Origin of the sequence: Bacillus chungangensis, from assembly GCF_030812995.1 — a bacterium.
GTDB classification, from domain to species: Bacteria; Bacillota; Bacilli; order Bacillales; family Bacillaceae_C; genus Bacillus_CF; species Bacillus_CF chungangensis.
This window is the reverse complement of the sequence record NZ_JAUSTT010000010.1, coordinates 1-57,671: the sequence shown is the minus strand read 5'-3', so window position 1 is coordinate 57,671 and position 57,671 is coordinate 1. Positions and strand designations below refer to the sequence as shown.

51 protein-coding genes and 1 pseudogene (1 of these 52 running past the window's edge) are annotated in these 57,671 nt (G+C 37.4%); 47 read left to right on the top strand and 5 right to left on the bottom strand.

Annotated features, from left to right (window positions below; translation table 11 throughout):
• From J2S08_RS09730 to J2S08_RS09635, 21 genes and pseudogenes are all read left to right on the top strand, one after another.
• A protein-coding gene (locus J2S08_RS09730) for a formate--tetrahydrofolate ligase (RefSeq protein ID WP_307229010.1) crosses the window boundary here: on the top strand, positions 1 to 382 show its 3' end. Its footprint begins 1,289 nt before the window's first position; the window shows 382 of its 1,671 coding nt (coding positions 1,290-1,671); the start codon falls outside the window, past its left edge; it ends in the stop codon at positions 380 to 382.
• A gap of 680 nt (positions 383 to 1,062) precedes the next feature.
• Positions 1,063 to 1,692, top strand: a complete 630-nt coding sequence (locus tag J2S08_RS09725; RefSeq protein WP_307229008.1) for a response regulator transcription factor — start codon at positions 1,063 to 1,065, stop codon at positions 1,690 to 1,692.
• A gap of 414 nt (positions 1,693 to 2,106) precedes the next feature.
• Positions 2,107 to 2,475, top strand: coding sequence for a lactococcin 972 family bacteriocin (locus J2S08_RS09720; RefSeq protein WP_307229006.1), 369 nt, complete (start codon positions 2,107 to 2,109; stop codon positions 2,473 to 2,475).
• Between the two features lie 114 nt (positions 2,476 to 2,589).
• Positions 2,590 to 4,794: a DUF1430 domain-containing protein gene (locus J2S08_RS09715; RefSeq protein WP_307229004.1), complete on the top strand. Its 2,205-nt coding sequence runs from the start codon at positions 2,590 to 2,592 to the stop codon at positions 4,792 to 4,794.
• Between the two features lie 8 nt (positions 4,795 to 4,802).
• Positions 4,803 to 5,441, top strand: coding sequence for an ABC transporter ATP-binding protein (locus tag J2S08_RS09710; protein ID WP_307229002.1), 639 nt, complete (start codon positions 4,803 to 4,805; stop codon positions 5,439 to 5,441).
• 155 nt (positions 5,442 to 5,596) lie between these two features.
• Entirely contained in the window at positions 5,597 to 6,466 is an 870-nt protein-coding gene (locus J2S08_RS09705) for a hypothetical protein (protein WP_307229000.1), read from the top strand.
• Positions 6,467 to 6,468: 2 nt separating this feature from the next.
• Complete coding sequence (locus J2S08_RS09700) at positions 6,469 to 7,749, top strand: hypothetical protein (protein WP_307228998.1); 1,281 nt, start codon at positions 6,469 to 6,471, stop codon at positions 7,747 to 7,749.
• A gap of 5 nt (positions 7,750 to 7,754) precedes the next feature.
• Positions 7,755 to 8,462, top strand: coding sequence for an ABC transporter ATP-binding protein (locus J2S08_RS09695; protein ID WP_307228996.1), 708 nt, complete (start codon positions 7,755 to 7,757; stop codon positions 8,460 to 8,462).
• A gap of 414 nt (positions 8,463 to 8,876) precedes the next feature.
• A complete protein-coding gene (locus J2S08_RS09690; protein ID WP_307228994.1) occupies positions 8,877 to 9,281 on the top strand; it encodes a hypothetical protein in 405 nt (134 codons plus the stop codon).
• A gap of 109 nt (positions 9,282 to 9,390) precedes the next feature.
• On the top strand, positions 9,391 to 10,401 hold the full coding sequence (locus tag J2S08_RS09685) for a hypothetical protein (protein ID WP_307228992.1): 1,011 nt from the start codon (positions 9,391 to 9,393) through the stop codon (positions 10,399 to 10,401).
• Between the two features lie 259 nt (positions 10,402 to 10,660).
• Positions 10,661 to 11,209, top strand: a complete 549-nt coding sequence (locus J2S08_RS09680) for a peroxiredoxin (RefSeq protein WP_307228990.1) — start codon at positions 10,661 to 10,663, stop codon at positions 11,207 to 11,209.
• Between the two features lie 295 nt (positions 11,210 to 11,504).
• Entirely contained in the window at positions 11,505 to 12,008 is a 504-nt protein-coding gene (locus J2S08_RS09675; RefSeq protein WP_370875663.1) for a hypothetical protein, read from the top strand.
• A gap of 102 nt (positions 12,009 to 12,110) precedes the next feature.
• On the top strand, positions 12,111 to 13,991 hold the full coding sequence (locus tag J2S08_RS09670; RefSeq protein ID WP_307228987.1) for an ABC-F family ATP-binding cassette domain-containing protein: 1,881 nt from the start codon (positions 12,111 to 12,113) through the stop codon (positions 13,989 to 13,991).
• Between the two features lie 195 nt (positions 13,992 to 14,186).
• A pseudogene (locus tag J2S08_RS09665) lies at positions 14,187 to 14,686 on the top strand (IS3 family transposase); the annotation flags it as partial.
• The gene (locus J2S08_RS22510; RefSeq protein ID WP_370875662.1) at positions 14,666 to 14,773 is read left to right on the top strand and encodes an IS3 family transposase; all 108 of its coding nucleotides are present in this window, start codon (positions 14,666 to 14,668) and stop codon (positions 14,771 to 14,773) included. The pseudogene J2S08_RS09665 and the gene J2S08_RS22510, both read left to right, overlap by 21 nt.
• Positions 14,774 to 14,976: 203 nt before the next feature.
• Positions 14,977 to 16,101: a conserved virulence factor C family protein gene (locus tag J2S08_RS09660; RefSeq protein ID WP_307228985.1), complete on the top strand. Its 1,125-nt coding sequence runs from the start codon at positions 14,977 to 14,979 to the stop codon at positions 16,099 to 16,101.
• Between the two features lie 124 nt (positions 16,102 to 16,225).
• A complete protein-coding gene (locus J2S08_RS09655; RefSeq protein WP_307228983.1) occupies positions 16,226 to 16,660 on the top strand; it encodes a BrxA/BrxB family bacilliredoxin in 435 nt (144 codons plus the stop codon).
• A 424-nt stretch (positions 16,661 to 17,084) separates the two neighbouring features.
• A complete protein-coding gene (locus J2S08_RS09650) occupies positions 17,085 to 17,693 on the top strand; it encodes a YpjP family protein (RefSeq protein ID WP_307228981.1) in 609 nt (202 codons plus the stop codon).
• A gap of 154 nt (positions 17,694 to 17,847) precedes the next feature.
• Positions 17,848 to 18,543, top strand: coding sequence for an anthrax toxin lethal factor-related metalloendopeptidase (locus J2S08_RS09645; protein ID WP_307228979.1), 696 nt, complete (start codon positions 17,848 to 17,850; stop codon positions 18,541 to 18,543).
• Between the two features lie 174 nt (positions 18,544 to 18,717).
• Positions 18,718 to 19,671, top strand: coding sequence for a thymidylate synthase (locus J2S08_RS09640; protein WP_307228977.1), 954 nt, complete (start codon positions 18,718 to 18,720; stop codon positions 19,669 to 19,671).
• A gap of 54 nt (positions 19,672 to 19,725) precedes the next feature.
• Positions 19,726 to 20,232: a dihydrofolate reductase gene (locus J2S08_RS09635; protein ID WP_307228975.1), complete on the top strand. Its 507-nt coding sequence runs from the start codon at positions 19,726 to 19,728 to the stop codon at positions 20,230 to 20,232.
• A 37-nt stretch (positions 20,233 to 20,269) separates the two neighbouring features.
• On the opposite strand, the gene trhA is transcribed toward J2S08_RS09635, so the two are convergent.
• A complete protein-coding gene (gene trhA, locus J2S08_RS09630) occupies positions 20,270 to 20,905 on the bottom strand; it encodes a PAQR family membrane homeostasis protein TrhA (RefSeq protein WP_307228972.1) in 636 nt (211 codons plus the stop codon).
• Positions 20,906 to 21,402: 497 nt separating this feature from the next.
• Between trhA and J2S08_RS09625 the strand changes: the two genes are divergently transcribed.
• The 6 genes from J2S08_RS09625 to J2S08_RS09600 all read left to right on the top strand — a co-directional run bounded on the left by J2S08_RS09625 (position 21,403) and on the right by J2S08_RS09600 (position 26,034).
• Positions 21,403 to 22,245 (top strand): DegV family protein, encoded by an 843-nt coding sequence (locus J2S08_RS09625; protein WP_307228971.1) that lies wholly within the window; start codon positions 21,403 to 21,405, stop codon positions 22,243 to 22,245.
• Positions 22,246 to 23,348: 1,103 nt separating this feature from the next.
• Positions 23,349 to 24,128 (top strand): SGNH/GDSL hydrolase family protein, encoded by a 780-nt coding sequence (locus tag J2S08_RS09620; protein ID WP_307228969.1) that lies wholly within the window; start codon positions 23,349 to 23,351, stop codon positions 24,126 to 24,128.
• A gap of 17 nt (positions 24,129 to 24,145) precedes the next feature.
• Positions 24,146 to 24,733: a YpmS family protein gene (locus J2S08_RS09615; protein WP_307228968.1), complete on the top strand. Its 588-nt coding sequence runs from the start codon at positions 24,146 to 24,148 to the stop codon at positions 24,731 to 24,733.
• A 96-nt stretch (positions 24,734 to 24,829) separates the two neighbouring features.
• A complete protein-coding gene (gene msrA, locus J2S08_RS09610) occupies positions 24,830 to 25,324 on the top strand; it encodes a peptide-methionine (S)-S-oxide reductase MsrA (protein ID WP_307229192.1) in 495 nt (164 codons plus the stop codon).
• Positions 25,311 to 25,742: a peptide-methionine (R)-S-oxide reductase MsrB gene (msrB, locus tag J2S08_RS09605; RefSeq protein WP_307228966.1), complete on the top strand. Its 432-nt coding sequence runs from the start codon at positions 25,311 to 25,313 to the stop codon at positions 25,740 to 25,742. Before msrA ends, msrB begins: the two co-directional genes overlap by 14 nt.
• A gap of 142 nt (positions 25,743 to 25,884) precedes the next feature.
• Positions 25,885 to 26,034, top strand: a complete 150-nt coding sequence (locus J2S08_RS09600) for a YjcZ family sporulation protein (RefSeq protein WP_307228964.1) — start codon at positions 25,885 to 25,887, stop codon at positions 26,032 to 26,034.
• Between the two features lie 544 nt (positions 26,035 to 26,578).
• Here the strand turns inward: J2S08_RS09600 and J2S08_RS09595 are convergent.
• From J2S08_RS09595 to J2S08_RS09585, 3 genes are all read right to left on the bottom strand, one after another.
• Entirely contained in the window at positions 26,579 to 28,375 is a 1,797-nt protein-coding gene (locus tag J2S08_RS09595; protein WP_307228962.1) for a methyl-accepting chemotaxis protein, read from the bottom strand.
• Positions 28,376 to 28,939: 564 nt separating this feature from the next.
• Positions 28,940 to 31,336, bottom strand: coding sequence for an ABC transporter permease (locus J2S08_RS09590; RefSeq protein ID WP_307228960.1), 2,397 nt, complete (start codon positions 31,334 to 31,336; stop codon positions 28,940 to 28,942).
• A 5-nt stretch (positions 31,337 to 31,341) separates the two neighbouring features.
• A complete protein-coding gene (locus J2S08_RS09585; RefSeq protein ID WP_307228958.1) occupies positions 31,342 to 32,100 on the bottom strand; it encodes an ABC transporter ATP-binding protein in 759 nt (252 codons plus the stop codon).
• A 931-nt stretch (positions 32,101 to 33,031) separates the two neighbouring features.
• Between J2S08_RS09585 and J2S08_RS09580 the strand changes: the two genes are divergently transcribed.
• The 13 genes from J2S08_RS09580 to J2S08_RS09520 all read left to right on the top strand — a co-directional run bounded on the left by J2S08_RS09580 (position 33,032) and on the right by J2S08_RS09520 (position 48,720).
• Positions 33,032 to 33,268 carry a YozE family protein gene (locus J2S08_RS09580; RefSeq protein WP_307228956.1) on the top strand — a complete coding sequence of 79 codons (237 nt, stop codon included), beginning with the start codon at positions 33,032 to 33,034 and terminating at the stop codon, positions 33,266 to 33,268.
• Positions 33,269 to 33,374: 106 nt separating this feature from the next.
• Positions 33,375 to 34,076 carry a purine-nucleoside phosphorylase gene (gene deoD / locus J2S08_RS09575; RefSeq protein ID WP_307228955.1) on the top strand — a complete coding sequence of 234 codons (702 nt, stop codon included), beginning with the start codon at positions 33,375 to 33,377 and terminating at the stop codon, positions 34,074 to 34,076.
• Between the two features lie 323 nt (positions 34,077 to 34,399).
• Complete coding sequence (locus tag J2S08_RS09570; RefSeq protein WP_307228953.1) at positions 34,400 to 35,191, top strand: M15 family metallopeptidase; 792 nt, start codon at positions 34,400 to 34,402, stop codon at positions 35,189 to 35,191.
• 399 nt (positions 35,192 to 35,590) lie between these two features.
• Positions 35,591 to 36,349, top strand: a complete 759-nt coding sequence (locus J2S08_RS09565) for an IclR family transcriptional regulator (protein WP_307228951.1) — start codon at positions 35,591 to 35,593, stop codon at positions 36,347 to 36,349.
• Positions 36,350 to 36,562: 213 nt separating this feature from the next.
• Positions 36,563 to 37,387, top strand: a complete 825-nt coding sequence (locus J2S08_RS09560; protein WP_307228949.1) for a transketolase — start codon at positions 36,563 to 36,565, stop codon at positions 37,385 to 37,387.
• Between the two features lies 1 nt (position 37,388).
• On the top strand, positions 37,389 to 38,336 hold the full coding sequence (locus J2S08_RS09555; protein ID WP_307228948.1) for a transketolase family protein: 948 nt from the start codon (positions 37,389 to 37,391) through the stop codon (positions 38,334 to 38,336).
• Positions 38,337 to 38,387: 51 nt separating this feature from the next.
• Positions 38,388 to 39,857, top strand: a complete 1,470-nt coding sequence (locus J2S08_RS09550; RefSeq protein WP_307228946.1) for a four-carbon acid sugar kinase family protein — start codon at positions 38,388 to 38,390, stop codon at positions 39,855 to 39,857.
• A complete protein-coding gene (locus J2S08_RS09545) occupies positions 39,839 to 41,572 on the top strand; it encodes a thiamine pyrophosphate-binding protein (protein ID WP_307228944.1) in 1,734 nt (577 codons plus the stop codon). The genes J2S08_RS09550 and J2S08_RS09545 overlap by 19 nt, the downstream gene beginning before the upstream one ends.
• Before the next feature lie 101 nt (positions 41,573 to 41,673).
• The gene (locus J2S08_RS09540; RefSeq protein ID WP_307228942.1) at positions 41,674 to 42,552 is read left to right on the top strand and encodes a sugar phosphate isomerase/epimerase family protein; all 879 of its coding nucleotides are present in this window, start codon (positions 41,674 to 41,676) and stop codon (positions 42,550 to 42,552) included.
• A 762-nt stretch (positions 42,553 to 43,314) separates the two neighbouring features.
• A complete protein-coding gene (locus J2S08_RS09535) occupies positions 43,315 to 44,589 on the top strand; it encodes an allantoate amidohydrolase (RefSeq protein WP_370875660.1) in 1,275 nt (424 codons plus the stop codon).
• Positions 44,589 to 45,845: an ArgE/DapE family deacylase gene (locus J2S08_RS09530; RefSeq protein ID WP_307228938.1), complete on the top strand. Its 1,257-nt coding sequence runs from the start codon at positions 44,589 to 44,591 to the stop codon at positions 45,843 to 45,845. The genes J2S08_RS09535 and J2S08_RS09530 overlap by 1 nt, the downstream gene beginning before the upstream one ends.
• A gap of 185 nt (positions 45,846 to 46,030) precedes the next feature.
• Positions 46,031 to 47,365, top strand: coding sequence for a nucleobase:cation symporter-2 family protein (locus J2S08_RS09525; RefSeq protein ID WP_307228936.1), 1,335 nt, complete (start codon positions 46,031 to 46,033; stop codon positions 47,363 to 47,365).
• A gap of 80 nt (positions 47,366 to 47,445) precedes the next feature.
• Complete coding sequence (locus J2S08_RS09520) at positions 47,446 to 48,720, top strand: PucR family transcriptional regulator (protein WP_307228934.1); 1,275 nt, start codon at positions 47,446 to 47,448, stop codon at positions 48,718 to 48,720.
• 262 nt (positions 48,721 to 48,982) lie between these two features.
• On the opposite strand, the gene J2S08_RS09515 is transcribed toward J2S08_RS09520, so the two are convergent.
• Positions 48,983 to 50,206, bottom strand: a complete 1,224-nt coding sequence (locus J2S08_RS09515; protein ID WP_307228932.1) for a PucR family transcriptional regulator — start codon at positions 50,204 to 50,206, stop codon at positions 48,983 to 48,985.
• A gap of 558 nt (positions 50,207 to 50,764) precedes the next feature.
• Here J2S08_RS09515 and uraD point away from each other — a divergent pair.
• The 7 genes from uraD (at position 50,765) to allB (ending at position 56,798) form a co-directional block, all read left to right on the top strand.
• Positions 50,765 to 51,271 (top strand): 2-oxo-4-hydroxy-4-carboxy-5-ureidoimidazoline decarboxylase, encoded by a 507-nt coding sequence (gene uraD, locus J2S08_RS09510; protein WP_307228930.1) that lies wholly within the window; start codon positions 50,765 to 50,767, stop codon positions 51,269 to 51,271.
• A 14-nt stretch (positions 51,272 to 51,285) separates the two neighbouring features.
• Complete coding sequence (pucL, locus tag J2S08_RS09505) at positions 51,286 to 52,266, top strand: factor-independent urate hydroxylase (protein WP_307228928.1); 981 nt, start codon at positions 51,286 to 51,288, stop codon at positions 52,264 to 52,266.
• On the top strand, positions 52,263 to 52,622 hold the full coding sequence (gene uraH / locus J2S08_RS09500; RefSeq protein ID WP_307228926.1) for a hydroxyisourate hydrolase: 360 nt from the start codon (positions 52,263 to 52,265) through the stop codon (positions 52,620 to 52,622). Before pucL ends, uraH begins: the two co-directional genes overlap by 4 nt.
• A 36-nt stretch (positions 52,623 to 52,658) precedes the next feature.
• Entirely contained in the window at positions 52,659 to 53,180 is a 522-nt protein-coding gene (gene tpx / locus J2S08_RS09495) for a thiol peroxidase (RefSeq protein WP_307228924.1), read from the top strand.
• Between the two features lie 174 nt (positions 53,181 to 53,354).
• Entirely contained in the window at positions 53,355 to 54,806 is a 1,452-nt protein-coding gene (gene katA / locus J2S08_RS09490; protein ID WP_307229191.1) for a catalase KatA, read from the top strand.
• Positions 54,807 to 54,982: 176 nt separating this feature from the next.
• Positions 54,983 to 55,417 carry a Fur family transcriptional regulator gene (locus J2S08_RS09485; RefSeq protein WP_307228923.1) on the top strand — a complete coding sequence of 145 codons (435 nt, stop codon included), beginning with the start codon at positions 54,983 to 54,985 and terminating at the stop codon, positions 55,415 to 55,417.
• Between the two features lie 22 nt (positions 55,418 to 55,439).
• The gene (allB, locus tag J2S08_RS09480) at positions 55,440 to 56,798 is read left to right on the top strand and encodes an allantoinase AllB (protein WP_307228921.1); all 1,359 of its coding nucleotides are present in this window, start codon (positions 55,440 to 55,442) and stop codon (positions 56,796 to 56,798) included.
• The last annotated feature ends 873 nt before the right edge of the window (positions 56,799 to 57,671 follow it).

Genomic DNA, 57,671 nt, shown 5'->3' with positions numbered 1-57,671 from the left:
AGAAAATCAGTTCCATTATTTATACGATGATGCTGATACAATTGACGAAAAAATACGCACGATTGTCGAAAAGGTTTACGGTGGAGCCTCAGTAGAATTTTCTTCCCAAGCAGAAAAACAATTGCAGCAATTTCATGCACTTGGCTGGGGAAGCCTTCCTGTTTGTATGGCAAAAACGCAATACTCCTTATCGGATGATCCAAAGCGGCTTGGACGTCCAGAAGGCTTTACCATTCATGTCCGCGAATTAAAGCCAAAGCTTGGTGCAGGCTTTATTGTCGCCCTCACAGGTGACGTAATGACAATGCCAGGCCTTCCGAAAGTACCAGCAGCAAATAAAATGGATGTAGATGAACATGGAAATGCTGTTGGATTGTTTTAAAGCAGCTTTTTAAAGCGAACACCCATTAGTCGAAGAGAAAACTTCGCTAATGGGTGTTTTTTGTTTTTATCCCACATCTAACTGGCAGTAAGACCCCCACCTCAAGAGTAAGAGGAACCAGAAGCGCTGGGTGGGGGATAACTGAAAGTCAAATGTCCGATTGGTTCAGGGCGACAGGATGTCGGTCAGAAAGGCGTTGCAACAGGACGTTGCGATCTCTAGCCTTTGTTCTACTTCTCAGTGGGGGATGAGAGAAAACCCCCACTGAAGGAAGTTTCACTTTATCCAAGGTCTATTTTTACATGAAGCTCCATATCTAAAAAAAGAGACTACGAACGTCAGGATGAAGAAAGGCTTCCTGCTGATAGGTTTATGGGAGATTAAAATGCTGAGTTATGTAAGCGGATGAAATGGCAGTCGAAAATGAGAGAATGAATTCGGTGATGATAAATTCATTCAGTGGAGAGCATTCTCCTTCAACATCATAAAAAATGCCGAAAACGGAACGATAATTGAAAAAAGCTATTGCTATCGTTATTTCTAAATATTAGCATTTGTATGATATAATTAACATTGTTCATATATTATGGTAAAAATGGTAATTTCATTGTTTGTCTCGTATTCACCTAGGAGCAAGACTTCCATCAAAAGCTAGGAACCGAAGAATAGGAGGGAAAGGATTGATTCGGCTATTAGTTATTGATAATCATGCATCAGCCGGAAAAAGAACAAAGAAGCTTCTTGAACAGGAAAAAGATTTTCATGTGACGGTTCTTCATTCTGGCAAGGATGCACTAGCACTAATACGCGAACAAAAATTTGATATTCTTTTATTTGATTTAAGGATGCCAATATTAAGCTGGCAAGTATTAGTGAAGAAAGCTACAGAAAATGATTCTGAAACAATCGTTATTCTTTATACAAACGATGATATTGAGCCGTATTTCAATCTAATAATAGAATCAGGAGTCTCAAGCTTTGTCAGCAAAACAGCATCAAAAGCACAATTAATTGCAACAATTCGGGCAGCATTACAGGGGGATGCTGTTATCCCAATTAAATTCTTGCCTCAACTAAGAAAAATAAAAACAAGAAAGTTAGGTACAATCTATTTTAATAGAAAAGAAATCAATATTCTTAAACAAGTTTCGTATGGAAAAACAAATAAAGAAATAGCTGATGTTGTTTTCCTTAGTCCCAGAACTGTCGAATACCACCTTACAAACATTTTTAAAAAACTCGGTGTAGATTCCCGCACGAAAGCGGTAATGAAGGCTAGCGAACTTGGTTATATTGAAGCAATCAGGTAACCCCGTTATCTTACTTGATCATCTTACATTATTTTACGGAGAGAAATCGTATTGACTATGTTTTAGACTGAAAATAAGTTGGTAAAAAAACTTTATTTAGTTACTGACGATTTTTATGAAGTGTTGCATTAAAACTCATTGTTTAAATCAACTATCAAACAATGAGTTTTGGTTAAAAAATGCTAGTAAGAATTAAATAAATCTGAAAATCGAATATCATTTTTACGGTAACCGTCAAAAAAACTCCGGTTTTATTGCGGGAAATTTGCGGTGTTACGTTTCACTTTCTATGATACAGTATTGGTAAGCGCTTGTAATAAATTGGATTTCCCTTAATAAATTAGGGGTCACAAAAAAATTTCTGTTTGGTACCATCAGAAAAAGAAAAAATGGAATGAAAAGGGAGGAATTCTGATGCTTAAGAAAAAATTGCTAGGGACAGTTATGATTGCGATGCTTGCTTTACCAGCTGGTGCAATGGCTGAAAACAATGAAACTAGTGGTGAGGTCGATCTTACTGATGTATTAACAAATGAAATGGTTACACCGTTTGCAAATGAAAACGTAGGTGGAGGAAACTGGGATTACGGTACAAGACTTGTCTTACCGTTAAAAAAGGAGGTTTATTCCAATTATTATCATCCAGATAAAGTGCATGGATCTTCATGTTCGATAGGAACCCGCAAGAGTGATAGCGGTAGGACAAAAGCAGGGGTTACCTCCTATTCAAGTGCAGTTGGTGGTATTAATGATAAAACAAAAGCAAATTGGAAAATCTATTAAGAAATAGTTGAATTACTGAAATAGTTTTTCTACATTAAAAGTATCATCATGGATTCTAACAAGATTCATGATGATACTTCTATTTCATCACAACCATTAAAGGAGCATTTTATTTTGAAGAAAATTGTGATCCTCTTTCTTATCCTAGCTTCTCTTTGTTCATTTTACATGACCTTTCAACAAACAGATCATACAGAATTTGAAAAAATTGATAATCTTGAGAAGCAGATAGCGTATAAGTTTACTATCCCAAATCACCTTTTATTAGCTGATCCAGAAGAGATTTATCCCTTTTTAGTAGAAATAGCAAAAGCGTATAAGGTGAATATATTTAGACCGAGCTTGCACCATAAAGAAGATCAAACGGTGGAAATTGTAAAATACATTTTACTAACGAATGACACAACTTTCTTTCATCATATCAAGCTAAAAAGCGGACAAGTATTAAGCGCTGAAGAAACACAAGAGGGTGAGCATTTTTTAACGACAAAAAATACTCATCAAAAGCTACAAAAAGGACAGATTCAGAGCTTCAGAGGGAAGCATCTTATCACAATTCATCCGCTTAAAAAATCATATGACTATTTACCGGTTGATGGTCATTATTTTGTAGAAGCATCAAATGAACAGACATTCAACGATTTTATTGCAACTTTTGCAGACAAGATCAATCAATATTATGCAGAATATGGAGCTGACTATACACGAGATGATTTTGTAGTCGATGATCACCAGAGTCAGGCGGAAACGACTGCGTCTATTGATCATTTGACAATGATTTATAGTGTCATTTTAGTGATTTTATTATTATTAATGATCTACTATGTTTTTACTATCTCGAAAAACATTGGCACAATGAAAATGCATGGGTTATCAAACTTTCATATATGGTGGCTGATTGTTGGCAGGCTGATTGTTATCACTTTTGTAGTGCTGACCATCATCACAACCGCTTGTGGATTATTAGTGGAGAACACAACCTTTCGCTTTGTTTTTCGGGTTATTTTCAATCAATTTTTCACGTATTTCGCTATTGCTATCCTATCTTTAGGAGCGTATATATACACAGCGAAAATCAGCATTAGTCAAGCAATAAAAAATAGAAAAGATACAAATGGAATTTTGGCATTAAATTTACTACTCAAAATCGTATGTTCCGTTATCCTCGTATTAATTGGGCTCAATATTTTTAAAGAGTATGTAGTGCTAACCGAAAAACAAGCAAGCTTAAAAAACTGGGAACAAAGTAAGGATTACGGGATTTTTTATCCTTTGTATATCGGACATGATCATGATGACGACTCGCTGCTACGATACCGAGCCGCCTTTAGTTCAGAATTATACCCAGTTTTGAATCAGATGGGTTCCATTTTTATTGATGCTAGAGAATATGAAGCGCTTTCTTTATCGCTAAATAGAAATTATGATGGGATTTTTTCAATAAGGGTCAACAATAATTATTTACAAGCTTACCCTGTGTATGACGAACATCATGTGCCTATCAGCGTATCCGAAGAAAATGAAGACTTGATTTTACTTGTACCTGAAAAATATCGTCATCGTGAAAAAGAAATACGAACTTTTTTTGAGAATGAAGGACGATCGAGAATGGAGTTTGCAGAACAGCAACTGCAACTAGAAATACCAGACTATGTAGATGATCAAGCACTTGATATTATATGGACAGCGAATGATCAGGAGATATTTAGCTTTAATCCAGATGTTTTTCCAGATCAGCATCAAATGATCATAGATCCAATTATCGAAGTCTTAACCGAAAAGAATGATCTCATAAAGGATTTCGCTGCACTTGGTAACGGTAGCAGAGATGCAATGAAAGTTAAATTGATTGATAGAGATCCTGCGCTCACCTATAAAACATTGAAACCAACATTAGAAAGACTGAAAATAGATGATAATTTAAAATATCTCGTCACAATTGATCAATATATATTGGAAGAGATCTATCATTTGAAAAAGTACCTAAAGTTGCTTTTGATTGTTGGTGTTGCGATCTTGACTGGATTATTGATATTGATCGTACAAAATCTGATTGTGTTTTTTAATAAACATCAACAGAAGTATGTGGTCAATCGCCTATTCGGAATCGGTTTTTTTAGAACATATAAGAATTACATGATGTTGCTATTATCGACGTGGATTGTGCAGCTCATCATTTGTGCAATTGTCAATGGTAGTGTTGGGTACGAATTATTCAGTGTAGCAGCGCTATTCATGATCATGGAATTTATTGCTTCAATAATTGCTCTCATCATCATCGAACGGCGGAACAAGCTAAAGGTAATAAAGGGAGGATAATTTACGGTATGGGGAATATTTGTGAACTGATCAATATCAAAAAGAGCTATGCTGATCATGTCGTACTAGAGGATATTAATATAACAGTCAATGCAGGGGAAATGGTTGCAATTACAGGGAAAAGTGGTTCAGGTAAAACAACGATACTCAATATTATCGGGATGCTTGAAAAGCCAGATAGCGGTACGGTTAAACTCTTTCATGAGAACACCCCCCGCATTGGTTCAATGAAGGCCAATAAATTACTTAGAACAAAACTGTCTTATTTATTTCAAAATTACGCATTAATCGACAATGCCACTGTCAACGCCAATTTGGAAATCCCGCTTATCTATTCAAAAAAAACAAAAAAAGAAAAGCAGGAAATGAAAAGAGCTGCCCTGGAGAGGGTAGGTTTGAATATTAATCTTAAGCAGAAAATTCATGAGCTTTCAGGAGGAGAGCAGCAGCGAGTTGCGATCGCAAGAATCCTTTTAAAACCTTGTGATCTAATCCTTGCTGATGAACCGACAGGCTCTCTTGATACAGAAAATAGAAATGAGATTATGGGTATTTTAAAAGAACTCCATATTGAAGGCAAAACGATCATTATCGTCACTCACGACCCATACATAGCGGAAGCATGCAATCGAGTAATCGAGTTATGATATGATAGTTGCTGCAAATATAGTAAATAAGAGGTGGTTTTAAAAGATAATCCATACGATTATCTTTTAAACTTTTGATGATCAAATATAAACGTAATAGATATGACAAGAGATTTTATATTTTTGCCTTTATTCTCAATCTAGTTTGTATAGGCATGATTTGGGGTATTTTCTATTTTGATTATATCAATATGATCAACAATGGATATATAAACAAAAATGCAATCACTTTTACAATGGAACAAAAGGAAAAGCCCTTAAAAAGAAGTAATAGTAAGTTTATTTTATTACAAGTTAGTGATGAAAATCCTCGCTTAAAGTATGTCTGGTTCAATGGGAACGTAACACTTCCACCTATTAAGTATGAGTTCAAAACAGATATTCACCATCCAAATGAAAAAATCGCCATTATTGGCAGGAACGTCAATATACATAACGTTCCTCCAGACTACAAAGTGGTTGGATATTTTGATACTCCCAATTCTTATAAATTAAATTCAGAAATTTGGCTAATTCCTGATTCCTTTCAATTTGACTTTACCATAGGAAACTTATTTATCTTTCATACACCAAACAGTAATAAATTAGAGATTATACATAAGATTATCAATCAAAATCCAATCAATATGATCACTCAGGAAAATGCAGGGACATACCTTTTACATTCTAATAAGTATTTCATGATTTCTATCAATATAGGCCTATTGTTTACTATTGCGATATTTATGTTAATAGGAATGATTTGGTTATCTAAAGAAAAATACTTTATTAGAATTATGTATCTGCACGGGTATTCGAGAAATGAAATTTTTTTAAAGTTATTGACATATAAACTGCTGCCATATGTATTCATTACAATCCCCTTGCTATTAATAGCTTTGGTTGTTCAACATGCTATCTTTCCGCTTTGGTCTCATTATTGGATAAACAACTCCATTTATTTATTTAGTGGGTTGGTGTTGTATTTAATCGTCAGCTGTTTTGCAGTCGTGAAATGGAATACGGTTGAAAAAGGTGGTAGATAGGATTGAAGGTTACTTGGATTCTCTTTAAGCAAAATAAGCTTTTAAACTTTTTAAATATTTTTGCCTCAACGATACTTTTTTTACTTGTGCTAACGTTCATCGTCAATGTCTCTTTTTCACATATAGAGATAAAGACAACAAACCATTTTAAAGATAAAAATATGTTTAAATTATCAGATGGTTTATATGACGAAAAAGAAGTTGAATTTTTTTCAAAAAAAGAAGGTTATGACACATTAAGTCGATTCGAAAGAAATATATCTTCTTCTTCAGAATTTGCGTATTATCATGCAATTAGCCAGCCAATCTATGTGATGGATTTTAAGGAAGGTCCTATTTTTGACCCCCTTTATGAAAGAGGTGGACAGCGCCCTCCTATTGAAAGAAATAATAAGGTATATAGTGCAGTAAAATCAATGCAACTCAATAAAACTGCTTTTGAGTTGAATGAACTTAGATTAAAAACAGGAAGTGGATTTACAGATAAGGATTACATATATACTGAGAAGCAAAATGAATTTCCGATTCTTTTAGGAGCAGCGTTTTCTCATGTATACGAGCTAGGAGACCAAATTGAATTTAACGTATACAAAAAAGACCTGATAGGAACTGTCATCGGTTTTTTTGAACCAACTCAGAAAGTCATGACAGCGTTCGATCCAGAAATACAAATAGATCGCTATATCATTTTGCCATCATGGTATTATGAAAAATTTCCATCTCTTGTCATGAAAAAAGAGGATAAGTTATTTTTCATGGCTTCATTACTTAATCTAGTTAATGGTACGATCGTCACAGATTTATCTCCACTAGAGGCGAGAAGAGTTGTAAATAAAATTGGTAAAGAAGTAGGCTTTACTGATTTTCAATTAATAGGTGCTAATAGCTTAGCTATTGATGCACTAATTGGTATGACGGAGATGAATCGAACCTATCTTTTGGTCAGCACCTGTTTGATGTTTGTGATGACAATGATGCTCTTTTTATATGCAACAATCACAAAAATCAGAAAAAATATCGATATTTTTAAAGTCTTATTGATAAGCGGAGTGAATTCAAAACAAATTTATCAATATGTCCGCTACGAATTATTATTGACATGTTTCATGGGTTCCAGTCTTTCCATTTTTGTACTTTTCATGTTAATGGATGATCCATTCATGTTTTTCGTCAATTATTTGTTTGTCATTATTGCAATAATAGCGGGAATGGTATTAATAGTAAACATGTTTATTGTTAAAACTTTCAAGGAAATCGATTTGGTTCAAAAATTGAAAGGATGATGAAATTGTCTACCGTACTGGTGTTGAAAGACATAAAAAAAGAATTTCACGGTGCAACTATCTTTGAAAATATACATTTATCGATCTTAACTAGTCAAATGATTGCGATAAAAGGTAAAAGTGGTATTGGAAAAAGTACGTTATTAAATATCATTGCTGGCTTGGAACGTCCGTCTTCCGGCACATATTTTCTTGGGGATATCAAGATGGAGACAAAGAACTTAAATCAATTAAGTGAAATTCGGAAAAAGAAAATTGGATACATTTCACAACATAGTCCAATGATTCCTGGATTAAGTGCTTTTGAGAATATATGCGTTCCTTTGTGGTTTGAAAAAAATATGAACATTAAGAATAAAGCAATGAAAGAAATAACCGAATTAAGCCGGGTTTTTGAAGTCGATCATTTGCTTCATAAAAGGATAGAAAAACTATCAGGTGGAGAAACGCAGCGGATTGGTATTATTCGGTCTCTCATTCATCATCCTGAAGTAGTTGTAGCTGATGAGCCAACAGCTGCTTTAGACGAAGAGACCGCTTCAAAAGTATTGGATTATTTTAAAAAGTTAAAGTCAAAAGGAATTGCGATTATTTTAGCAACTCATAGTAGTTTTGTAGCAGAACATTGTGATGAAACGTACCTATTAACGAAGAATGAGTTATCACACGTAAACACTTCGGAGAAGGATAGAAAAGTAGGGATGAATAAATGAAACAACAGTTCTACTTGGAAGTAGTGTGAAAAAAAGCGGTAAATGGTTATCAGGTTCGGCCTGTATATTTTGTTTTTATCCGTATAGCAAGCTCTAATGGATGATAAACATCTATGAGAGCTTGTTTTTTGTTGTTTTTAATACTTTACATTTTACCATCAAAAATTGCGGTATTTTTGCGGTGTTAAGATTGGTTTTATATGGTAAGGTAGTAGTATATGGAATTTTAAAGCGGAATTTCCATAATAAGATAAATGATTTTGGAAACTGTGAAACGAGGTGAGCTGCTATTTAAGGTTATGTAGAGTCTCTATAAAAACAATTTTAGCATTATTTCTCGTTCGAGGAGCTTTATATTTTGTTAGTGGCTTAATGAGAGGGACTTCTAAAGGTAAGGGTACGAAAGGAGAAAAAATGAAAAAAATTATAGGTTTTGTTCTAAGTCTAGCAATTTTTTCAATCCTTAGCGTACCAGCATTTGCACAAGGATTTGACATTTCAACTCAACCAACTTCAGGCGACGGAGATATCCAATTAGCAGCATCTTGGGGGCATATTAAATTAAAATCTGACCCTGAATTTGCATATGCAACAATGAGCACTTTTGCAGGAAAAGCATACTATTTAAGTGCTGAAGTTACTGGTTTCGATGAACTTGGATCTATTCCGTCAAGTACAAACTATGCATTTAATGCATCTTCAACAACAACAGGTAAAATCTTCAAAAGATCCGGCTCTGTCACTTGGACAGGATATGGAACAATTCAAGATACTAAAACATCAGGTACACAATACGCAACGATATCAAAAAGTTATTAATGAATGAAAATTAAAAATTGACCCTTCCTGATTAGAAGTCCTTCTCCTTAAGCAACAAACCGTATTAAATAGTAGACAGCTTTCTATTAGGAATAAGAGGAGATCCACTATGAGAAGAAAAATGACAAATTGTATCAGACTTTTCTTTATAATCTTCATGATCATTCATCTCGCAAGCTGTGATAATAACGATAACAAACAAGTAAATATACATCCTGATATGAAAGTAGCGAAATGGGATAATACTAAATATGCGGATTGGGAAAGCAGCGTTGGTCTTGATGTATATAACGCGAATAGCTTTAATACTGAAGATGAAAATAGTAATAAAGCAAATAAAATACTCTATATTGAAAATTTAAATGACCCGATAACACTTAAATTTAACAATAATGGAAAGAAAAGAAATTTTATTGTTACAGTATATTATGACTATGAACAAATACCGTTCAAAATATCTGAAACCAACGACTATGATCTTCATTACAAATTTGAGTTAGATGATGGCTATGAGGCAGAACTGCTATTATATCTTCCTCGTGATCTTAAAATGGAGGGGAATCACAAACTACTCATATCGTTTACGATCGGTCATGATATTAATGCAAAAGATATTAGTGGCCAATCAGATTGGTATGGCATGAATGCAGTATATGACATCGTATACGATATCAATGATGTGGAATTTATCGATTATCATACATATGAGAAAGCGACAAAGACGATAGACCAAACGTATAGATTTACCTTAAATGAAGATTTTCATTACAGCATACTTGATACAAATATCTTGCCTCATGTAAATAAAGTTATCACAATAAAGCCAGGAGAAAAACTGAATCTAATGTATCATGCATCTACATTAGGAAGTGATGCAGAAAAAATATTATTATTAGCAACAATTGGATTTGAGCAAGTAAACATTGATGGTAAGAAATATAAACTTTTAGAGATCCCAACAGGCGAAACAGGCATTGGTGAAATAGCATTAACTGCTCCGGAACAACCTGGATTTTATGAAGTGATCGCTTTGGCAGTCTCTAATCCATTTGCAAAAATAAATGATGAATCGAATTTTGAAGTATACTCAAGTGTCCGCTTTACTTTAGAAGTAAAATAGGCCAATTTTACACTAAAATTTAGAATGATGAATGCTGTTCTCGCCCCTAAAAATTCTGGCTCTATGATGTGTGAAATCTGACTATCTCTTCAAGAAAAGGCCTTCGTTCTGAAGGTTTTTTCTTTAAGTCTATTATCTGTGTACAATAATTTAATTATGTCAACTAAAATTCTAAGCTAGTTCCCTTGTCCTAGGTAGGCATAAAGTCTATAATCAAGGAGAATAGTGAACTTGAATGATCGAAAAGGAGCTAGGTAAGATGTTAAATATTGGGGAAAAAGCACCGAGTTTTAAATTAGATACGGTTTCGAGTCTATCCAGCTTGCCAATCCCAACTACTTTAGAAGATTACAAGGGAAAGTGGCTATTGTTATTTTTTTACCCATTTGATTTTTCTATCGTTTGTCCTACGGAAATGAAAAGTTTAAGCAGTAGAGTGGAAGCATTTCGAGAAATAAATACAGAAGTGTTGGCAGTAAGTACAGATAGCATTTATACACATCGGGCTTGGTTGAAAAATGAAGGAGGAAATGGGATTGGTGATCTACAATTCCCACTAGCATCTGATTTTTCGAAGAAGGTCGCAGAAGCTTACGGTGTGCTTCATCCACAAACAACTTCAGCTCATCGGGCTACATTTATTATTGATCCAGAAGGCATTATTCAATATGCTGTCATGACAAATATGAATGTAGGCAGAAGTGCAGATGAGACGCTGCGTGTTTTAGCTGCATTGCAAAGCGGCGGGATGTGTCCGATGGATTGGAAAATAGGCGACGACGTGCTGCAATCCAAAAGCTCATATTGATCTCGAAGGGGCTGTTTCCAAAAGTCATTTTTATCACTTTTGGAAACAGCCCCTTCCGTTTTATTGGATTCAGCTAACATGAAACGGAAGTGAGCAGGCGAGTTATTAGCCAAATCAAGCTGATATCGTCCGAGGTACTAGCTTATCTATGTGAACTTGCTTTAAACTGCATGAACATCTATCTTGTTTAAAACGTGAAATAATATGGTAAGATGTCATTATCTTAAGAAATCCTCAAGCAGGATGCACTGCTTCTAATCTGAAGAAGCAGGAAGACAAAAGGAGCGAAGTAATGATGTTTGATCCAACTGCTTTTGATAACTTAAAAGTAGTGCTCGAAGGCGCCATTTATGATTTAGATTTGAGCGGTGACATCCGAGTCCTTGATCGGAAGGATTTAGTTGATTTAGCAACAATGTCAAGACGCTATGAAATAAAGTTTGCTCTTAGAAACCATACATTGCCGTCGCTTTATACTCAATTTACACTGGAAGCGACAATGGAACAATTAGCGGCAGAATTAATCAAAAAAAGTGGATTCCAGCAGCCAGGCGCTTATGTGTCCATTGATTTCGGCTGGCAAAGCGAACACAATATAAACATAGAGCAGGTAAAAGAGCTGTGGGGAGAAACTCGAACATATGATGAAAAGAAAATAATTTCTTCTCAACATGGAACGCGGATGGTCGTTAGCATTGATTTTCATCGTTTCATTACAGAAAACATGATCGACGATTGTATTGCAATGATTCATCATATGGTAAAAACATTGTACGAGCTAGATGAAGGTTATATTTAAGCGCAGCGAATAAATGTAGCCGAACGAAATAGAAAGAATACCGATTATGCTAATATTCAGTTGCCGTAAAAGGAATATGATAAAGGAAAAGGCGGGAGAGTCGTGAAAATGATGTCTGTAGAAAACGTAACAAAAACATATGGGGAAAAGCAATTATTTCAAGCGATTTCTTTTCATATCAAGGAAAAGGACCGCATTGGCTTGATTGGCGTAAATGGAACAGGCAAATCATCGCTATTAAAAATAATTGCTGGGATGGATGATCCTGATAGAGGTTCCTTAGTAAAGCCAAATGACTACTCAATTGCTTATTTGCCGCAGCATCCGCCACTCTCTTCACACTTCACCATATTAGAGCAAGTTTTCGAAGGGAACGCCCAGATTATAAAATTGATGAATGAGTATGAGCAAGCAGTGCAGCAGCTTGAAAAAGCGCCGGAAAATGAAGTTTTTCAAGAAACTTTATTTCAGCTTCAAAAACGAATGGATGCACACAATGCATGGGATGTTAGTACAAATGCAAAGACGATTTTATCTAAACTCGGCATCCATGATGTGCATCAGCAGATTGCCGAGCTTTCCGGCGGCCAAAAGAAACGGGTAGCACTAGCACAAGTGTTGTTGGAAACACCTGACTTGCTCATCTTAGATGAACCAACAAACCACTTAGATTACTCATCTATTAAATGGTTAGAGGACTACCTTGGAAAATATCAGGGCGCTATTTTGCTCGTAACACATGATCGCTATTTTCTTGATCAAGTAACGAATCGAATTTTTGAACTTGATCACGGTCATTTATATGAATATGATGGGAATTATCAAACATTTATTGAAGCGAAAGCGCAGCGAGAGGAAGAAGCGGTACAGAGAGAGATCAAAAAGCGGAACATCTATCGAAAGGAATTAGCATGGATAAAAAGAGGAGCGAAAGCACGTTCGACAAAACAAAAGGCGCGCATCCAACGGTTTGATCAATTACAGTCTGAATTAGGAAAAGTTCCTGAGAAAGAAGCTATTGATATGAGTCTTCAAGGAAGTCGTCTTGGCAGACAAGTTTTTGAATTGGTTGATGCAGAAAAATCATTTGGCAATCGCTCGATTCTAACCTCGTTTCAATTACTTATTAAGCCAGGGGATCGGTACGGAATCGTTGGAAAAAATGGGAGCGGAAAATCGACCTTTTTACATTTGCTTGCAGGCAGGCTCCCGCTTGATAACGGTGAGCTAGTCGTTGGTCAAACGGTTAATATTGCATATTACACACAAGAAGTGGAAGATATGGATGAAAGCAAGCGAATGATTGCTTATATTCGTGAAGCTGGAGAGGTTGTTGAAACGAGAGATGGCGAATCGTTGTCAGCAACCCAAATGCTAGAACGCTTCCTTTTCCCTGCTTCGAGCCATGGTACACCGATTGGAAAGCTGTCAGGCGGTGAAAAGCGCCGGCTCTATTTACTAAAGCTGCTCATGTCAAAGCCTAACGTTCTTTTACTTGATGAGCCGACAAATGATTTAGATACAGAGACGTTAACGGTATTGGAAGATTATATCGAAGAATTTCAAGGAGTTGTCATTTCTGTTTCTCATGATCGCTATTTTTTAGATAAAACGGCAGAACAGCTCCTTGTTTTTCAAGGCGAGGGCGTGATTGACCGGTTTTACGGGACATATAGTGAATACTTAGAAGCAAAACAACATGAAGAAGCAGAAAAAACAGCAGTAGCCAAAACGCCCCGAAGTGAACAAGAAGAGCCGGTCAAAAAGAAAAAGATCAGTTATTTAGAGAAAAAAGAATGGGAAGAAATAGAAGATAAAATTGCCGAAACAGAAGAAAAGCTGGAAAGCTATCAAACCGAGTTAAACAATATTGATAGTGATTTTGAACAAGCGCAAATCTTAATGGAAAAAATAGAACAGGTAGACAATGAATTAGAACATTTAATTACTAGATGGAGTTATTTGTCGGAACTAATGGAATAGAGAGTATCGTTTATGACTTATAAAGGGTATAGCCAATTAAAAAGATAAATTGGCTATACCCAAGAGAGGTTATTATGCCCGCCTCTCCAAATAAAGGGCACGTCTCTACTGGAAAATGCAATCTATTCAGCCAACGTGTTTATTTCTACTTGGCGGTTGCAGGTCTCTTAAAAAAGGGTATAAACATAATATACGAGGGGGTGTCTATCTATGAAAAAAGGCAATCAAAAACTATCAAAGAAATTAGTACCAACTGAAGGGTCAGTAGAAGCGCTACAAGCCGAATTAGAGCAATTACGTATGGAGAATGCTTATTTAAAAAAGTTGAATGCCTTAGTTCAAAGCAAGGAAAAATCACCAAACAAGACAAAGCACAAATAGTCAATGAATGAAGGTATGAATTTCCGGTGAAATCATTGGTGAAGCTGGCAGGATTCCACGCAGTACATACTACTATTTAGTGAAAAGAATGGATCGTCCTGAGCCAGATCCTGATTTAAAAGAAGCGATTAAAGCGATTTATGACAAACATGAAGGACGTTACGGCTAACGGCTATCGTCGTATTCGCGAGGAATTGGAGAACCGTGGTCAAAAAGTGAATCATAAAAAAATACAGCGAGTGATGAAATTACATATGAAAAAATATCGCTCTTACAAAGGAACGGTTGGCAAGATTACCCCGAATGTTTTAGATCATTTTAAATTAGAATTAGCGAAATACATCGAGTACTACAACAACAAACGAATAAAGGCAAAATTAAAAGGTATAAGTCCGATATAATTTCGAACTCATACCCAACCCGTTGCTTAATAAAATAACCGTGTCTAACTTTTAGGGTTACTCCCCGAGGTGGGGGCCTTGACTCGCCAGTTAGATGTGGGATAAAAAATGATGACATTCTCCCATTTGCGTGCAGTCAAGATATTAGAGGTCGATAAGCCCATATGCTAAAATAGGATGTACGTTTAGTAAGGGGGATGTAAATGAAGATAAAATCTATTGAGCCTACACCGAGTCCGAATACGATGAAAGTGACATTAGATGAAGCACTTCCTGCTGGAAAAAGCAATAACTATAAACGAGAAGATGCTGCATCAGCATCGCCTTTAATAAAGGCAATCTTGGAAATAGATGGTGTAAAAGGTGTATATCATGTAGCTGATTTCATTGCTGTGGAACGAAATGGCCGTTTTACATGGCAAGAAATCTTACCGCAAGTAAGGGCAGTTTTTGGTGAAAGCGATATGAATAATGAAAAAAACAGTTTGGCAGATGAACATTTCGGTGAAGTGAATGTTTTTGTGCAAATGTTTAAGGATATTCCTCTGCAAGTAAAGCTGACAACGAATGAAGAGGAAAAGCGGTTTGGATTGCCGGAAGAATTTACAAACGCAATGGAGGCAGTACAGCTTGATGGAGAAAATTATGTACTTCTCCGTAAATGGAAAGATGTTGGCGTCCGCTATGGAGAATTAGAACAAATAGGCCATGATGTTGTAGAAGAGTTGATTGCTGCCTATCCAAGCGACCGCCTAAACGTATTAGTAGAGAGAGGAAGAAACCCACAGCAGGTTCACCATACGCCGATTAAAAAAATAAAGGTTACGGAAGAAATGTTTCAACATCCGGATTGGCAGGAGCGATATCGATTATTAGAACAAATGGATGATCCGACAATTGAAGATATTCCTGTCCTGAAAAAAGCACTGCAAGATGAAAAAGCTTCGATTCGAAGATTAGCTGTTGTATATTTGGGCATGATTGAAGACAAAGCAGTGCTGCCAATTTTGGCAGAAGCACTAAAGGACAAAGCAGTAACTGTTAGAAGAACAGCAGGGGATTGCTTTTCTGATCTAGGTTTTGCTGAGGGAATGGATGCTATGATTGACTCTTTAAAGGATAAGAGTAAAATTGTACGCTGGCGGGCGGCCATGTTTCTTTACGAAGTAGGAGATGAACAGGCTCTCCCCGCTTTAAAAGCAGCAGCCAATGATCCAGAATTTGAAGTGCAATTACAAGTGAAAATGGCAATAGAGCGCATTGAAGGCGGAGAAGAAGCAAAAGGCTCTGTTTGGAAACAAATGACGGAAGCAAGACAAGGTAACTAAAAGCATTTGTTCAGTGTCGACTCTTGTAATAGACGATCAAAATGACGACACTCTGTATTATTCAGTCTTTGGGAGTCTTGTTGCAATGACTTTTTAAAACGTACGAGAAATGGAGGAAACGGATATGTCTATGGCATATGAAGATTATATGAGACAGCTCGTAAAGCCTATGAGAGAAGAGCTGACTAATGCAAACTTTAAAGAATTGCTGACAGCCGATGAGGTAGAAGCTTTTATGGAAGGCGTCAAAGGAACAACGCTTGTTGTCATTAATTCAGTATGCGGTTGTGCTGCTGGACTTGCTCGTCCTGCTGCGATTACTGCTGTAAGTACAAGCGAGAAAAAGCCTGATCATCTTGTCACTGTTTTTGCAGGACAAGATAAGGAAGCAACAGAAAAAATGCGCGCGTATTTTAAAGAATTGCCGCCTTCTTCTCCGTCAATGGCATTATTAAATGGCCAGAAAGTAGTGCATTTTATTCCACGAGAACAGATTGAGGATGAAGAAGCTGAAGTAATTGTAGACAATTTAAGAGAAGCATTTGCAAAGTATTGTTAATTTACAATAATAGGCATGAAAAACGAGCATCGTTTTTCATGCCATTCGTATGAGTGTTGACAAGACTAGGTGTTCAATCAGTAATGCCTAAATAAATGAAGTAAGCGAGTAGAAAGAAAAATCCGATAGTAACAAGAATTGCATTCATTTAAAATCCACCTTTCTTCACATTTTATCTAGCAAACTGGTTGAATGGTATGTTCAATAAGAAGGGAGAAGATTTTAAGATTTCGGCAAGTAAAAGTTGAAATCTTTTCCCAAACTTTTTGAACAACCTCTTATATGATGATTATTTCCATTGTATAATAAAATAAACTTCAATAGTCTGAAACTTTTTTTAAAAAAACTCGTACTAATTAGTATGTATCTAAAATCGAGAGAAAACAGCAATGTAGATTGATTGTGAAAGAAGGGTATGGCAAAGATGAAAAAATGGATGCGAAAATCGTTAATCGTCATTGTTTCTTTATTAACTTTTGGCATTGTGACCCCTTCACATGCACTATGGTCCGAAAATCAAGAGGCGGATCATGCAGCAGAAGGAAGGCAATTCTCTAGTAATCGCCAACTATCAGATCCAGTTGAAGAGACTGTTGTCGAAAACGAAGAGGAACAGGGCAGAGAAGCATTTATGGCAATGATGATGGAGGAAGCAGTAAAACAATCATTTACTAAATTTGGAAAGAGGATATCCCCAGTGATTGCAGATGAATTTCGTCAAGTAATCTTGCCAAATATTCAACATGCAATCGAAATGACAGCTTCGCAATACCCAGATGAAGAGCTGTCTGCACTAGCAATTACGGAAGCACCAGGTGGAGGGATGAGTGAGAAGATTTTTAATATTTACCACGTTGAGACGATGGAGGACATTATTAAATTCCATGTTCGAAGAGATCATCCTCCATTAGACGGGTATTATTTTAACTTTCACTATCATACTTATCATGATCAATTTCAAACCCACTATGAGCTTGGAACGATTTTCTGGGATAAAAACACCCCGCCGCAATGGATGTCAGGAGAACATTGATAAAAAATAATAATATGAAAAGAGGAAGATTCAGCATCGATGAGGAAAGATTTTCTCGATCATTTTACGGTTTTTTCCTGCCGATCACAAATGCTGCTATGTTATAATGAATCTACTATAATATGAATTCATTTGTGAAGGAAGTGCACCGAGAATGCGCAAACTACTGATTATCTTCCTCACTTGCATGATTGTTCTTCTTCTTGGCGGCCACTCATCGTTAAAACTTGATGGCATTCCTTTATACAAAAGCCCGCTATTTGCTAAACTGCAGCTGCGTTCAGGTGATAGTTTGAAAGATATTATTGTGCTGCCTGTACACGAAGTTTTTAATCAGACGAGTGTCATTCAATTGATTGAACAGCTTGATCAATTGCCTCCTGACATGCTGAAGAAAATTAAAGCAGCAGATATCAAGATTCAGTTATTTACAGGCAAGCTGACAGACTATCGGCATACTGCTCATTTAAAAGGGATCAAACCGCGTGGTTATCAAGATAGCTCAATTACATGGGATGACGTGCCCGGAATTGGTGGTGGAAAAACAGTCTTTGTGAAAATAGGCCACAGTGAAAGAGGCAGCGGACATGGCTCGGTTAATTTAGAGTTGCATGAATTAGCACATTCTCTTCACCATTTCGTGTACAGCACACAATTATCCACTAAAGAATATAAACAAATTTGGCGTACAGAAGCAGATAAGCTTTTTCCCGGCAACTTTTATTTTCTTCATTATGAAGAGGAATATTTTGCTGAAGCGTTTGCAATGTTTTATTATAACGATTCAACTAAAGAGAGGCTAAAAAAAGATGCACCGGCTACTTTCGCTTTTATTTCTCATTTAGATTGATATTTTTGCTAAATATCGTATGATGATATAGTTGTTAAAAAACACTTTTTTGACAGACTGGGTTATTTTCCATCTGTCATTTTTTCTGTTACTCGCATACAACAAATTTGATATAGTTAGCTTAATTCCAATTCATTGTTGGAGAAAATTAAATAATGTTAATAATAAGGATGGATGCAGGAAATGGAACAATATTTGGCTCTTTGTAAACACGTACTAGAATCAGGTGTCAAAAAATCAGATCGAACAGGTACTGGAACCATTAGTACATTTGGCTATCAAATGAGGTTTGATTTAAGCAAAGGCTTTCCTTTGATGACAACAAAAAGGATGCCTTTTCGTACCATTACAAGTGAATTGCTTTGGTTTATAAAAGGGGATACAAACATTAAATATCTTTTACAACATAAAAATAATATTTGGAACGAATGGGCTTTTAAAAATTGGATTGAAAGTCCAGACTATCAAGGACCGGATATGACTAATTTTGGACTTCGCGCTCAATGTGACGAAGCATTCGCACGCCAATATCAAGAAGAAATGGAAACCTTTAAGCATCGAATATTAACAGAGGAGGCCTTTGCAGAAAAATACGGACATTTAGGAGATGTTTATGGCAAGCAATGGAGAAAGTGGAGGACTTCAACGGGAAACACGATTGATCAGTTGAAGGAAGTGATTGCAGCGATAAAAGAAAATCCATCTTCAAGAAGGCTTATTGTATCCGCTTGGAACCCTGAAGATATACCGAGCATGGCGCTGCCGCCTTGCCATACCCTTTTTCAATTTTATGTATTAGATAATAAGCTATCCTGCCAGCTTTATCAACGAAGTGGTGATATATTCCTTGGCATCCCTTTCAATATAGCCAGCTATTCTCTATTGACCCATTTTATCGCCCATGAGTGCGGACTGGAGGTTGGCGAATTCATTCACACTTTAGGAGATGCACATATTTATCTCAATCATCTTGAGCAAATTGAAGTACAATTAAAACGAGAGACGCGAAAACTGCCTACGATTGCGATTAACCCTGATGTCCAATCAATTTTTGATATTAAGATTGACGATATTACACTTGAAGGGTACGATCCGCACCCAGCGATTCCCGCACCTGTTGCAGTATAGTGGATAATAGTGGCGCTAATTTAAGACGAACGAAGAGAAGGAGTAGGTAAAGAGATGATTTCGTACCTTTGGGCACAAGATCTTCATGGCGTGATTGGGAAAGACAATCGAATTCCATGGAGATTGCCAGGAGAATTACAATATTTTAAAGAAACGACAATGGGGCATCCGATTGTCATGGGAAGAAAAACGTATGATTCACTTCCTAAAAAGCCTCTTCCAGGCAGACAAAATATCATTTTAACGAGAGATCAAGATTTTAAAGCAGAAGATTGTTTGGTTTTTCATTCAAAAGAAACACTGCTAGCATGGATAGAAAATCAAGGCGGAGAAGTATTTGTCATTGGGGGAGCGGAGATATTTCGTTTACTCATGGACGAAGTGGATCGATTATACGTTACAAAGATTCAAGAAGCCTTTAAAGGGGATGTCTACTTTCCAGACATTGATTGGTCACAATGGAAGCTGCTCTCTAGCAAAAGAAAGCGGAAAGACGAAAAAAATCCACATGACTATGACATACAAGTATATGAAAGAAATGAAAAACAGCGAATCCACTAGCAATGTGGGTTCGCTGTTTTTTGTATACTGTATCTTGTTATACATAAAATAAGATACAAAAATACATGCTGGCATTGCCTGCTATGACAAATAAGTGCCAGATCGCATGAGAATAAGGAAGTTTTTTCCATAGGTAAAATATGGTGCCGACAGAATAAAGGATTCCTCCGGTTAAAAGAAGCATGAACCCTTTTCCAGTCAAGTTTTGATATAGAGGCTGAAAGGCAATAATGACAAGCCAGCCCATTATTAAATAAAATATAGTAGATAGAATCTTAAATTTATGAATTAGAAAGCATTTGAAAGCAACGCCAATAATCGCTAACCCCCAAACAATCCCAAACAATGTCCAGCCAAGTGCTCCATTTAAAGTTACAAGTGCTAGAGGTGTGTAAGTACCTGCTATCAGAATATAGATCGCAGAATGATCCAAAATCGCGAATAAGTTTTTTACTTTTGATGGTTTAAAGCTATGGAGCATCGTTGAAAATAAATACAACAGAAGCATTGATACACCAAAAATAATGAAGCTTACCATATGCAGTACACTGTTCTTTTGAGCAGCAAACACAATCAGCATCACTAACGCAGGAATACTGAGTAAAAAGCCAATTCCATGTGTAATCGCATTAGCCAATTCATCTTTCCAATCATAGCCATAGGTGGATGTCACTTTTAAGAACCTCCTTTTCAACTCCTTCCATCATAGCCTTTTCAGAAATATTTGGCAATGTAAAATCATGTCTAGAAGAGGTTGTTCAAAAATCCGTCATTGTTGCTCGTCTAAAAAGAATGATGCTTTGGAAAAAAATCCATGTTTTCTTGCTCTCATGGGCTTCGTTTTTAAACCGAGGGAAAATCCGATCAGTTCAAAAAGCTTCTTGAGTTGGCATCGGACAAAGAAAAAGCAAATTTCTTTTTTCCGAGGTGGAGGATTTGCTAAAACCGCTACCACCTAACACATTAAAAAAAGATGCTGTAACGCCGTTAATAAATAATGCGAGCAATGATTTTCCTGAATTGTTAATAAAAAAATAGATTCATTAAAAATCATATGATACTGGTGAACATTTCAGAAAATATTAGAAACTGATTGTCCTTATGTTTGTTATATCAATCTTACTAAATTATCGTTATAATACATGTATAAGACATACAGGATGTGAACAAATGACTAATATTAAGATTGTAACAGACTCTACTGCTGATTTATCTGTTGAAACAGTAGAAGAACTAAGTATCCATGTAGTGCCCTTATCTATTTTTATTGATGGAACTACTTATTTGGATCGAGTTGATTTGACGCCGCAAGACTTCATGGAAAAGATGCGCTCTGCGAAAGAATTGCCTAAAAGCTCTCAGCCTGCTGTAGGGAAATTTGTTGAATTATATGATGAATTAGGGAAAGATGGCAGTGAAGTGCTTTCGATTCATATGACTGGGAATATGAGCGGTACAGTAGAGGCAGCGAGAAGTGCTGCCAAAATGACGACAACAAAAGTAACTGTTGTAGATTCACGTTTTATTTCGCAAGCATTGGCTTACCAAGTCATTGCTGCTGCAAAGTTGGCTAAAGAAGGTTTGCCAATGGAAGCAATTTTAAAAGAAATTGATCAAATACGAGAAAATACGAAGCTTTATGTCGTTGTAGATACATTAGAAAATTTAGTGAAGGGTGGAAGGATTGGGAAAGGAAGGGCACTTATCGGTTCATTGCTAAAAATAAAACCGATTGCAAATCTTGATAATGGCGAATATACACCGATTGCAAAGGTTAGAAGCCATTCGCAAGTAGTTAAGTATTTGGCTAAGCAATTTGTTGAGGATGTAAAAGGAAAGACAATTAAAAAAGTCGGGCTTAGTCATGCAGATGGACTTGAGCTTGCATATAAGTTAAGAGACTGTATTAAAGAATTGACTGGATATGATCTCATTGATATAGCTTATACAACTCCAATTATTAGTACCCATACAGGCGCCGGCGCCATTGGATTCATGTATTACACAGAGTAAAGAAACATCCCTCCACTTTGTGGGGGGATGGCGAATATGCTCTCTAGAAAGCATTTATAAAGGCATTGGTGTATTCGTTGGAGCTACACATATTGTTGTTTGTATTTATCATCGATATCGTTTCGAATTGTTTCCATTTTTGTCATTTTTATTGTCTCTGCAGCAATCTCTAAACAAACAGAAATTTCGTATCATGATCCTTTCATACGATATGATCTTGTTAGTTTTTATGATAAACAATCATCATTGCTTTCATGGTACTCTATACATATTGGTGCTGTGCTGCCATGAAGTAATAAATAACCTGTATATTCATCTTCTTTTCTAAAAAGCTGACAATACATTAAGAGAAGCAGTTGTATCTCTTACATCTCCATTTACAACTACTGTTTTTCATCTTCTCTCATTCAATTGTCGAACATCCTCCTGTGAACAGAAGCAAGAACATAGATAAAATCGGAATAAAGATTATTTTTTCATTTATCCCACATCTAACTAGTAGTAAGACCTCCACCTCAGGAATTAGAGGAATCAGAAGCGCTAGGTGGGGGATAACTGAAAGTCAAATGTCCGATTGGTTCGAGCCGACAGGATAAGGAAAGCTTCTTGAATCAGCATCGCACGAAGAAAAAGTGCTCTTCTTTTTCGAGGATGTCGGTCACAAAGGCGTTGCAACAGGACAAGGAAAGCTTCGGCAGCGATACACCGCACGAAGAAAAGCGGTTTCCTTTTCGAGGACGCCTGAGATCTTAGCCTTTGTTCTCCTTCTTATCAGTGGAGGATGAGAGAAAACCCCCACAACAAACTGTTACAAAGCAAGTACTGTGTGAAAACTTGAATATTGGTCATTATCTCTAAGTTATCATTGTAATGTCCTTCTGAATGAGGGGCTTCATCTTCTTTATCTTATAAACAAAAATGTTTCGTCCTCATTTTTGCGTGATATAATAAAAACAATGATTGATGTTGAATAACTAGAACTGAATATCCATCAGGACAAAAGTTTTCCCCAGTACGAAAAAACGAGATTAATTTGTGATATCCTGTTCTCTTATCATTGTGATGGACATCATCAGGTCATAATAAAAGCGGGGTGAGGACAAATGAAAAAAAAATTCACCTTTCTTTTTGCCGCTTTGTTGTTTTTAACAGGCTGCTCTACAACAGTGCAAAAACATACAGTAAAATTAGTAGAAATGGACGAAAAAAAAGAGCTATCTAAGCATTTTATTCCGCAGGAGCTTTCTATCGTCTCCTTAGGCGACTCGTTAACACAAGGTGTAGGCGATAGTAGAGATGCGGGCGGTTATATTCCCTATTTAAAGGAACAGCTAGAGATGCTTAAAGACATTCGTACGGCAAAAATTGAAAATTATGGTGTAAGCGGCAATCGAACAGATCAATTATTAAAAAGACTAAAGAAGCCAGAGGTAAAAAAAGCAATTGAACATACAGATATGGTTATGATAACAATAGGCGGCAACGATGTCATGAAAGTATTTCGTGAACATTTTGCTAACCTTGATTTATCCGTTTTTGAAAAAGCAAAAAAAGGATATGAGAAAAGACTTCAAGAAATTTTGCACACAATTCGCAACTATAACCCAGATGTTTACATTGTTTTAATCGGCATTTATAATCCTTTTGAGAAATGGTTTGAAATTGAGGAGTTAGATCATATTATTTTGGATTGGAATAAGACAAGTGAAAAAATTATTTCACAATTTGAACAAGCTGCGTACATTCCTATCATCGATATTTTTGAAAATAAAGAAGAGGAGTTATTATATAATGATCAATTCCACCCAAATGATCGCGGATACGAATTGATTTCCAACCGTTTATTTATACATGTTAGGGAATACTTAGAAATGAATGAGTAAAAAGGGAGTAAGGAGTTATGATAAAAAATAAGTGGAAGGCGGCTTTCTTTCTTTTACTAGCTGTCGTAATCGCTATAATCATCTTCGTCGTGTTTTTGTTGTTTTCGCCGGCAAATAAAGAGCCATTGCCAACAACTGAACATGACTTAAAGGAACATGTCGCTTTCCAGGTATCTTCAAATAAAGCTGATTTAAATAAAATCATCAATTATTATTTAGAAAAAGAAGGTTTGAATGGTCCTATCGAGTATAATGTTTATTTAAACGATGAATCTGTCGTTTTACAAGGAAAAATGAAAGTATTTACCCAGATGATTGATATGGAAATGACCTTTGAGCCTGAGGCCTTAGAAAATGGGGATCTAGTGTTGCATCAAAAATCGATTTCAGTTGGGAAATTAAGATTGCCTGTTTCTTATATTTTAAAATTTATCCGTGATACTTATCAATTGCCTAGCTGGGTAAACATTCAACCGGAAGATCAACTCGTTTACGTTTCCCTGCAGGATATGGAGTTAAAAGGGGATATGAAGGTAAGGGCGGATGAATTTAATCTGAAAGAAGATGATATTAAATTTACGCTTATGGTATTAACGGAATCATGATTTCTAAAAAACAATTAAAAAGTGTTTGGAGGAAAAGATGAAGTGGAAGAAAAGCATTTAGAAAAAGCAACATTTGCTGGCGGCTGTTTTTGGTGTATGGTGAAACCGTTTGATGAACAGCCCGGGATTGAGAAAGTCATTTCTGGTTATACTGGAGGAACGAAAAAGAATCCCACCTATGAAGAAGTATGTGCTGGTCACACTGGCCATACAGAGGCAGTGCAAATTACCTATGATTCAAACCAATTTAGCTATGAAAAGCTATTAGATATTTTTTGGCAGCAAATTGATCCAACTGACGCTGCTGGCCAATTCTATGATAGAGGAAGCTCCTATCGTCCGGCGATCTTTTATCATAATGAACAGCAGCGGCGTCTAGCAGAAGCATCGAAACATGCATTAGCAGCGAGCGGTCGGTTTCAAAAGCCAATTGTTGTTAATATCGAACCAGCAGCGGCTTTTTATCCTGCTGAGGATTATCATCAAAGTTTTTACGAAAAGAACCCAGAGAGGTATGCATCCTATCACGAAGGCTCAGGCAGAGCAGCTTTTATTAGAGTGTATTGGGGGGATAAGCATGAAAAAAACTGATTTAAAAAAGAAACTGACAACAATGCAATATGAAGTTACACAATGCAACGGGACAGAACCGCCCTTTCAAAACGAATATTGGGATGCGACAGATGAAGGGATCTATGTAGATATTATTTCAGGAAAGCCCTTATTTAGTTCGAAGGATAAGTATGATGCTGGCTGTGGATGGCCTAGCTTTACGAAACCAATAGAGGCAGCAGAAATTACCGAACACAAAGATTCATCACATGGAATGGTGAGAACAGAAGTAAGAAGTAAAACGGCTGATGCTCATTTAGGACATGTATTTCCTGACGGACCCGAACCGACAAAACTTCGATATTGCATTAATTCAGCTGCTTTAAGATTTATCGCGAAAGAAAATCTTGAGGAAGAAGGCTACGGAGAATATAAAGCGTTGTTTGATAAGCCATAACTTTTTTATTCGTTTTTTAACAAATAAAAAACGTTAATTTAAATAAAATATTCATCATATGGGCGAATACACATACAGCCTATGGGGTAATTACATAGCTTATTATGAACGGAGAAATATTGAGAATGAGGAGTTGAGCAGTATGTACTATGGAGGTTATGACAGCAGTTGTTATCCCGTTGGATATGGTGGATACGGTGGTTATGGAGGAGTACGAAGTGGATTCGCACTAATCGTCGTCCTGTTTGTTCTCTTAATTATTATCGGCGCTTGTTGGTGCTATCCAAAATAATGCATGATAGAAATGCCTTGTTTCATGATGGATGATGACTAATGGGGAACAGATTCCCCACTGGTCATCAATTGCAGAATGAGCATCAGCCAGTCATGGTTGGTGTTTTTTTATCCCACATCTAACTGGCGAGTCCAAGACCCCAACCAAAGGTGGGGGGGATAACTGAAAGTGAAATGTTTGATTCGAGTCGGACTAACAGGATAAGGAAAGCTTCTGAATCAGCATGCACGAAGAAAAAGCGGTATCCTTTTTTGGGGACGCTCGCGATCCTAGCCTTTGTTCTACTCCTCATGAGTGGAGGATGAAAGAAAACCTCCACTCATGGAAGTTTCACTTATCTCGCCTTTCATTTATTGATAGGTTGGAAAAGGGGTGATAGCTTTATTTTTTTGTAAATGTTCCCTTGGTTAGAAAAGTTTCATCATCCATGGTAGGAAGAAAAATTTCCTCTTTGCTGCGGTAGGGTTCATCAAAACGTATCATTTTTTAGATATCCCGGTTTTCGTAAGCAGCATATACCAAGTTTGTCGATAAACATATGTTAAATATTAAAATTGGAAACAAGATTCCGCAGATTTTCAGCTTGCTTTGATAATTCACACGCAGATGCCGTCACTTCTTCCATCGCTGCTGAACCTTCTTCAGATGCTGAAGCAGTTCTCTCTGTATTCATAGCAGTTAGATCAGAAATTTCACTTACAGTAGCAAAGGAAGCTGCTACATCTCTACTCAAATGAAGTGTTTCAGTAATTTGAGCAATCATTTCATTTATAATGTCCGTTGTTGTATTTGTTTGCCGTAATATTTTCTCAAGAGATGCATTCGTTTCATTAGAGATTTCAACACCAGCGATAACTGCTTGCATACCTTCTTTATTTTGTTCAATAACGGTGCTGACTTCGTCTTGAATAGAGTAGACAATAGCTGTCACTTCTTTTGCTGCTTCTTGCGATTCCTCCGCAAGTTTTCGAACTTCATCAGCAACGACTGCAAATCCTCGTCCATGCTCGCCTGCTCTAGCTGCTTCAATCGCTGCATTTAATGCAAGCAAGTTAGTTTGTTCGGAAATACCAGTAATCGTATTGATCATTTTTGTAATCTCTTGTGATTTTTCACCAAGTATTTGAACCGTTTTACTCGTTTTAGCCATCGTTTCTTCAATACTCATGATTTTTAAAGAGGAAGTTTTGACAGATTCTCCACCTTCTCCAGCAGCTGTCTTCATGTTTTCCGCCGCCTGTTTTACTTTATCTGTATACTCATTTAAAAGGATCGCTGCTTTCTCCAAGGTGGACATTTTTTTAAAAGAAAAATCCATTTGCGAGGATGTTTTTTCACTTCCTACTGCAATTTCTCCTGTTGTTTCTGCAATTGATAAAATGGTTTTGGATGTTTCTTCTGCTGATGCAAGTAGCTCCTCACTGCTTGCAGATACATTTTCAGCCATGTTGGCAACTTCTTTTACAAGTTTTGCAATTCCTTCAATTAAGAGATTCGTATCGTTGGCTAATTCTCCAATCTCATCTTTGTTCTTAATTCGAATTCTTTTCGTTAAATCACCTCCTGCATTAGCAATTTCTAAAATAGATGTACTAATTTTGCGAAGGTTTGTTTTGATATTTTTGGAGAGGCCAAAACCAAAAACGAGTGCAAGCAGAACACCTAGAGAAGATAGTCCTACAGTAGCAATTTGGGAAGTATTTACTTGACGATGCAAGCTCGCTATCCTTTGATCTAAACTTGCCGTTTCTTCTTCACTAAGTTCTTGTAATTGTGTATGCAATTGTTTCATATAGATCGTCACTTGAGAGGACTGTACAAGATCAGTCGCATTCTGACCAAAATTGTTTCTAGTTTTAATCGCTCTATCAATCCAGCTAATCCAAAAATCAAATGATGTTTCTAGCGAGTCAACTTTTTCCAATTGCTCTGGTTGATCTTTCATTAGTGTATTTATTTCTTCAAATAGAATGTTTACTTCTTCTTTGCCTTCTGTGTAGGTTTGCAGGAAAGTATCATCTCCAGTTAAGACAAAACCCCGTTGTCCTACTTCAATGTCAGAAATAGCCTTTGATAGTGCTTCCACATGATTGTGCACTTCCATATCGTGATGAACTAAATAGTTGATTTCTTTATCAAGCGTATCCATCGTTTGATAAGCAGTGAAAGTAATACCGATAAGAAGTAAGCTTAATAGTCCAAAAGATAAGAGGACTTTTCCCCTAATGGTATGAAAATAAAACCTTTTGTTCTCGCTTTTTTGCTTTGGCGACGTGTCTTTTTTCTGGCTTTTTTTTCGGTTCAAATATACTAGCATTCGCTTGCTTTTCTTGATCACATTATTCCCCCCTTGTCAAATAAAACTTTCTTTACCTCACTACAAGCCTATTTTCCTTTTAGTGTGAAGTTTTGCCCATGTATTGAACATGTATTCACTATTATTGTAAACATAATAGCCAAAATTATCTAGTATTCTGTCATTATTTTGTCATAAATATAGTGAAAACTTCCAAACTGGGTATTTTTTTCTGTTTTTTAAGAAATTTAATTGGGAGAAATTTAGGGGGGGAACTTGAAAAGGAAGAAAGAAACCTCCATCAGTAGAAAATTACTACAACTGATGGAAGTCCAATTACATATGGCTGCGACAGATCGGGAGTTATGTCCTAAATAAAATGATCTGTAGACATACTAAAAGGGGAAGAATATTTGGTGTGTTTATTTTTATCCTACATCTAACTAGCAAGTCAAGACCTTCACCTCAAGCGTAAGAGGAATAAGAAGCACTGGAGGAAATAACTGAAAGTCCAATGTCCAATTAGTTTGGGCCTACAAGACGTCTCGCTTTTATCCTTTGTATGGGGGGATGAGAGAAAATCCCACCTTGGAAGTTTCACTTTATCTAGTCTATAGTCAGCATTCGTGGAGTTGTTGTTTTAACAATGTTAGAGGCAATCCATGCACCAATTACAGCTGCTAATACACTGCAAACAACTGCTGCAGTTACACCGCTCCAGTGTAATATCAAAGGAATTTTAACGATTCCATAATCAGCAAGAATGAAGGGGAGAATCAGCGGAAGTCCAAACAGCCCGATTGGTACTCCTACAATTACTCCAATCATTGAAAGAATGAAAATCTTTAATGCAATAGACATTTTAGCCTTAAATATCGTCACTCCAATAGATTGATAAATTCCATATGTTCGACTTTCTTTTTTGATTTGAATCCGGCAAATACTATAAATAATAACTAAAGTAACAATAACAAATAACAGCCCCATTACTGTTATTGGCATGATTAAAATAGCTGTAGCTTGAGAAAAAACTTCATCAACTAAAGTCCGCTGTGTTGCTGCCCAAATAGAATGTCCGTACTTTTCTTTTAATTCTTTTATAAAACTTTCAGGCGAGATGTTCTCATGGACATTTAAAAAAATATCTTCCATATCGTTATATGATGGATCTATTTTCAATACGGCATCAGAAGAAATCCTGGCAGTGTAAGCCATGTTTGCGATTGCTTGATATATTCCAGTAACAGTAAATTGTAATTGTTGCCCTTTCATATAGACGATCACTGGATCGCCAACTTTTTTATTCAGTGATTTAGCAATATTGATGCCAATAGCAATCTCATCGTTGGATTGTGGGTTACGTCCTTCAAGATTTACGTAGCCGATATCATCATAATTTCCTTCAACAGCCATTATGAGTACATTTGTTGTTCCTTTTTTTAAATCATGGTCGTCAATGGGAATGACACCATTAAGTTCGCCAAATCTACTATAGTTTTTCACTCTTTTATCTAAAAGAACTTGCTTTTCTAAGTCTTGATAAGATAGTGTTGATGGGTTGTCAATGCGTAGTGAAAGGTCGGCTGCATCATAGCCCCATAAAGAAATCGTTTCTTTAATGGAAAAAATACTGAAAACAAAAATGAATCCAAAGACGAGCACAGCGGTTGTCATCGTCGATAGGAGCACTATTAATAAGGAACTTTGATTATTTCTCCGTATGTCTCTCAAACTAATCATGAATGGGAATGGAAAGCGTTCAAAACGAATGATCCTATTTTTAGGCGTTTGTTTTTGTCTGCCTTTAGCATTGTTTTTTTCAGTCATCCCACTGCGAATTGCTTGAGCGGGTTTGATAAAACGAGTTTTATAGGATAATAAGAAAGACGTTCCACCGATAAGCAGTACCATCATTAGTCCTGTAATCAAAGCGGTTTGGAAAAAGTGAATCTGCATCTCGGTGCTATTCGTATTTAAAAAAGAAAGGGAGCTTTTCACAATTTTATTTGAAAGAAAATAACTGATGCTGATTCCTGGTATGACAGCTGTGAAAGCCAGCAGCGTATATTGGATTGTGTAAACGATAGTAATATATCGTGACGGGAAGCCTATTGATTGTAAGATCCCGATTGTTTTGTAGTTGGACAAAATTGTATCAGATATCGTAAATCCGAGTGTAAAAATGGCAATTCCAATCATGATAACTGCTAGAAAAATCATTATAAAACCAATCATTTTATTTGTAATCATGTAGTATGAAGAGATGCCTTCAAAATCAGTTATTGATTCCAGATAAGGGGATCTGAGCGTCTCTTCCAGTGATTCCCAATACTCTCTGTTTTCACTATAGTCATCGAATCTTAAACCCATCATGTACATATCTGTTCCTTGCATATTGGTAAAATGCTGTTGAAAGTCTGTATGATTCATCCAGATTCTTCCACTTGTCGCAAAAGGGGAACAGTAGGAGATATCTACAACGATTGCTGCGACTTTCAATTGAAATGTACCTTTCTCAGTGCTAAAAATGAGAGGATCACCAATCGATATATTTTGTGTATAAGCTAAGGCAGTTGGAATCCAAACAGTTCCAGGCACTGGGTCTTGGCTTTCGCTGCCCTTCGCAAATATAAGCTGATCAACCGAAAAAGGAGCATCAGGAGTATCCATCATATACGCATAGAAATTTGATATCTCTTTTTCGTTGTGGGAGATCCCAGTTAAAGTACGATAGCGCATCAGCTCTGATGTCGTGACATTTTCCTGCTGCTGCCACCATTGCTTTATCTCTTCAGGATGATGGAGGCCATTTTCAAGCTGAATCAATTGATGAGCACCTTTTACTTTATCATGCATATCTAAATAGATGCTTCCAGTATTATTTATTACTAATACTGCTGTTGAAAGTAACAGCGTAGACAACATCATAATCAAGGCAATAAAACCATTTTGTGTTTTTTTATTTTTAAAACTAGACAAGCATAACAACCAAATAGGATACATGGTCTTTACTCCTTTCTAGATAGATAAGAATAGATCGTTTTTTCACGAGCTGATATCTCTTCTGGTTGATATTTTTCTAATTCTAGGCTGCCATGAATTTCACCATCTTTGACAAGAATGAGACGATCTGCTCTACATGCAGCCTTTAAATCATGGGTGACCATGACGATTGACTGTCCATTTCTATTCATTTCTGTCAGAATGTCGAGTACATCGATTCCTTGCTTTTGGCTTAGTGCACCAGTTGGCTCATCGGCAAAAATCACATCAGGATCATTGATCAGCGCTCTTGCAATAGCAGCTCTTTGCTGTTGGCCGCCGGAGACTTGGGAAGGGAGACGGTCTTGCTGTTTCTCAATCCCCATTAAATTCAACAATGAAAGTGCCTTTTTCTTCACATGCTTCTTTTTCCTGCCGGCAATATAACCAGGAAAAGCAATATTTTCAAAGAGGGTAAAGTCGGGAATTAAGTTGATTGCTTGGTACACATATCCAATATTTTTGGCTCTAAATAGACTCATTTCTTTTTCGGTATAACGATCCATTCGTTCCCCTTTAAAATAAACTTTTCCAGAAGTGATACTATCGAGGCCGCTTAGCATGTAAAGCAGCGTTGATTTTCCTGAACCGGAACTCCCCATAATAACCGTGAAATCCCCCTCGTATAAAGTCAAATTGATATTTTTAGCTGCATGAACGTCTTCAGTTCCTAATACGTATGTTTTACATACATTTACTGTTTTTAATAGCTCATTTTTTCTCATTGCTTATGCCTCCTTGCAATTGACGAAGTGAAATTTCTATCGTATCTGCATGTAACTAGCAGATATATTTAAATCACGTTAGGATAGCTGTAATCTAAGCTCTAATAACGTCTTCCAAGATAAAGATTCATCCCCATCAGCCAATTTTTTTTCAAAGCAGTTGCGCTTAGCTTGGGACTTGTTCTAACGAAAATTTGAATCCCTGCCAACGTAATTTCACTTTATCCCACATCTAACTGGCAGTAAGACCCCCACCTCGGGAAGTAAGAGGAATCAGAAGCGCTAGGTGGGAGATAACTGAAAGTCAAATGTCCGATTGGTTTGGGCCTACAGGACGTAGGTCACTCAAGCGTTGCGACAGGACAAGGAAAGCTTCGGCAGTGATACATCGCACGAAGAAAAAGCGGTTTCCTTTTTCGAGGACGTCGCGCTTTTAGCTTGAGATCCTTTGTATGGGGGATAAAAGAAAACCCCCACTGATGGAAGTTTCACTTTATTTTAAACAATGAAATATGCTTTTTTTCTAACGAACTTCTTACAAAATTCTTATATGATAAAGGAATCGAAAGATCAGAAAGTGTTAAATCTATATAACGGACTGAGAGGGATGACTAGGTGGAAGCCTAGATTGGTTTATAGGGGATCCTACAAGCAATGAAGTGAACGTTTTTAATTCTCTTTTCTAATCATCAATTGTCTTATCATGAAGACCATAGAAACATTTCGTGAAGCTGCAAGTAAAGATACATTTTAGTCTTGTTTAAGGCAAAAAAGTAGTTGCATTATAATACAAATCCAATTAGGATGAAGAGTGAGTTTGGACTAGTTATCTTCACAATCATTTTGATGGGTGTTTATAAACTGTTTCTGTATGCTTGTTTGTGAATATTTGTAACAATAGAAGAGACTAAATATAAAGGATGTGATCATATTGAGCAAATCATTTTACCAATTTCTCATGACCCATAGAGATCCAAAAGAAGTTGATGACATAACAAAGTTTGCCAATGCAGCCCATGACGATCACAGTTTTCCAAAACATTCGTCCGACTATCATGAAATTAGTCAATATCTAGAATTAAATGGGGACTATTTAGCTAGTATGGTCATTTTTGATGAAGCATGGGAAAAATATCTGAGTGAGGTTGTGAAACAACGAACGCGATGATGCATTTTTAAAAGTATGTTTGAAGTTTCAACGATCGCTTGCAAGCTTGTTTGGAAAGTCTTAAACTGGTGATAGAATAGAAGTTGATGTAAATGGGAGGATTTATATGAGTATTCATATTGGTGCAAAAGAAAATGAAATTGCGGAAACGGTGCTGCTTCCTGGAGACCCTTTACGTGCAAAATATATAGCGAAAACATTTCTCGAAAATGTAACATGCTACAATGAAGTTCGCAATATGTTTGGTTTTACAGGTACATACAAAGGCAATCGCATTTCTGTTCAAGGAACGGGTATGGGGGTGCCATCGATTTCTATCTATATTCATGAATTGATGGAAAGCTATCATGTGCAGCGCTTGATTAGAGTAGGCACTTGCGGCGCAATTCAAAAAGATGTAAAAGTAAGAGATGTTATACTTGCTATGAGTGCTTCTACAGATTCGCAAATGAACCGCTTGACTTTTGGTGGTGTGGACTATGCGCCGACAGCGAACTTTGAGCTTTTGAAAAAAGCATATGATTCTGGTCTAGAAAAGGGTTTGAATCTAAAGGTTGGAAATGTATTTACAGCCGATTCGTTTTATAATGAAAATGCAGAACATGAAAAATGGGCGAGATACGGCATTTTAGCAATTGAAATGGAAACGGCAGCACTTTATACATTAGCTGCTAAATTTGGCCGCAAAGCACTTTCCGTATTGACAGTGAGCGATCATATTCTAACTGGGGAAGAAACAACTTCGTTTGAAAGGCAGACCACTTTTCATGACATGATAGAAGTTTCTCTAGAAGCTGCTATCAAATAAAAAAGTTAAATAGCGAGTGGACGATAACAGTCGTCTGCTCGCTTTTTTATTCTTATTATATGATGACATTGTAAATGTTCAATACAGGACTTTTGCGGAGAGAGACCTATACTTAAAAAAAGAGGTTAATTGTTTGAACTTTTTCAATTCATTTTTTTTACCACAATCTCTGGATTTTTTGGTACACTTTTCATTGGAAAGGTAGATTTTCAATGAAATGGAGGGTTTCATCATTGCAACTTTACATGTTCTCTATCCTTTAGGATTGTGCTATGTGATAAAGCAATGAACACGCATTTTAAAGGGAAAAGGTGAAGGGTTGAATGAAACGACTAATATCGGTCACTGCTGCATTATGCTTGCTTTGTGCCTGTAGTTTAAATGAAGCACAAGGAGAAAAAAATACAGCCAAAAAGGAAAATCCACCGAAAGAAGTAAAGAAAGAGAAAGAGGATGCCGCTCAGGACGATTTAGTATTGGAAGCCGCATATTTTAATGAAATCAATGAGGTCGACGGAAAAAAAGTGATTTTGAATCCAGAGAATATCCTTTCTTTAATGAATAAGGAATTTTATTTGCCAGCCGACTATGCTCCGAATGATTTAGTTCGTCCAAATGTTGCATTTTCTTTTGGTGATGAGGATGTTGAAAAAAGCTACATGCGCAGAGAGGCAGCCGAAGCATTAGAAAATATGTTTGCTGCTGCAAAGGAGGAAGGTGTGATTCTTTATGCAGTTTCCGGATACCGTTCTTATGATCGTCAAAAGGCGGTTTTGGCAGCAGAAATCAATCGTGTTGGCAAGGAAAAGGCTGAACAAGCTGTAGCTATTCCAGGAACGAGTGAACATCAATCAGGATTAGCTATGGATATTAGCAGTGAAAGTGAAGGCTATTTGCTAACAGAAAACTTTGGATTGCAAGCTGAAGGAATATGGCTGTGCGAGAATGCTCACCGATTTGGATTTATTCTCCGCTATCCAAAGGAAAAAGAAGGTATAACACAGTATCAATATGAACCATGGCATTTTCGTTATGTAGGAGAAGATGCTGCAAAAATGATGTATGAGAAAGATTGGACGTTAGAAGAATTTTTTAATCATGTGAAGAAAATTTAATACATGCTGGATACCACGAAAATGAGAGATGAGCAATTGCTCATCTTTTTTTGCGTATTCTTATGTTAACTTTTACCTCGTTTAAAACAAATTGCATGAATCTTTTTTCATTCTTTTCAATCTAAATCTTAAAGCATTAGTGGTTCGTAAGTAAGATAAATAAATGATAAATCTAATCAAATAAATATGACTATTCGAAATGTGATTTTACAGAAATGATTGAAAACTGCTTAAAACCTTGCTACAATCATGTAAAGGAAACATTGTTTCTTAGTAAGCAACGTAGTATTTTTAAAAAATCGTTGCAATAAGGTGGTTCTATTGAAGGAATAGAGAGTAAGTTTAAAAGAAAAAATATATGTAAAGGTCAAAATGCATAGAATAGCTAGGTGAAAAAATATGATTAAATCAATTGATAGAGCATTAACAATTATAAAACTTGTAAGCTCTCGAAAAGATGGTTTTGGAGTAACAGAGCTGGCCAACAAAATAGACCTGAATAAAAGTTCCGTTTTCCGTATTTTGGCTACGTTAATGAAGCATGGGTTTATTGAACAAGATTTGGAGACAAAAAAGTATCGACTTGGATATCAATATTTGGAATTAAGTGCAAAATTGCTGGATTCTATTGATATTCGGAAAGAAGCGATGCCTTTTTTAAGACAATTGGAAGAGAAGACAAACGAGGTGATACATTTAGTGATCTATTCTCAAAAAGAGGCAGTGTATATTGAAAAATTAGAAGGAAATGAAACTTTGCGCATGCATTCCCAAGTAGGAAAACGTGTACCAATGCACTGTACAAGTGCCGGGAAGACAATACTTGCTTATTTGCCAAAAGAAGAGGTTTTAAACATTATCGAACAAATGGGTTTGCCGAAGCATACCGAAAATACAATTACAAATAAGGAAGATTTGTTTAAAAATTTAGCAGAAATAAAAAATAAAGGTTATGGGATTGAAAAAGAAGAAAATGAAATTGGAATAAAGTGTGTAGCTGCTCCGATTTTTAACCATAGTGGCGAGGTTGTTGCAGCAATAAGTATTTCTGGGCCATCAATGAGAATGAGCGATGCTATAATCAACACTTTGAAAGACGAGTTAATAGCTGTATGCAGAAAAGTATCCGAACGATTAGGATATAAAAAAGCAGATTAATAAAAAAATTTTAAAGGCATGATCAGCGAGATCATGCCTTTTTAGTATTGAATAGTTAGAAAATTTATAAAAAATGCTTGCAAGGAAAAGTTTCGAATGTTATTATTTTTTTAAACAATTTAAACGAAACGACGTTGTATAATATGCAACGATATTTTTTTATCACTATATTGAAACGTTGTTTCTTAATAAGCAACAGAAAGGAAGGATTAAATGGCGTTAACAGAGGAGAAGAAAAAAGAATTGCAAGTTCTAGCAAAAAGAATTCGCCGCCACATTATCAGGATGACACATCATGCAGGCAGTGGTCATCCAGGCGGCTCATTGTCGGCAACAGAATTAATGACAGTCCTCTTCTTTGAACACTTAAATGTTGATCCAAAAAATCCAGACTGGGAAAATCGCGATTGTTTTTTCTTATCAAAAGGACACTGTACCCCAGTATACTATTCAGTGTTAGCGGAGAAAGGTTTTTTCCCTATAGAAGAGCTGATGACATTCAGGGATGTCGATGGCCGCTTGCATGGCCACCCTTGTGGTGAACATATTCCGGGGGTTGATATATCATCGGGGTCGCTTGGACAAGGTTTGTCGGTAGCCAATGGAGTTGCTCTAGCAGCAAAGTTAGACGGAAAATCAAGACATGCTTATGTCATGATTGGTGATGGCGAGTCCCAAGAAGGGCAAGTGTGGGAAGCCGCGATGACAACTGCACACTACAATTTAGATAACGTATGCGCTATTATCGATTGGAACAAAATTCAATTGGATGATTTTGTAGAAAACATAAAAGGAATGAAAGATTTTCCTGCAAAATGGAGAGCATTTGGCTGGCATGTCATTGAAATGAATGGCCATAACTTAATTGAAGTTGATGAGGCGTTCAAAGAAGCTAAGCGTACAAAAGGGAAACCAACCGCTATTTTAGCCCATACTGTAAAGGGAAAAGGCATCTCATTCATGGAGGATACACATAAGTGGCATGGTTTAGCACCAAATGATAAGGAATTAGACTTGGCGTTGAAGGAGTTGGTTTAATATGACAGAGCTAAAAGCACCACGTGAAGGATTTAGCGAGGCACTTATTCGGCTTGGAAAGCAGCATCAAAATATTGTTGTATTAGATGCAGATTGTGCGAAATCAAATATGACAAATTACTTTAATGATCATTTTCCGAATCGATTTTTTAACATTGGAATTTCAGAATGTGATCTAGTGGGAACAGCGGCGGGATTGGCCATTGCTGGAAAAATTCCTTTTGCAAATGCCTATGCGAACTTCCTTACAGGACGAGCCTATGATCAGATGCGGATTTCGGTTTGCTACTCCAATAAAAACGTAAAAATTATCGGTCATAATGCAGGCACTTCCGCAGCTCAAGAGGGAGCCACTCACTTGCCGCTTGAGGATATTTCCTTAATGCGTTCACTGCCAAGAATGACAGTAATCGTACCAGCTGACTCGCTAGAAATGGAGAAAGCAGTAGAAGCAGCCTATCACTTTGAAGGGCCAGTATACTTGCGTGTAGGCAAACTCCCTGTTCCTATCGTTACAACACAAAAAGACCATTTTGAGATTGGGAAAGCAATAAAATATCGCGATGGCACCGATGTTACACTCATCAGCACAGGTATCATGTTGGATGAAACATTCAAAGCTGCTAAACAACTAGCGCAAAAAGGAATTAAAGCCGAAGTGATTCATGTTCATACTATTAAACCAATTGACATCGGCTCTGTCGTACAATCGGCTGCCAAAACGAAATGTGTAGTCACAGTTGAGGAGCACTCGATTATCGGCGGACTGGGAAGTGCAGTTGCTGAGGTTTTAGCGGAACATCAGCCAGTTAGATTAAAAAGAATCGGTACAAACGACCGATTTGGTGTTTCAGGGAAAATGCCTGAATTATTGGATTTCTTCGAACTTAGAGCATCAAGAATCGCAGCCGCAGTGGAAGAACTTCTCGATATTGCTTTCGTAAAGTAATTTTGGGTGAACGGGATTAACTTGAAATGAACCGTGAAGGGAGGATGAATCGTGAATAAGACATTACAATCGATGTATGAAAAGTTGATCACAACAACTGAAGGGTCTCAACGAAGAGAAGACATTTTAAATCACCTTAAACAAAGTAATCATAAATTCATCGTTTTAGATGACGATCCAACAGGAGTGCAAACTGTTCATGATGTTTATGTGATAACAAGCTGGGAAAAGGAATGGATTCGAGAAGGACTATCAGATGATCGGAATGTCCTTTATATATTAACAAACACGAGAAGTTATGCACCTGAACGGACCGAAAAAATCAATCAGGAAATTATTCGTAATATCGTAGAAATCTGCAAAGAACTCCATATCGACTTTTCGATTATTAGTCGAAGTGATTCAACCTTGAGAGGCCATTACCCATTAGAAATTTCTGTTATTGAAAAAACATTAGCAGAAAAATCGAATTGGGAAATTGCTGGACACCTTATCATACCAGCTTTTTTTGAAGGAAAAAGATATACATTAGATAACACACATTATTTGTTTGAGGAAAACACGTTTGTACCAGTAAATGAAACGGAATTCGCCAATGATGCAGTCTTTGGATTTTCGACTGCAAATTTGCCAAAATGGGTGGCGGAAAAAACAGCTGGAGTATACCAAGCTAAAGATGTGTTAACCATTTCAATAAATGATATTCGCCAAGGTGGAATAGATAAAGTACGAACGATTTTATTATCAGCAAAAAAGAATCAGCCAATTGTCGTTAATGCTGCAAACTATGATGATTTGGATGTTGTTTCTTTAGCCGTCTTACAAGCTATCAGTCATGGAAAACGCTTTTTGTTTCGAACAGCCGCCTCTTTCGTAAAGTCAATTGGAGGAATAGAAAACAAACAATTTTTAACTGCTTCTAAATTGGTTGCAAAAAGTAATGGAGGGCAATATGGAGGTTTGCTTATTGTCGGGTCTCATACGAAAAAAACCACAAACCAACTAACCGATTTATTTTCGCAATTACATGTTAGATCTATTGAAGTGAATATCGAAAAAATATTAAATCCATTAAAAAGGCAAGGGGAATTCAGAAGAGTATGTGAATTGTTAAGGCAATACATTTTAAGTGGCGAAGATACTGTTATTTACACGAGTCGGAAGGTGATAAAGACCGCAAATAAACTCGAGAACCTACATTATAGTCAAACGATTTCTAGCATACTTGTAGATGTCGTACGCTCTTTAACAGCGACGCCAAAATTTATTATGGCCAAGGGCGGCATTACTTCCAGCGATATCGCTACGAAAGCCTTGGAAATTAAAAAAGCAAAAATCTTAGGTCAAGCAGCTGCCGGTGTGCCTGTTTTACTAACAGGAAAGGAATCCCGTTTTAGAGGCATTCCGTATATCGTTTTTCCTGGGAATGTTGGTAACAGAAATACGTTAACCGATATTTTCACCAAACTACTTTCACTTACTAATGAAAAGGGGAGATCATCGTGGCAAAACAAAAAATGACAGCAGCTGAAGCAATCGCTATATATTTACAAAAAAGAGGTGTAGAGCATATTTATGGTGTTCCGGGGGCAGCGATTCTGCCATTCTATGACGCGGTTCGTGAACGAACGAATATTCAGTCTTATGTTGTACGTCATGAACAAACCGGGGCATTCATGGCCGATGGGTACTCAAGAGCAACAGGAAAAGTAGGAATTTGCGCAGCAACATCTGGACCTGGCGGAACAAACTTTTTGACTGGGCTCTACGGAGCTTGGATGGATTCTATCCCAATGATTGCTTTCACAGGTCAGCAAAAATCTTCACTAATCGGTACAATGCAATTCCAGGAAGCTCCGATTGTGGACATGGCTAAGCCAGTAACAAAAGCCGCTTTCCAATTAACAGACGGGTCAAAAGCAGCAGAATTAATTCATCAAGCTTGGGAAACAGCAACAAAAGGAAAAAAAGGTCCAATTTTAATTGATCTTCCATTAGATCAACAAAAAGTAGAAATAGAAGTAGACTTAGATGAATTGATCGCTCTTAGTGAACCTGAACAATTACCAGAAGCGACTGATGCAGATATCGAAAAAACGCTTGAGTACTTAAAAAATGCGAAAAAACCAGTATTCATTTCAGGAGGTGGAGTAAATCTTTCAAATTCAACCGCAGAATTAAAAGCACTAGCTGAAACTCTTCAAATACCTGTTGTTACAACGTGTATGGGTATTGATACATTCCCTAATGATCATCCATTATTTGCTGGACGTATGGGAACAATGCTTGATACACCATATGGCAACAAAACAATCTTAGAGTCCGATCTTATCATCAACCTTGGCGGCCGTTTCGCTGACCGCAGCACAGGCAATGTAGAAATTTTTAAACATGATGCGAAAATAATTCACGTTAACATCGATAACAAAGAAATTGGCAAAGTAGTCACAACGGAACATGGCGTTATATCCGATGTAAAATCATTCATGATTAGATTAAGAGAAAGCTATAAAAAACTTGGTTCAGGTGTAGCTGTGACAGCAGAAGTTGGTGCGAAACTAGACCTAACAGAAGAAAGAGCAAAATATGCACGCAAAACAGATTATGAAGACCTTCCAATTAAACCACAACGAGCACTGCAGGAATTGAGGGAATTTTTAGATAAAGATGCATTTGTTTCACATGACTGTGGTATTAGTCAAATATGGTCTTGCCAACTATTTGAAACCTATACGCCGCGCTCTTATTTAATAACTGGCGGTGCAGGTACGATGGGATGGGGACTTGGGGCAGCAATGGCAGCAAAGCTAGCCTTTCCAGAACGGCAAAGTGTCAATATTGTAGGCGACGGAAGCTTAGGCATGTCGCTGCAGGATCTAGCTACAGCTGCTAAACATCATATTCCAGTTATTGTGTTCTGTATGAATAATTCATTATATGGTTTAATCCGTCAACAACAAAATTGGTTCTATGGCGAGCGTGATATTTCTACTGATCTTATTTACAAAAATGAACTTTGCAACAATGAAGAGCGTGGAATTGACTTTGTTAAAACAGCTGAAGGAATGGGGGTGCGTGGAGAGCTTGTAACACATTTTGAGCAAATTAAACCAGCTCTGAAGCGTGCTATGGAAAGTGGAAAACCGTACTTAATTGAAGTCGTAGTTGATCCACGTGCTGTTTGTGGGTTTTCACATGATGGAACATTGACAGGCTTTGACTATACCGACCATTAAAAAATAAGGGAGATAAGGAAGGGAGGCGAACCGGGATTCATTTCCGGTACTCTATGAAAACAGATCTACATTATTATATGCAGGTTGGAATTGTACATTTTATGGCGTATCCAGAAACGATGAAAGGAGACGGAAGGATTACAGATACTGTAAAAAAGATTGTTACCGATGACTTTTTCTCAGCAATTGAAATTACAAGTGTAAATGATGAAGCTGAAAGAGAAAAAGTTTCAAGTTTGTTGGAATCTGGTGGAATGACGATTGGTTTTGGCGCACAACCTATTATATTAAGTAAAAAAGCAAATTTAAACTCATTTGATACGGAAGAACGCCAATTTGCTATTAATCTTGTAAAGGAGGCTATTGATCAGGCTTATGAGGTGAATGCATCAAAACTAGGATTGCTAAGTGGGCCAAAACCAGCCAAAAATGAAGATCAAGCATTACAAATCCTTGCAAATTCGCTTAAAGAACTATGTCAATATGCTAAAAGCAAAGGGGATATTGTGCTTTCACTAGAAACATTTGACGATGAAACAGATAAAAAATGTTTAATTGGATCGAATAGGCTGGCAGTGGAAGTGGCCAAGGAAGTAAGGAAGATCGATCCTACTTTTGGATTAATGCTAGATTTAAGCCACTTGCCAATGCAAAGAGAAACATCAAAAGAGGCTTTAACAATTGCGCGAGATTACATGAATCATGCACATATTGGAAATTGTTATATTAAAGATCCTTCAGACCCTGCTTTTGGCGATCAGCATCCTCGCTTCGGCTATCCAGGAAGTGAGAATGATGTAGAGGAATTAGCGGAGTATTTAAGAATCCTTTTGGAAATTGGCTACATTGGCGAGGGCAGCAGTAATGTAGTGGCATTTGAAGTAAAACCATTAGGAAATGAATCGTCTGATGTTATTATCGCTCAATCAAAACGTACGCTCATAGAAGCATGGAATCGTTTAAAGGTTGCAGTTTACTAATGTTAAATGTTTTGAAAAATGGCCTTTTCCACAATTTGGGCAAGGGTCATCCGAGGGTAATTTCCTTCATATTATATTCACTTTTACAGAAGTGACAATATTAAAAAAGTAATCTCCATACAACATCGATGAAATGAGATTTCTTGTTCACATGTTAATGACACCATCTTTTCCCATATCATTATTTTGGAGATGAGACAGGGAGTGGGAAATAAGCATTTTTCCCTAACTCCCACATGTCACTTGAAATGAATCAGCATCGCAAATAGATCGTTGCAGCAGAATGTTGCGTTCTTGGCTTTTGATTCTCCATAGAGAGGGTTGAGAGACAAAAACACAGAGGAAGATTCGTTTGATCCAGATTGAGTTTTTAATAATCAGTTAGAATCTTGGTGTCGATAATGACCAAAAGTGAAACCGTTGATTTATTTTATCCCACATCTAACTGGCAGTAAGACCCCCACCTCGGGGAGTAAGAGGAATCAGAAGCGCTAGGTGGGGGATAACTGAAAGTCAAATGTCCGATTCGTTCGGGCCGACAGGATAAGGAAAGCTCCTTGAATCAGCATCGCACGAAGAAAAAGTGTTCTTCTTTTTCGAGGATGTCGGTCACAAAGGCGTTGCAACAGGACGTTGCGATCTTAGACTTTGTTCTATTTTTTATCAGTGGGGGATAAGAGAAAACCCCCACTGATGGAAGTTTCACTTTATTTTCATAAAAAAGCATCTACTTTCATGTTAGTTTTAAGTAAAAAAAGGGGGATGAAAAATGTGGGGAAACCTATTCAGATAGTGAATTCACATCGAATTGCTGAACGAATTTATAAACTATCAACCTGTTCTGAACCGACTATTGGTGTAACAAGGTTGTCATTTACGAATGAATTTCAATTGGCTCAAAAAATGGTGGAAAAATGGATGCTCGAAGCTGGAATGACGGTTCGAAGAGATAACCTTAATAATCTTATTGGACGCTATGAAGGGAAAAATTCACATTCTCCTGTTCTAATGATCGGCTCACATTTAGATACTGTCATTGAAGGTGGTAAGTATGATGGTATGTTAGGTATCGTTGCAGGGATAGAAGTGATTGCGATTCTTTTTGAAAATGGCATTATTTTAGAAAATCCAATAGAAGTGGTTGCATTTTGTGATGAAGAGGGAGTTAGATTCCATTCTACATTTCTTGGAAGTAAAGCGATTGCCGGAACACTAACGGAACGAGATTTAGAGGCAACAGATGAACAGGGTATTACTGTAGCAGCCGCCATCAAACAATTAGGGCTAAATCCATTAGAATATCAAGAAGCGGCAAAAGAACCAAAAGATGTTTTTGGATATATTGAACTTCATATTGAACAAGGCCCCATCCTTGAAAAAGAGGGGATAGCCTGTGGTATCGCAACTGGAATTGCCGGTCTATCGAGATATTCATTTAAAGTAGAAGGTTTTGCTGGCCATGCTGGAACGGTACCGGCGGCGTTAAGAAAAGACGCACTTGTTGGTGCAGCTGAAATCATACTGGCAATAGAAAAGTTGGTAAAGAATCATGCTCCTCTCGTAGCAACAGTTGGAAAACTGTCTGTGAAGCCCGGAAGCAGCAATGTTATTCCAGGTGAAGTATTAGGAACAATAGATATTCGCGATACAAATCAGTACCGAATAAAAGAAGTGATACAAGCCATTTTCCAAACGTGTGAAGAGATTTGTACTCGACGTGGACTGACGTACCATGTTGAGAAAGTAATGGAAGCACCTCCAGTGTATTGTTGTGAAGAAATTTCCGCAGCAATTGAATCAGCTATTCAAGAAAACGGGATGCGCCCAATACACCTTGTAAGCGGTGCAGGACATGACGCTATGGCAATGGCCGATGTAACGAAGATCGGAATGATTTTCGTTCGGTGTGAAAAAGGCATTAGTCATCATCCCGATGAACATGTGATACTTGATGATCTTGGTATCGGTGCACAAGTCTTGTTAGATACTGTATTGAAAATTTCTAATTATCATACGACTGTAAAGGAGCGATTTTGATGGATACAAAAACGATAAACGCAGAAAAGCAGCAACTTATCAAATATATTGAAGATCATAAAGAAGAACTAATTGGATTTTTGCAAGAACTGGTTTCCATCCCTTCAGATAATCCACCGGGAGATACACAAAAAATTGCCGAACATATTGGCAAACGCCTCCGAGAATTTCAATTTGAAGATGTCGTTTTATATGAGGTAGAAGAAGAATTGGTTAAGGCAGCAGGAATGATTCAAGTATCCAATGTCGTTGGTTTTTCCACCTTTGGCAATGGTGAAGGTCCTGAAATTACATTAACTGCACACGGTGATGTTGTTCCTCCTGGGCTTGGTTGGACACAAGATCCATATGGTGGAAATATTGTGGATGGAAAGCTTTATGGACGCGGGGCAGCTGTCTCAAAGTCAGATATTGCTTCTTATACATTCGCAGCTTTAGCCTTGCGGCAATTTCAAAGTAAACTGAAAGGAAAAATATCGTTTGCTTTTACATTTGATGAAGAAACAGGTGGAGAAGTAGGGCCAAAGTGGCTGCTTGAGAGGAAATTCATTCATCCTGATATGGCGATTTATCCGGGGTTTACATATTCTCTAGTGAATGCACATAATGGTTGTCTTCATTTAGAAGTTAAACTAAAAGGAAAATCGGCGCATGCGGCCGAACCTCAACATGGCCATGATGCTATTGAAGCAATGACTGAAGTACTAAGTGCTATTTATAAATACCGGGACACACTAAGTACTATTCAATCTAAAGTCCCGGGAATTGATACACCAAATTTAACGGTAGGATTAATTTCTGGAGGCATAAATACGAATGTTGTACCAGATGAGTGTGTGATTCGATTGGATCGAAGGTTGATTCCAGAAGAAAATGGAGAACTTGTTGAAAAGCAATTGCGCAATTGTGTTGCTAGTGCTGTTGAGAAATACGACGGGGTGCAAGCAGAGGTCAATCGCATCTTATTGGCGAATAGCTTCGGCCCAACACCAGCACAATCCTCGTTAGTTCAAGCTATTTCTTCTAATTGGAAAGAAATAATGGAAGTAAACGAAGATTTGCCTATCAAAGGGTCGCCACTATATACTGATGCTCGATTGTTTGCCGAAGCTGGAGTTCCGATCGTGTTATTTGGAGCTGGACCACGAACATTATTAGAAGCGAACGGGCATCGCGCAGATGAACATGTGAAAATTGATGATCTTCTAAAGTCAACGAAAGTTATCGCCTTAGCTCTTTATGATCTTTTAAGCTAACATTTTAACTCGATACAACTTGAATATTTTTTAGATAAGGTTATGGGGATAGAACTCGCCATACAGAGAAATCAAGACAAGCCTGTCAATCACTTATGTGAAGTTTAAGCACAGAAGGTAATAAAAATGGTCAATGACTCCAAGAGAAGCTTCACATTGTTTTGTAAAATCAAGGAGGGGTACCATTGGAAAAATTAAGTTTATGGAAAACGATTATGTTAGGCTTTCAACATGTATTTGTGATGTACGGCGGTGCTGTTGCAGTCCCCCTTATCATTGCTCCAGCTATTGGTCTAACGCAGCAGCAGCTTGTTTATCTTATTTCATTTGATTTATTAACATGCGGATTTGTTACCTTAATTCAAGTGATAGGCGGAAAGCAAATTGGGATTGGGCTACCCGCCTTAATGGCCATTTCGTTTATTGTTGTAGAGCCTATTATAGCGATTGGGAAAATTTATAGTATAACAGGCGTATTTGGAGCGGTTATTGCATCAGGTTTGTTTATCGCCTTGATTGCCAAGTTTATAGGAAGACTTGTAAAGTACTTCCCGCCACTTGTTACAGGGTCTATTATACTCATTATCGGTGTGTCTCTAATGCCGGTTGCAATGAAGAATGCAGCGGGAGGAGATGGTTCCTCTAGCTTTGGCGACCCGCATAATTTGTTAATCGCAATATTTACATTGATTTGTTTCCTTATCATCAACACATTTTTTAAAGGATTTTTGAAAACAATTTCAATCCTTATAGCGATGGTCATTGGAACAATAGTTGCGGGTTTCATAGGGATGGTTGATATATCAGGGTTAAGTAAAGCAGATTGGTTTAATGCTGTCACCCCTTTTTATTTCGGGCTTCCTAGTTTTCACCTCTCTTCCATTATAACAATGTGTATCATCTCTTTTATTATTGCGATTGAAAGTGTAGGTGTTTTTCTAGCATTAGGAGAATTTTGTGATCGAAAAATTACAGCAAATGATATAAAAAAAGGATTGCGCGCTGAAGGTATTGGTTCAATGGTTAGTGGTATATTTAATTCCTTTAATCATTCTACGTTTTCACAGAACGTTGGACTTGTGTTCCTTACGAAGGTAAAAAGCAGATACGTTGTGGCAGCATCAGGAATGATATTAATTTTCTTAGGTTTAGTTCCTAAAGTCGCAGCACTTACAACGATGATACCGGCACCGGTTCTTGGTGGAGCAATGATCCCAATGTTTGGTATGCTCATTTCCGCTGCACTTAGAATGATCGCTAAATCTGATTTATCACAAACGACAAACCAATTGATCATTGCAGTAGGTGTTGGAGTTGGTTTGGCTGTAAAAAGTGTACCAGCAGCTTTTGCACATTTTCCAGAAACCATTCGTTTAATTTTTGGAAATGGGGTTGTGATGGGAACGCTTGTACTTTTGATATTAAATATGATGCTAAATCGAAAAGTAGAATTGCAGGGAATAGCAAACAAGTCTGATACTACCCATTCAGGAGCTGTTAATACTCATCTTGAAGTATAAGTTTGTTTATAATTAACTTAACATTAGGAAGATTCTATTTATTATAAGGGAGGCTTCTCGATATTAAAGAGAAGTTGTTCATGATAAATGAAAATGGAGGCAGTTATATGCACTTCACAGTAAAAAAGGCATTAAACATACTTGATTGCTGCAAGATTGTAGCTGGCAAGCGTGGACTCAATAGTAGTATTCGTTCAGTTAGCATTATGGATAGCCCAGATATATCTTGGTTAAAACGAGGCGATCTGCTGCTTACAACCGGTTATATTTTTAAAGATGATTCAGAAACCCAAATCAAGCTCATTCAGGATCTGGCTGAACGAGACTGTGCAGGCTTAGCTATTAAGGTGAAACGCTTTCTTTCTACTATTCCAGAACCGATGATTCAAGAGGCAAATCGATTAGGTTTTCCGATTCTCGAAATTCCGTACGAACGGCTTCTATCAGATATGTTATTTGCAGTAACTCGTGAAATTCTTAAAAGTGAAAGCATCTTTAATGAACAAGTACGACGAAGGGACTTCATTTCTAGACTTCTTCGGGGAGAGCTTGCCAACGAGACTGCCGTTTTATCGCAAGGTCATGAGTATGGAATATTGACTGGATGTGAATATGTAGTTTTGTATATTTACGAAAATGCTAGTAAAAAGAGAAAATCCTTATCAATTGATAAAAGCATATTATTCAAAGCAATGAATGAGGTGGGAAATGCTCTTCATGTAAAACTAATCGGGGAGCAATTAGATGATTTTGTGATCATCGTACAGGACTACAGAATAAATGATATGTTTCATCCCGTCTCCGAAAAAGCGAGAAAGGCTGCTTGCATGTTAGTAAAAAGCTTTGCCAAACATAATGAAAAGAAAACGATATCAATTGGGATAGGAACACGACAATCAGATGTTCGAGACATTCATACAAGTTTTCAAGAAGCGAAAGAGGCTGTTTATTTAGGATGCCGGGTGACTTCAGGTGGGAACGGAGCAATTCATGAATACACAGCACTTGAACCTGAAGCATTGTTGCAGCACTTGCCTGATCGTGAGTTAAACCGGTATTTCACAGCAACGGTAGAAAAATTGATTATATATGATGAGGAGAATGGTACAGAACTTTTTCAAACATTAGAAATTTACTTGTATTGTGGAGGAAAACTAGGCGATGCTGCTCGTATTCTGTTTGTACACAGAAACACAGTAAAATTTCGAATTGCCCGAATTGAAGAATTGCTAGGCATAAGTTTAGCAGATGGAAACGTGTCATTTCGACTCCAATTAGGCATGTGCGCCTCTAGACTTTTAGGTGTTTCATCACGATTCGCTGAACCTATACTAGATATGTTAAAAGAAGGCTAGGATAAATTTATCCCACATCTAACTGGCAGTAAGACCCCCACCTCAAGAGTAAGAGGGGAATCAAGTAGTCTAGGTGGGGGATAACTGAAAGTCAAATGTCCGATTGGTGGGCCGACAGGATGTCGGTCACAAAGGCGTTGCAACAGGACGTTGCGATCTTAGCCTTTGTTCTACTTCTTATCAGTGGGGGATAAGAGAAAACCCCCACTGATGGAAGTTTCACTTTATCAAAGATGTTTCACAAAAGAAATCTGCAGTCTAATCATTGCGATGGAACAGTTGACAAGCGATAAATACGCAGCGCCATTTGAAGACGAAAAACTGTTTCTCCATCGTTTAACTCTTTCCCTAAGAGGTCTTTGATTCTATCAATTCGAAAGTGAATCGTATTTCGGTGTACACCTAAGATACGTGCAGCTTCGGAGGAACGCCCGCAGCAAGATAGGTACACCTCAAGTGTTTTGATCAAATCGGCCTGATTCTCCTTGTCGTATTGAAGTAATGGAGCAAGTGTATGAGACAAGCAGTGCGACAAAAGATCAGTAGGAACATGCTGCAAGATAGCATACGACTCAATATCAACATAATCGTAAATCTTATGCTCGCTTGCTGAAGGATTTAATCTGCAGCCTATATTCACCGCATTTCGGGCTTGCTGAAAGCTTGTACTAATCTTCTGAACATCGTTATATCCTGTTCCAATTCCAATCGTTAAGTATTCGCAAGACATTGGCTGCTTCGGGCATGATTCAACAAGATTTCTTGCAAGTTGAAGAGCCAATGAATGCAAATCGTCTTTTTTTTGATGTTCTGTTGACTGAAGAATGATTGTGGATTTATCAAGACCTATAGTTAACCAAAAGATATTCGTATTTTTGTTTGGCAAGTTAATCATCTTCAATAAACGATCTATCGGCATATTGCGTTGGTTGTCAAGTACTGATGATGAGAAGGAAACAAATAAACAAATATATCCACACTCAGGCATCATCCCAAATTCTCTCCCTTGTGCGAGAATTGCATCTTTGCCGTGTAATTCACCATGAAGAAGCCGGGATAGGAATACATTTTTCTTTTCCTGTTCTTTATGCTTTTTCTCATGAGTCATGAGTTCGCGCATGAACGAAAGCAGCAAATCAGGCAATGAAAGGTCATTCGGGATTTCGATTAGGGGCAAGTTCCATTCATTGGCTGCTTTTAACATAGCCTTTGGCAGTTCTGGCATGAAGCGTTTCATTTGGATGGCAAGTCCAGCGCATTGTCGTTTTGCCATTTCACAGACTAGTTCAACTTGGGCAGCTGGATCATTTTTAATAACATACCCAGTTGTAAAGACTAATTCTCCTTGTTTTAGCCATGGCATCACATCGGGAGCATCAAAGCTGTTGACAGAATGAATTCTGTTTACAAGTCCTTTGTTGCCCGCCACTACCTTGCAGCGATTCAACGGCGCAACTTGGAGTGCTTCCGCTAATGTAAAATTCATCCCCTATCACACTCCTTTCAGAACATTCAACAAATTGTTTCATTAATAACATTATATCAGTTTTTTTAAAAAAACTTATCCCACATCTAACAGGCAGCAAGACATCGCACGAAGAAAAAGCGTACTTCTTTTTCGAGGACGCTGCGTTCTTAGCTTGAGATCGGGCCTACAGGACGTAGGTCACTCAAGTGTTGCAACAGGACAAGGAAAGCTTCGGCAGCAAGACATCGCACGAAGAAAAAGCGCACTTCTTTTTCGAGGACGTTGCGTTCTTAGCTTGAGATCGGGCCTACAGGACGTAGGTCACTCAAGTGTTGCAACAGGACGTTGCGTTCTTAGCTTGAGATCCTTTATATTAGCGTAAGAAAATAACTCCTATTGATAGATGAACTTTGCTTGATTATGCGCTGTGCACAATCAAGTAATCATCGAATTGTCCTGATTGTCTAATGACTGATGATATGCTGAATATTACAATGAAATCAATCTTCTTTTCCTCATATGAAAGGAGTTGGTAAATAGGTTGAATGATTGCAATGAGAAAGGATTGATTAATGGATGAATAAGAAATTGAGTCTAGAAATGATTAATCAAATGGACCGAAAATCTTTTACTGAGGCACTTGGTTGGATTTTTGAACACTCGCCATGGATTGCGGAGAGAGCATGGGCGAAACGGCCATTTTTTCGTGTCTCTTGCCTTCATCATGTAATGAAAAGTGTCGTAAACGAAGCGACTATGGAAAAAAAGCTTGCTTTACTTCGGGCCCACCCAGACTTGGCTTCACGTGTTCAAATGGCAAATGCTTCAATAAAAGAACAGTCCGATGCTAGTCTTGATCAGCTTACTGAAGAGGAGTACGAAGATTTTTTAACCCTTAACAAGGCATACACAGAGAAGTTTGGTTTTCCATTCATTATGGCTGTAAGGGGACAAAATAAGGATTCAATACGGGAATCAATACAGGAAAGATTGCAGCTTTCTCCTGAAACGGAGTTGTTAGAAGCATTATGCCAAATTTATAAAATTGCATGCTTTCGCTTATACGATTTAATAAATGAATAGGGAGGTTTACTATGATGGGTACGACAAGAACGATGTATTATGGAAAAGGTGATGTTTATGTTTTTCGTACGTATGCACAACCACTATATGGTGTAAAGGAGATTCCAGAATCTGGTTTTACTGGACGTAATAATGTTATTTTTGGTATGAATGCCAATATTTCTCTCAAGGGTGATGCCTTTTTAACTTCTTTCACTAAAGGAGATAATAGCCTAGTCGTGGCTACAGATTCTATGAAAAACTTTATGCTGCAACACGCTGGCCAATATGAAGGTTCGACAATGGAAGGTTTTCTAACGTTCGTTTGTGAACGCTTTCTTGAAACTTACTCTCATATAGATGCAGTAGAGATCAAATGCGATGAAATTACATTTGATTCCGTACAAGTTGCAAAAGAATCAGGTTTAAGTGAAAGTGAACTTGTTTATCGTCGTTCACGCAATGAGTACGGTATAACGACTGTAGAAGTAGCTAGGACAGAGAATGGCACTGAAATAATAAAGCAAAGCAGCGGTATTTCTGATTTGCAGTTAATTAAAGTTAGCGGAAGCTCGTTCTACGGTTATATTCAGGATGAATATACTACTCTTCCAGAAGCGAAGGATCGTCCGTTATTTATTTATCTTAACATTGCATGGAGATATAACGATGTAACGGACGCAATGGGAATCGATCCTTTACGCTATGTAGCAGCCGAACAAGTTCGGGATATCGCTCAATCCGTCTTTCATCAATTAGAAAATCGTTCTATTCAACAGTTAATCTATCAGATTGGCCTTCGCATCCTTGAGCGTTTTCCACAACTTGCTGATGTAGAATTTGAGTCTAATAATCGAACTTGGGAAACGATCGTTGAAATGATACCGAAATCCAAAGGCCAAGTGTTTACAGAGCCGCGTCCCCCTTATGGTTTCCAAAAATTAATTGTGACACGTGAAGATCTTAAAAAAGAGAGGAATGCAGCCGCTAATGCTGCATATACGACAAAAGTATGAAAGGACGCTTAACTACTCATGTACTAGATTTAATAAAGGGAATTCCGGCTAAGGGCCTTAAAGTAGAACTATGGTACTTAGTAGCAGAGAACACTCGTACATTCATTGGAATTGTACACACAAATAGTGATGGAAGGGTTGATTTACCCCTTCTTTCAGATCATACGTTCAAAGCAGGAAAATATGAACTTGTGTTTTATGTTGCTGACTACTTCCGAAAGGAGCATGGCAGTTTGTCCACCTCTTCGTTTCTTGACACGGTTCCGATTCGTTTCAATATTGTCGATTCAGAGGCGCACTATCACGTACCATTACTTGTAGCTCCAGGTGGATATAGTACTTATCGAGGAAGTTAAAAAGATATAGCAGATGATATACAAGGAGGGAAGTATATGATGAAAGAGCGAATTGGAATAGTGAAATTAGGAGGAAATCCCGTTACACTTATTGGACCTGAAATCAAAGTTGGCGATAAAGCACCGAATTTTGAGGTTTTGGCAAATGATCGTTCTAAAGTAACGCTTGCAGATTCTAAAGGGAAAATTCGTCTTATCAGTGTGGTTCCTTCATTGGATACTGGTGTTTGTGACGCACAAACGCGCGCATTTAATGAGGAGGCAGTCCGTCTAGGAAATAATGTAGAAATTTTGGCAATTAGTGCAGATCTTCCTTTTGCACAAAGTAGATGGTGCGGTGCAGCTGGAGTTCATTCTGTGCTAACTCTTTCCGATCATCTCAATATGTCGTTCGGAAAAGCTTTTGGAACTTATATAAAAGAACACCGTTTAGAATGCCGTGCATTATTTGTGATTGATTCAGAAGATACTGTTGTTTATGTAGAATACGTACCTGAGGTGACCGACCATCCAAATTATGAGGCAGCATTGGAAGCAGTAAAATATGCGCGTTCGTGATCTAACACGAATCCAAAGCTCATTAAAGAAGCTAATTCTTTTAAATGGTGATCCTTATCCAGAACAATTGAATAAAACTGCAGAATTAATAGCTGAAAGAGCTAATCTAAATTGGCATAATGAACTTTGAGGAATCAATTATATTACAAATTTGAATGAGGTGATTCAATGAGTATAAATAAGAAAAAGCTAACTACTAGCTGGGGGGCCCCTGTCGGCGATAACCAGAACTCCATGACAGCTGGTTCTCGTGGTCCAACGTTAATTCAGGATGTTCATCTTTTAGAAAAATTAGCTCATTTTAATCGAGAACGAGTCCCAGAGCGTGTTGTTCATGCTAAAGGTGCTGGAGCGCATGGATATTTTGAAGTAACAAATGATGTCACTAAATATACGAAAGCAAATTTTTTATCAAAAGTTGGAAAACGTACACCTGTCTTTATTCGGTTCTCTACAGTAGCTGGCGAACTTGGCTCTGCCGATACAGTACGCGACCCCCGAGGTTTTGCAGTCAAGTTCTACACGGAAGAGGGCAATTATGATTTAGTAGGGAACAACACTCCAGTATTCTTTATTCGTGATGCCATCAAGTTTCCGGATTTCATTCATACACAAAAGAGAGATCCTAAAACGCATTTGAAAAACCCTACAGCTGTCTGGGATTTCTGGTCTTTATCACCCGAATCATTACATCAGGTGACCATTTTAATGTCTGATCGCGGCATCCCTGCTACATTTCGCCACATGCATGGATTTGGGAGTCATACTTTTAAATGGACGAATGCTGATGGTCAAGGGGTATGGATTAAATATCACTTTAAAACGGAACAAGGCATTAAAAATCTTGCTGTTGATGTAGCTGGCCGTCTTGCTAGTGAAAACCCAGATTACCATACAGAGGATTTGTTTTATGCAATTGAAAATGGTGATTATCCATCATGGAAATTGTGTGTTCAAATTATGCCGCTGGAAGATGCTAATACGTATCGATTTGATCCATTTGATGTTACTAAAGTGTGGTCTCAAAAAGACTATCCGTTAATTGAAGTAGGTCGGATGGTATTAAATAGAAACCCTGAAAACTATTTTGTTGAGGTAGAACAAGCTACGTTCTCACCCGGAACGCTTGTACCTGGTATCGATGTATCACCAGATAAAATGCTGCAAGGCCGTCTATTTGCTTACCATGATGCACATCGTTATCGAGTCGGAGCTAATCACCAAATGCTGCCTATTAATCGTGCGAAGGTAGAAGTGAATCATTATCAGCGTGATGGCTCCATGCGTTTTGATGATAATGGCGGCGGTTCTGTATACTATGAACCAAACAGCTTCAGTGGTCCGGTAGAATCATATGAAGACAAGCAAGCGGCCTATCCAGTGTCAGGCATAGCAGAAAGCGCTCCTTATGATCATAGTGACCATTACACACAAGCTGGTGACTTATACCGTCTTTTAAATGATGAAGAAAGAGTGCGTCTCGTAAATAATATTGTGAATGCAATGAAACCAGTAGAAAAAGAAGAAATCAAACTTCGCCAAATTCAACATTTCTATAAAGCGGATCGAGAGTATGGAAAACGTGTTGCTGATGGTCTCGGCTTATCTGTACCACAAGAAGTGTAAGATATTCCTATAGGTAAACCTTGACGTGATGAAAGGATGAAGTACGAATTCTCGTTTATTCTCAAATTATTCTCTTTAATTAAAATATTAAATTACTTTGATACTTTAGAGAGGATCATCTTTTATGATGGTCCTTTCTACAATTGAAGTTTATTACATAATTAATGAGGTGTAAAATGAATGAATGCCGTATTAAGGAAGGTATCGCTCTTTTAAAACGAAAAGGGATGAGAATGACACCACAGCGTCTGGCAATACTAGAATATTTAGCTAACACAGATTCGCATCCTACTGCAGATGAGATTTACAAATCTCTATCCAATAAGTTTTCAAACATAACAAATGGCACTATTTATAATAATTTAAAGTGTTTTAAAAAGTACGGGATTATCAATGAGTGGACATATGGAGAAGCTTCCAGCCGCTTTGAGTGGGCATCAGATTTTCATTACCATATTGTTTGCAGCACTTGCGGGAAAATGCTTGACTTTCATTACCCTGAATTAAAAGAAATAGAGGTATATGTAGAGAGATTAACCGGATTTCAAGTGAACCGCCATCTTTTTGAGATTTATGGCACCTGTTCTGATTGTAAAGAACATGAACATTAGAATGTTAAAGGGGAGTGAAGAAATGTCGATTTACGACATAATAGTACGAAACGGAACGATTGTAACATCTAAGTCTATCTTTCAAGGTGATATCGCTATTAAAGATCATAAAATAGGGGCAATATCTAAATGTGATTCTTTACTAGAAACAGGCCATACAGAAATAGATGCAATAGGTCTCCATATCATTCCTGGAATCATTGATTCTCATGTGCATTTAAATGAACCTGGACGTACAGAGTGGGAAGGAATCTCAACTGGCAGCATGAGTTTAGCTGCAGGTGGAGTGACAACATATTTTGATATGCCTTTGAACAGTTTCCCTCCAACTATTAATAAGCAAGCTTTTCGTTTGAAAGAAACATTAGCGAAACGAAAATCAGTAATAGATTTTAGACTATGGGGAGGATTAATTCCTCATAATTTGAATGATGTAGAAGAATTGCATCGATGTGGTGCGATTGGTTTTAAAGCGTTTATGTCTCCAAGTGGAATAGAAGCATTTCAGCATATTGAAGATACAGCCCTGTATAACGGAATGGAGATAATTGCAAGCCTAGGTTCGTTGTTGGCAGTGCATGCTGAAAGTACAGTTATTACAGAAAAATTGGCAGAAAGAAAACGCTATTTTAAACAAACATCTGCTTTTGATTACTGTGAATCACGACCGATTATTTCAGAAATGGAAGCGGTTAACAGAATTCTTTCTTACGCCGAAACAACCGGCTGTAAACTCCATATTGTCCATGCAAGCAGCAGTAAAGTTGTTTCATTAGTAACAGAGGCGAAACGAAAAGGGGTTAATGTAACCGTAGAAACATGTCCACATTATCTCTCCTTGACCTCGGCTGATTTTTCAAAAATCGGGGCTGTTGCCAAATGTGCCCCTCCATTAAGAAATGGAGATGAAGTAGAAGCTTTATGGACATCATTTGCCAATGGCGAAATTGATATGATCGGCTCTGATCATTCTCCAGCTCCTCCTGAGTTAAAGCAAGTTTCAGACGGCGACATGTTCAAAGTATGGGGAGGTATTTCCGGTGCACAGACAACGTTGTCTATATTATTAGAAGAAGGGTATTGGAAACGAAATATTCCACTGCAAAGAATTGTGGAAGCAACCTCTACCAATCCAGCTAAACGATTTGGGTTATACCCTTTTAAGGGAGATATTGCTGTTGGCAGTGATGCTGATCTGGCAATATTAAATCTTAAACAATGCTATCGTCTAAGTGAAAAGGAGCTTTTTTATCGCCATCCGCATTCTCCTTATATCGGGAAAAAGTTTAGAGGTAGAAATGTTACTACCATTGTAAAAGGAAAAGTAATTTTTAAAAATGGAAGAATGATGATAAATGACAAACAAGAAATAATGCCATAGAATCGTAAAATGCTTTACTTGAAAAAACAAATCATGATATAACGCATTCTTCGAAGTAGATAAAGATTTATAAGAGAGGAGGGGGGAGGGATGTTCATATATAAATATGAAAAATAATTTCTTTCACAAAAACATTTATCCCACATCTAACTAACAGTAAGCCCCCCACCCCGGGTAGTAAGAGGAATCGAAGAAGGCTATAACTGGAAGTCAAATGTCCGATTGGTTCGGGCCGATAGAATGTCGGTAACAAAGGCGTTGCAACAGGACAAGGAAAGCTTCGGCAGCGATACATCGCACGAAGAAAAGCGTTTTCCTTTTTGAGGACGTTGCGACCTTAGCCTTTGTTCTACTTCCATCAGTGGGGGATGAGAGAAAACCCCCACTGATAGAAGTTTTATCGTGAATAGGCATCAGAAGAAAGTTCTATTGAACAGATATTTATTGCTTTCATAGAAGATTATATTGTTTCATACGATATGGCAAGTCCTCCTTTCATTTTGGACAGAATGTATGCTCATTCTGATCCTGGCATAATCGGGGGATTTTTGACATAAAAACTTATACACCCATTTTCATTGCTTTGGATAATGAAATACAAAAGATCAACTTCCTATTAAATAAGCTTGAAGTTGGAAACTGGTATTTATTCAAGAAACTTTTCTTATTTCTGTGTGCTTGATGCTTATAACTCTTGAGGTTGAGAACTCCTACTTGCAGTTTTAATTGGAGTAAACTTCCAATTATTTGTTGTATCCTATATTCTTACTACATATTACGTGAACTACTCACCACTTATCGACCTTGCGGTCTGATTGAAGTGGGAGCTTCTTGGGAACTAGATACTTTTGTTAGCTATCTATATTTACCAAG

What these genes read in the sequence shown, in the direction of transcription:
- J2S08_RS09720 (WP_307229006.1), top strand. Translation starts at nt 2,107, where the DNA reads ATGCTTAAGAAAAAATTGCTAGGGACAGTTATGATTGCGATGCTTGCT.
- J2S08_RS09710 (WP_307229002.1), top strand. Translation starts at nt 4,803, where the DNA reads ATGGGGAATATTTGTGAACTGATCAATATCAAAAAGAGCTATGCTGAT.
- J2S08_RS09705 (WP_307229000.1), top strand. Translation starts at nt 5,597, where the DNA reads ATGATTTGGGGTATTTTCTATTTTGATTATATCAATATGATCAACAAT.
- J2S08_RS09690 (WP_307228994.1), top strand. Translation starts at nt 8,877, where the DNA reads ATGAAAAAAATTATAGGTTTTGTTCTAAGTCTAGCAATTTTTTCAATC.
- J2S08_RS09685 (WP_307228992.1), top strand. Translation starts at nt 9,391, where the DNA reads ATGAGAAGAAAAATGACAAATTGTATCAGACTTTTCTTTATAATCTTC.
- J2S08_RS09680 (WP_307228990.1), top strand. Translation starts at nt 10,661, where the DNA reads ATGTTAAATATTGGGGAAAAAGCACCGAGTTTTAAATTAGATACGGTT.
- J2S08_RS09675 (WP_370875663.1), top strand. Translation starts at nt 11,505, where the DNA reads ATGTTTGATCCAACTGCTTTTGATAACTTAAAAGTAGTGCTCGAAGGC.
- J2S08_RS09660 (WP_307228985.1), top strand. Translation starts at nt 14,977, where the DNA reads ATGAAGATAAAATCTATTGAGCCTACACCGAGTCCGAATACGATGAAA.
- J2S08_RS09655 (WP_307228983.1), top strand. Translation starts at nt 16,226, where the DNA reads ATGTCTATGGCATATGAAGATTATATGAGACAGCTCGTAAAGCCTATG.
- J2S08_RS09650 (WP_307228981.1), top strand. Translation starts at nt 17,085, where the DNA reads ATGAAAAAATGGATGCGAAAATCGTTAATCGTCATTGTTTCTTTATTA.
- J2S08_RS09645 (WP_307228979.1), top strand. Translation starts at nt 17,848, where the DNA reads ATGCGCAAACTACTGATTATCTTCCTCACTTGCATGATTGTTCTTCTT.
- J2S08_RS09640 (WP_307228977.1), top strand. Translation starts at nt 18,718, where the DNA reads ATGCAGGAAATGGAACAATATTTGGCTCTTTGTAAACACGTACTAGAA.
- J2S08_RS09635 (WP_307228975.1), top strand. Translation starts at nt 19,726, where the DNA reads ATGATTTCGTACCTTTGGGCACAAGATCTTCATGGCGTGATTGGGAAA.
- J2S08_RS09625 (WP_307228971.1), top strand. Translation starts at nt 21,403, where the DNA reads ATGACTAATATTAAGATTGTAACAGACTCTACTGCTGATTTATCTGTT.
- J2S08_RS09620 (WP_307228969.1), top strand. Translation starts at nt 23,349, where the DNA reads ATGAAAAAAAAATTCACCTTTCTTTTTGCCGCTTTGTTGTTTTTAACA.
- J2S08_RS09615 (WP_307228968.1), top strand. Translation starts at nt 24,146, where the DNA reads ATGATAAAAAATAAGTGGAAGGCGGCTTTCTTTCTTTTACTAGCTGTC.
- msrA (WP_307229192.1), top strand. Translation starts at nt 24,830, where the DNA reads ATGGTGAAACCGTTTGATGAACAGCCCGGGATTGAGAAAGTCATTTCT.
- msrB (WP_307228966.1), top strand. Translation starts at nt 25,311, where the DNA reads ATGAAAAAAACTGATTTAAAAAAGAAACTGACAACAATGCAATATGAA.
- J2S08_RS09600 (WP_307228964.1), top strand. Translation starts at nt 25,885, where the DNA reads ATGTACTATGGAGGTTATGACAGCAGTTGTTATCCCGTTGGATATGGT.
- J2S08_RS09590 (WP_307228960.1), bottom strand. Translation starts at nt 31,336, where the DNA reads ATGTATCCTATTTGGTTGTTATGCTTGTCTAGTTTTAAAAATAAAAAA.
- J2S08_RS09585 (WP_307228958.1), bottom strand. Translation starts at nt 32,100, where the DNA reads ATGAGAAAAAATGAGCTATTAAAAACAGTAAATGTATGTAAAACATAC.
- deoD (WP_307228955.1), top strand. Translation starts at nt 33,375, where the DNA reads ATGAGTATTCATATTGGTGCAAAAGAAAATGAAATTGCGGAAACGGTG.
- J2S08_RS09570 (WP_307228953.1), top strand. Translation starts at nt 34,400, where the DNA reads ATGAAACGACTAATATCGGTCACTGCTGCATTATGCTTGCTTTGTGCC.
- J2S08_RS09565 (WP_307228951.1), top strand. Translation starts at nt 35,591, where the DNA reads ATGATTAAATCAATTGATAGAGCATTAACAATTATAAAACTTGTAAGC.
- J2S08_RS09560 (WP_307228949.1), top strand. Translation starts at nt 36,563, where the DNA reads ATGGCGTTAACAGAGGAGAAGAAAAAAGAATTGCAAGTTCTAGCAAAA.
- J2S08_RS09555 (WP_307228948.1), top strand. Translation starts at nt 37,389, where the DNA reads ATGACAGAGCTAAAAGCACCACGTGAAGGATTTAGCGAGGCACTTATT.
- J2S08_RS09540 (WP_307228942.1), top strand. Translation starts at nt 41,674, where the DNA reads ATGGCGTATCCAGAAACGATGAAAGGAGACGGAAGGATTACAGATACT.
- J2S08_RS09535 (WP_370875660.1), top strand. Translation starts at nt 43,315, where the DNA reads ATGAAAAATGTGGGGAAACCTATTCAGATAGTGAATTCACATCGAATT.
- J2S08_RS09530 (WP_307228938.1), top strand. Translation starts at nt 44,589, where the DNA reads ATGGATACAAAAACGATAAACGCAGAAAAGCAGCAACTTATCAAATAT.
- J2S08_RS09520 (WP_307228934.1), top strand. Translation starts at nt 47,446, where the DNA reads ATGATAAATGAAAATGGAGGCAGTTATATGCACTTCACAGTAAAAAAG.
- J2S08_RS09515 (WP_307228932.1), bottom strand. Translation starts at nt 50,206, where the DNA reads ATGAATTTTACATTAGCGGAAGCACTCCAAGTTGCGCCGTTGAATCGC.
- uraD (WP_307228930.1), top strand. Translation starts at nt 50,765, where the DNA reads ATGAATAAGAAATTGAGTCTAGAAATGATTAATCAAATGGACCGAAAA.
- pucL (WP_307228928.1), top strand. Translation starts at nt 51,286, where the DNA reads ATGGGTACGACAAGAACGATGTATTATGGAAAAGGTGATGTTTATGTT.
- uraH (WP_307228926.1), top strand. Translation starts at nt 52,263, where the DNA reads ATGAAAGGACGCTTAACTACTCATGTACTAGATTTAATAAAGGGAATT.
- tpx (WP_307228924.1), top strand. Translation starts at nt 52,659, where the DNA reads ATGATGAAAGAGCGAATTGGAATAGTGAAATTAGGAGGAAATCCCGTT.
- J2S08_RS09485 (WP_307228923.1), top strand. Translation starts at nt 54,983, where the DNA reads ATGAATGAATGCCGTATTAAGGAAGGTATCGCTCTTTTAAAACGAAAA.
- allB (WP_307228921.1), top strand. Translation starts at nt 55,440, where the DNA reads ATGTCGATTTACGACATAATAGTACGAAACGGAACGATTGTAACATCT.